A 57,671-nucleotide genomic window follows, 5' to 3' on the forward strand; every position below is an offset into this window, starting at 1 on the left:
CGCAAACCACCGGTCGAGTACGAAGCCGACTACTATGCCGCTCTGACCGAACAACCGGTCGGAGACAGATAACCGGGTGCGCATGAAACCCGGGGCGATTCATGGATCGTTCGTTGACATACGACGCGAGGAATGTGATCCCACCACCGATGACCACACCGCTCAGCGTGCCGAGCAACTGAGAAAGCACGACCAAATCCTATCGGCCACAACGGATTCTGTCGGAAGGATGGCTGGTCGCGAGCACTTGTCACGTTCGGTCACCTTTTCGGCGTGAATTGACCACTGGGCGGGGCTGGGGGTCGCTCGTAGGGTCGGTGGGTGTCCTCGGGCGAGATGGGGATGTGGATGATGAGGATTGTCGGATGTCGTTGAACCCATTCATGCTCGGTGTGCGATTTCTGCTCGAGTTGACCGCTGTGGTGTCGTTCGGGATTCTGGGGTGGCGAGGGTTCGATTCGCCGTGGCGGTTTGTGCTGGTGGTGGTACTGCCGATCGTGGTGGCGGCGGTGTGGGGGGTGTTTGCCGTGCCGGGGGATCCGAGTCGGAACGGGGAGGCGACGGTTGCCGTGCCCGGCGTTGTGCGGCTGGTGATCGAAGTGCTCGTGCTGGGTGGCGGGGCGGTCGCGCTGTGGGGTGCGGGGCTGTCGATGACGGCGCTCGTGTCGGCGGTTGTGTTGGTGTTGTACCAGGTCCTCGCGTATGACCGAGTCGGCTGGCTGATTGCGCATTGAGTGGAGCTCTCGTCGCGAGCGGTCCGACGGGTGTGTGACTTTCCGGATTCGGGACCGGAAACGGGGGTTCGATCTGGTCAGAGTGCCCCGAGACCGGTTCTCCGGGAGGTAATCTCGATGCGATGGGACAACGTGCACTGTTCACACTGGCATGTATCGTTCTCACCGCCTGGTGCATGGTCGCCACACCCGGCAGGGTCGCCGCCGATCCGGGGCTACCGCCGGTGGGCGGCGATTTCCTCTGGGGAGTGTCCAGTTCCGGCTTTCAGAGTGAAGGCTTCGCGCCGGACAGCAATTGGAGCCGTTACGCGGGATCCGGTCGCGCCGAGGACTACCGCAATTCGGTCGACTTCTTTCATCGCTACGATGAGGACATCCAGCACGCCGCCGACCTCGGTGTCGGCGTCTACCGGATCAGCGTGGAATGGGCTCGGGTGCAACCGAATCCGGGCGAATGGGATTTCTCCTTCTACGACAGCATGATCGCGCGGATTCGCTCGGCCGGAATTCGGCCGATGATCACCCTGGACCACTGGGTGTTCCCGGGCTGGGAGGTCGATCGCGGCGGCTGGCGCAATCCGGGCATGGTCGATGATTGGCTCACCAACGCCCGCGCGGTTGTGGACCGCTACGCGCACTTCGATCCGCTGTGGGTCACCTTCAACGAGCCGCTCGCCTATGTCGGAAAAGAGCAGCAGATCGGCGATCTCGGCGCGCTCGACGTCGCGCCCATGATCGATCGGATGGTCGCCGCGCACCGTGCGATCTACGACCACATCCACCTCCGGCAGCCCGGTGCGATGGTCACGAGCAATATCGCCTTCTCGGCCATCGGCACGGCACAGGCCGACGCGTCGTTCGTCGACCGGATCGCGGACAAGCTCGACTACATCGGAATTGATTACTACTACGGTGGATCCCTGAGCAATCCTCCGAATCTGGCTGCCCTGCTGACCAACCAGCCGTCGAGCCTCGTCCTCGAACCCGACGGTATCTACTACGTCCTGCGTCGATACGCGCAGAAGTTCCCGGGCCGGCCCCTCTACATCGTCGAGAACGGCATGCCCTCCGACAACGGCTCACCCACCACCGACGGCATGACCCGCGAGGACGACCTGCGAGACACCGTCTACTGGGTCCAGCGCGCCAAGGCCGACGGCATCAACGTCATCGGCTACAACTACTGGAGCATCACCGACAACTATGAATGGGGCAGCTACTCACCACGTTTCGGCCTCTACACCGTCAACGTCACCACCGACCCCACCCTGACCCGCCACCCCACCGCCGCCGTCCCCGCCTACCGCGACATCACCACCTCCGGCGGCGTCCCCGCCAACTATCTCCCCACCCGCCCTCCGGCCCTCTGTTCCATCCAGGACCTCCCCTCCAGCTGCTTCAACCCGGTAACCGTCCCGGGCCGCTGACCCACACCCCTCTGGCCCCCACTTGTAGTGGCGATTCCGGGCTGGGGTGGTGGGCGGTGCTATGTTCGGGTTTGCGAGACCCACTGGTTCTGCTCGGTTCACGGCATCCCAGGAGGTGGGCAGGTCATGAGTTCCCCGAAGTCGCGCGATCCGCACTCGATATCCACCGCACCGATCGTGGTCGGTGTCGATGATTCTCCAGCCGCGCTGTCGGCTGTGCGCTGGGCGGCGGAGACCGCGGCGGCACGCGGGCGCGAACTGTTGATCGCGCACGGCACGAACGTGAATGTGATCGTGGGGGTGATGGGCACCTTTTCGAGTGTGAATTCCGAAGTCGAGCAATCGATTCAGGCTTTCGGCGTCGACCTGGTGGCGCAGGCCCGGGAGGTCGCCGAGAAGGCCGCGCCCGCCGTGATGGTGCGCACCGAGGTGTCCCCGCAGCATCCGGCGAGGATGCTGATCGACCTCTCGGCCACCGCCCATATGACGGTGCTCGGCGGTCCGGCCGAACGCCGGGGCTTGAACCGGATCGGTTCCATCCTGATCTCGGTGGCGAGCCAGGCGGCGGGATCGGTGGTCGTGGTGCGCGACGACGACCCCGAATGGGTGGACCGCCGCACGGCGCCGGTCGTGGTCGGCGTCGACGGCAGCCCGGTCAGCGACGCGGCGGTCGGCGCCGCGTTCTACGAGGCGTCCGTGCGCAACACGCGGCTGGTGGCTGTGCATGCGTGGAGCGACCTGTACCTGGCCCGGTACTCGGGATTCATCGATACCTCCATCGAGGCCGCGCAAGCGACCGAGGCGGAGCGGGCGTTGCTCGTCGAACGGCTTGCCGGGTGGCAGGAGAAGTACCCCGATGTCGAGATCACCCGTGACATCCACCTCGCCGATCCGGTCGAGCACCTGCTGACCTGGTCCGAGGGGGCTCAGCTGCTGGTTGTCGGCAGCCGCGGCCGGGGCGGGTTCGTCGGCATGCTGCTCGGCTCCACCAGCAATGCGCTCGTGCAGCGCGCGAACTGCCCGGTCATGGTGGTCCACCCGGAGTCGTAAGCGGCAGGTGGGCTATTCGGTGTTCGGGGCTCGGCGTCGGGAACGAGTTCGTTGTGCGGGTTCGGGTGTCGGTGGGATCTCCACGTCGTAGCGGCGGACGTACGCGGCCAGAAAGGCTTGCGCGCTGGCTGTCACCGGGATGGCGAGTAGCGCGCCCGTCGCTCCGAACAACGCCGCGCCCGCGAGAACCGCGCCGAAGGCGACCGCGGGATGCATGTCGAGGGTGGTCGCGGTGATGCGCGGTTGCAGGACGTAGTTCTCGAATTGCTGGTAGACGACGATGAATCCGAGAATCCACAGCGCCGACCGTGGATTGTGGGCCAGCGCCACCAGGACCGGCAGCGCACCCGCGAGGTAGGTACCCACGGTAGGAATGAACTGGGACGCCACGCCCACCCACAGCGCGAGTGCGAACGCCGACGGAATGCCCAGCACTCGCATCGCCGCGTAGTGCGCCAGCGCCGAGCAGAACGCGAGCAGCGCCCGCGAGTAGATGTAGCCGCCCGTCTTCTCGACCGCGATATCCCAGGCGCGCAACACATGTCGCTGCCGCTGCGGCGGCAGGAGCGAGCACACCGCGTTGCGGAAACGCGGCCCGTCCGCGGCGAAATAGTAGGTGAACAGCAGCACGCCCAAGCCCTGGAACAGCACGCCGAGTGCCGTGGTGCCGATGCCCCAGACGTCGTCGGCCAGGCCCAGCGCCCATGACTGCAGTTTCGAGCTGATGTCCGAGGTGCGATCGGTGATATCGGTGACCGAGAGGTCGGTGTGGAACGTGCTGTTGATCCAGGTGACCGCACTGTGCATATCCCGCGGCAGGTTCTCGATCAGTGTCGTCACCTGACCGACCACCAATTCGCCCATGGTCCAGACGAATCCGACCAGCACCACGGTCACCACCACGAACACCGCCAGCGTCGCCGCACCGCGTTTCCAGCGGCGCGCGGCCAGCCAGTTCACCGCGGGTTCGATGGCGAAGGCCAGGAACAACGACACCACCAGCACCGTCAGCAGACCGCGCAGGCGCATCAGCCCCCAGAAGGTGATGACGACCCCGGCCACCGTGGCCGCCGCCAGCAGATAGGCCCGCGGCAACCAGGCCGGGATCACCGACGCGACCACCCGGTCCGGCCTGACCTCCGCGGCAGCGTCGTCGGGGCTCTGCTCCCGCTCTCCGGCGTCGGATTCGTCCTTGGGCACTCCGCAAACGTACTGGCGTCCGGGCGATCAGCGTCGCAGTGGGTGTGCCCGCGTGTTCCGGCCGCGCGGAAGCCCCAGCGCCGACGGTCGCTCGATCGAGCGGGATCCCGCCTCTGCCGCGGCCATACCCTCGAACCCGCCACATCGTCGAGCCGCTACTCCACGTGGCGCAGCGCGATCAGCGCATTCTCGTGAAACTGGCGTAGTGATCGCCTGTGTACCACGCCGAACCGTCGTTGCCGGTCACGATCCGCTCCGCATCGCGGGATCGGCCTGGTTGCTTGCAGTTGACATCCCACTCTCGATAGCCGACATCATTGGGCAGCTGGCCGCCTCTGTTCTGCCACGTGGTACCGCCCTTGGTTCCGGGACAGTCGGTCGGGGGCCATTTGCCTTGATCGATCAGACTCAATGTCGTCCAGGCTCGCTGGGGAACCGTGGAGTCCACCAGGCGAACCTCGACACCGACCACCGTCGAGCGCTGGGTCACCTGCTCCGTGTGCCCACCCGGCAAAAGCAATGCCACCGTGGCGAGTGCAACCGAAGCGACAGCAATTGCCTTGCCCCACAACGTTCTCAGCGCGATCGTCTCCACCGTCATGTGCCCACGGTGTCATATGGGTCTGAATCGGCCCTCACGTCGAGCTGTCGTATGGGTGAATGCGGACCGGATGGAACAGGCTCGCGGCCCCGCCGTCCCGTGGCCCGCCATCCATCTCACATCTCGGTCACGCTCAGTGCGAACCCCGCTCGATATCGAAGGCTGGACCGGTGCCGGCGTAGGTTTCCCTCGTGAAATAGCCTCGGGTACGCGGCTTTTCGCTCGCAGGAATGCGGTGCCCTATCTCGCCGTCGCCTGTGTGCTCGTGCGAACGCCGCATGTAGTCGAAGACCCTCGCCCCCAGCCTTGCCGCGTGAACCGGTCGCCACCACGCGGCCGCGGCGAGATACCACCGCCACTCGGTGAACGCAGCTGCAGTTCGGCAACTACGCAGACGGCTTCATGATGTACTTCATCTCCACCTGCGGGGCCGACAGCATGACGCCCCCGGCCCGGATCCATTCACCGATGACGCGGGCGGCATCGCGCGCCTGTGTGTGCCGGGGCGGCGTCGGGAGGCTTCGTTCACCGGAGTGACTTACAGAGTCAAGAGGCCGCGCTCGATTGCGTCCAGTACTCGCTCGAGTGAGTCTTCGATGTTCTCGGGTGTGGTGGGGAGTGGGCCGTCGAGGAGCAGGCCGGCGAGGCCGTGTACTGCTGACCATGCGGCTATTTCGGCGCCGGGGCGGCGGATTGGGTTGAGGAGGCCTGCGGTTTGGGCTTCGTCGAGGACCTGGCCGAGGACTTCGAAGGGGCCGCATTCTTCGGTGGGGAGGGCTACTGGGGGAAGCTCGGGTGCCGGGGGATAGGCGATGAAGGCTGTTCGGAACAGGCCTGGTTCGGCTAGGGCGAAGTGGACGTAGGCGGTGCCGACTGCGCGGAGGCGGAGGCGGGGATCGTTGGTGCGGGCCGCTTGGTGGCGCATCTCGGAGGCAAGGGCCTGGCGTGCGTGATGTGCTACCTCGGCGAGAAGGGCTTCTCGGGCGGCGAAGTGGCGGTAGGCGGCTGAGTGCGTCACGCCGGCGGCTCGGGCGGCTTCGCGGAGGATCACTCGGTCTGGGCCGCCTTCGCGGGCCAGGGCGATGCCGGCCTCGATCAAGGTCGCGCGCAGGGCGCCGTGGTGGTACGGCTTCGCGCGATCGCGACTGGTGGTGGCCTGACCCATGGGGTAAGGATTCCACGGATGCAGGATGTTGACAACGGTCACATAAAGTCGCACACTCGGATGTAACCAATGGTTACATCCTGCTGGTTCGACTGAACGGCACTCCTGACACACCGAGCGGAGCATGTGATGTCCTCTGCACCTCTCTATCTCTGGGCGCTCGAGATCATCGGGCTGGTCGCGATAGTTTCTGTCACTGTCCGCACCTTGTGGTCGACGGCCATAGAGGTCGGCATCAACAGGGTTGTGGCGCAACGAATTTCGATCGTCTTCTGTGCGGGCTGGATGGCTTGGACGGCCACGGTCGTCGTGCTGGCGGCCAACAATGCCCTACGGCTGGACGAGGACGCGGTCAAACCGTGGCTGGGCGTGGCGATCCTCGCGCCGATCGTCGTCCTACTGGCGAGTTCCCGGCTACCGCTGATCCAGCGGATGCTTTCTCATCCAGGTATTGCCGCAACGTTGGTCCGGCCACACGAAGCGCGCTTCATCGGCATCGTCTTCTTGACCGCCTTGGCGTTGGGTGAGTTGCCACCTGCGTTCGCACTTCCGGCCGGAATCGGTGACATAGCAGTAGGTCTGGCTGCGTCATGGCTGGTCCGCAGTCCACATGCTGCAGGTCGAACCCGAAGTACCCTCTGGCTCAACGCATTCGGTTTGATCGACTTCCTGTACGCCTTCGCCGTCGGGTTCCTGGGCGGACCGGGGCGTACCCAGCTGCTGCACCTGACGCCATCGACACAGCCACTGTCGACGCTGCCGTTGGTGCTCATACCGACGACCGGAGTTCCCATCCTGTTCGTCTTCCACGTCATCTCGCTGGCCAAGCTGCGGGCCACCGCGCCCGTCGCGGCCGTTCCGGCCTGAATACTCCTCGGCAGAAAAGGAAGCACGATGAGCACCACCCCCATCGACAAAAGCGCTCGCGTCCAACGTGTTCGGTACGAGGTGAACCGGATCACCATCGCGGTCGACGCCACGTTCGAGGAGCTGCGTATGCGTTTCGAGCAGCTGGTCCCCGACATAGAACTCGACGAGTTGAGTCAGTTGATCGCAACCGGTGATCTGGAACGGGTGAAGAAGTACACCGAAGCGCGAACACCGAACTCCTTCGCCAACTTCTGGACTTTCGACCCGACTGCCATGATGGCGCTGCGGGGGAGCGCCGCGCAGGTGGTCACCTACATGGTGGGCAACAACCTGATCGCGGAACGCATGTTCCGCCACGATCCGGGCGTGATGCTCTACGCACCGATCCGCGTCGCCATCTACACCGACAACGATCGGACGCTCGTCAGTTTCGATCAGCCGTCGACACGCTTCGACACCTTCGACGACGAGAACGTCAGCGCGGTCGGCCGGCTTCTCGACGAGAAGATCGCCGCCCTTCTGACACTGCTCGGCGTAGAGGTGCCGGACGAACTATCGCGGCAGACTGTGTAGTTCGTGCTGCCGAGGGCGAACTTGCCACCACCGTGCCCGACGGGCGGCGACATCTCGGGCCGTGTCGACAACCGCTCATGACGTGGTTATGGCGAGGCCATACAGCAGGCCGGTGGCGACCATGGGCAGCACCGCCAGGACCGGCGAGGTGGCATGGAGCCCGGACAGTTATGACCCGTGGGATCAGCGGACGTGCCTGGTGCCCGATGGCGATCTGTTCGAGGCGATCCGTACCGGTGCGGTGGAGATGATCACCGAGCGGATCGACACCCTCACCGAATCGGGAATCCGGTTGACGTCGGGTGCCGAGGTCCCTGCCGACATCATCGTGACGGCAACGGGTTTGGAGTTGCACCTCGACAGAGGCGCCTACACCAGCGTGACGCCTGCCCGCGACCCTGACGCAGTCCGCGCCCCGTTTGTCCCCGACTTCACTCCGGGCTACTTCCGCCGGGGCGGCGCCCACTGCCCGAGCAGCGGCGACCGCGCCTCCTGGCGGCTGCGAATGAACTACCTCCGCGACCTGCCGACCTTCCGACACCACAGACTCGAAGACGGCATCTTGCAATTCACCCATGCGGAGCACGGCTTCGCGGAAGATATCGAACCCGAAGCGTCACAGTCGATTACGGGTTGATCGGTCATCCTGCGTGGTGGTGACCCCTGACCCGCATGGGGCCAATCTCGAGAGATTCGCTCAGCGGGCTGTATTCGCCGCCTATATCAGGGGTCATCATGCCTTGATGAACGGGGTCGACGCGGTACGCCTGTTCGGCCGTTCGCTCGCGGCCGATGGCGGTGCGGCGATCACAGCCCCCGGTACGGGCGTCGGCGGCCCGTCGGGTGTGCGAGGCGTTCGCGTCCCTGAAGGCCGTAGATGCGCTGCGCCGGGCGCGGGGAACGGACTCGCCTCTGGTGCGGGCGTTCGAGGCCCCGAGGACGGTGCTCAATGTCGACATCTACGGATGTATCTGTAAATATCCAGCACTTCTGATGTAATTATCAGAATCATCTTGACAAGGGATGTCATCGTAATTGATGATTTGATCAACGTTGGTTCTGGAGGTGGAGATGACAAGCATCGACAAAGGCGTCGACACCGGGCGAACGGTCCGGGTCGCCGGACGGCAGATCTACTTCAACGAGGCTGGTTCCGGGGCCGCGGTGGTGCTGCTGCACGGTGGCGGGCCCGGGGCGTCCGGGTTGTCGAACTACTCGCGCAATATCGAGGCGCTGGCGCAGCGGTTCCATGTCATCGTGCCGGACATGCCCGGGTACGGGCAGTCGTCGAAGTGGATCGACCCGGCAGACCCCTTCGGTGATCTCGCACAGGCGGTGGGCGGGCTGCTCGACGAGCTCGGCATCGCCTCCGCGCACCTGATCGGCAACTCTTACGGCGGCGCCGCGGCGCTGCGGCTGGCCATGGACCGGCCGGAGAAGGCGAACCGGCTGATCCTCATGGGACCCGGTGGTGTGGGCACTACGCGTGCATTGCCTACCGCCGGACTCCAGCAGCTGCTGAACTACTACACCGGCAGTGGCCCGAGCCGGGAGAAGCTCACCCGCTTCATTCGCGAATACCTGGTGTTCGACGGTGATTCGGTGCCGGAGGAGCTCATCGAGGCGCGCTATCGGGCCAGCATCGATCCGGCCGTGGTGGCGAATCCGCCGCTGCGGCGGCCATCGGGGCCGCTGGCGCTACGCACCCTGCTGCGCATGGATTTCACGCGCGACTCGCGTCTGCGCAAGGTCGAACAGCCGACGCTGGTGGTCTGGGGGACCGGCGACAAGGTGAACCGGCCCGAGGGCGGTCGCATGCTGGTCGACGCCATGCCCAATTGCGACCTGTACCTGGCGGCCAACACCGGCCACTGGGTGCAGTGGGAACGCGCGGATCTGTTCAACACACTGGCCACCGCGTTTCTGGAGGCGTAGCAGTGAACGGGTTCCTGCGTCCCAACACGGACGGCTCGGTCTTCGGCGCCGTGCATCTGGGATACATTGTCGTGCAATCGAATCGGCAGGCCGATTGGCGGCGCTTCGGCGCCGACGCCATCGGGATGCACATCGACGCCCTCGGGGGCGCCGGGCTGCGCTTCCGCCTCGACGACCACACCTGTCGCTTCCTCGTCCAGCGTGGTCCCGCCGAGGACGTGACCGCACTCGGCTGGCAGATCGATGACCACGAGACCTTCGATCGCATCATCGCCCGGGTCACCGATCGCGGCGTGCCGATTGCCGAGGGCACCGCCGACGAGGCGGCGCTGCGCGGAGTCGAGCGGTTGTGGCGCTTCGCCGGGCCGAAAGGCATTGTGCAGGAGATCTTCACGGTGCCGGTGACCACCCCCGAGCCCTTGCGGATGCTCAGCTCCGGCTGGGTGACCGGTGAGGCCGGCATGGGGCACGTCGCGATCGTCTCGCGGGAGCCCGAGACGTTGCACGGCTACTACGAGACCGTCTTCGACTCCCGGTTGTCCGATTACATCGACGAGAACGTCTCCGGGCTGAAGATGAAGATCCGTTTCCTGCGGGTCAACGAGCGCCACCACTCCATTGCCATCGCCAATCTGCGTGGCGTGAAGATCGATCCGATCCGAACCCGGGTGCAGCACATCAATATCCAGTCCGCGACATTGGACGACATGCTCGCCTCCTTCCAGCGGGTGAAGGATCTGGGCTTCCGGATGGCGTGGTCGGTCGGCCAGCACACCAACGATCGCCAACTGTCGTACTACAGCGTGACCCCGTCGGGCTTCGAACTCGAGGTCGGCTGGAACCCGATCATCATCGGCCCGGAACTCGAATCCACCTGGGAGCCGACGACTTACCAGGGCATCAGCAAGTGGGGACACACCCCGGTGGGGGAGACGGTGCTGGACCGGTTCGGCCAGTTCCGCCAGGCGTTGCGCACCGTGCGCACGCCGGAGATCACCGTGCCGGAACTGGCAGGAGGGCGCATCCGATGAACACCGACTACGACGTGGTGGTCGTGGGCCTCGGCCCGAGTGGCCTGACCCTGGCCAATCTGCTCGGCCGGCGTGGCGTCAGCGTGCTGGTCCTGGAACGCGAGCCCGAGTACTACGGCCTCGCGCGGGCGGTATACACCGACGACGAAGGCATGCGGATCTTCCAAACCGCCGGTGCCGCAGACGAACTCGCGGCGGACATGAATGTCGATTCCGCTGTGCAGTGGGTGCGCGCCGACGGCCGGGTGCTGATCCAGTTCCAGCAGACCGAACGTCGGCTGGGCTGGCCGGTGGTGAACTTCCTCTACCAGCCGTACCTGGAGAACACCCTCGAACGCGCGCTGGACCGGTACCCGCACGTGACGGTGCGCCGCGGCCGGGAAGTCGTCGACTTCAGCCAGGACGCGGACACGGTCACCGTGGTGCACGCCGAGTGCCACGGCACCGGTTACGGCAAGCATGTGCCGAGTAGCGACCAGGACACGGCCGAGCGGGTGCGCGCGAAGTTCCTGGTCGGCTGCGACGGCGGCCGCAGCGTTGTGCGGACCAAACTGGGAATCGACATGAGCGGCACCAGCTTCCCGGAACGCTGGCTGGTCGTGGATTTGAAGGCCCGCGACGGCGTGGACGCGTTTCGCCATCTGCCGTACTTCGATTTCGTCTGTGATCCCGAGCTGCCGATCGTGTCCTGTCCGCAGCCGGACGGGCACCACCGATTCGAGTTCATGCTCAACGACGCCCAGACGAAGGAGGAGATGGAGGACGACGAGACCGTCCGCCGCCACATCGAACGCTTCGTGAATCCGGACGAGGTCGAGGTGTTGCGCAAGCTCGTGTACACCTTCAACGCGGTCATCGCCGACCGCTGGCGTGTCGGGCGGATCCTGATCGCGGGTGATGCCGCACACATGACCCCGCAGTTCATCGGTCAGGGCATGAATTCCGGCGTGCGCGATGCCGACAATCTGTCGTGGAAGCTGACCGCGATCATCGAATACGGTGCGAGCCAGTCGATTCTGGACAGCTACGAATCCGAGCGCCGCCCGCACGCCAAGGCCATGATCGACCTGTCGGTGTTCAACAAGGCGCTGGTTTCCGTGGACAACAAGCTGGTCGCCGCCGCCCGTGATCTCGCGCTGACCACCGCGCTGCGGGTGCCGGGCCTCGGTGGATGGATCCGGGGCGCGAAGATGAAACCCTCGCCGCGCTTCCGTCGCGACGCCTACCTCGGCCTGCCTCGCCGCGGATGGCGCGGAGTCGAAGGCGAACTCGCCCCGCAGCCGGAGATCCGGACCTTCGACGGACATCATCGTCGATTCGATGATGTTCTGGGCCTGGGCTTTTCGGTGATCGGCTACGGCGTCGACCCGCGCGCCGGACTCGGCGCGGACGACCTGGCGGCGTTGCGCGCGCTGGGCGCCCGGTTCGTCACCGTCTACCCGATCGGCGGTCGGCCACAGGGCAAGCCCGGCGACGGCCGCAATGCCGGCGCCGACTATGTCGATGTCGAGGACCACACTGGAGCGCTGACTCGCTTCTTCGCCAAGGCCGGCATCGGCATCGGCGGGCTGCTCCTGCTGCGCCCGGACCGGTATGTCTTCGGCACAGCCACCGCGGGCCGCGGTGGTGTGCTGATCGCCGAATTGTTCAGCCAACTCGGGGTTTCCGCGGGCGAGCTCGTCTCCGCGGCGACGGTCGTGCGAGCCGACCTGGCCGAATCCGATTCAGCGCCATCGGATCCGGAATCGACCGAGTCCGCGACTGCCGAACACCATCTCGAGGAGGCCCTGTGACGGCGACCGTGACCGATTCGCCCGCGGTGCGGGCGGCCGCCGAGCGGCTGGCCACCGCCGTACGCCACGGCACTCCGACCGCCCCGGCGCGCGATCTCATCGGTCCCGACGATGTCGCGCTGGCCTACGCGGTGCAGCGCATCGGGATCGACGATCGTTTGGCCACGGGAGCAAGGATCGTCGGCCGCAAGATCGGGCTCACCTCCCCGGCTGCGCAGCAGCAGCTCGGCGTGAATCAGCCGGACTTCAAACACCGGGCGGCGCTGAACCAGCTGACCGACGCGGCGGACGATCTGATCCGCCCGCTGCTGGATCGGCCGGTGCCGGTCGATCGCGAACGCTCACCCTGGGCTACGCGGGCGTGTACTCGAGCTTCCTGCGGCATGCCGAAAAGGCTTCCGCCACTTATGGAGTGGATGTCCGCGACGTGCTGGCCGAGGCCGGTCGGCGCGGCCTGGTGGGCGGGCAGGAGGACATGATCGTCGATATCGCCCTCGACCTGATCGGCGGCCGGGCGGGGTGACCTCAGGATTCCGGCAGCTGCGGCAGCTGCGGCAGCGGACTGCTGGTGAGCTTCTGTGCGGCGCGCTTGTTCATGCCGAACATGCGCAGCATGTGGAAGGTCATCTCGTCGGTGCGGGCGTCGGCGTCGGCGTCGGGCCGGGCGTCCAGCAGCTGCAGCAGGCCCAGCAGGGCACCGCCGGCGGCCATGATCGCCATGTCCGCATCCATCGGCTCGAAGCGGCCCGCCTCCTGCGCGGCGAGAATGTCGCGGCGGGCGCGCGGGGCCAGGCCCTCCTCGCGCAGCAGGATCGACATGCCGGAATGCAGGATCACCTTCACCATTTCCGGCATCTGCCGCTGCAGCCGCCCGGTCATCCGGAAGCTGACCGCGAACACCTCGGCCGGGTCGTCGTAGAGCTCCACGATGCCGTCACGCAGCTCGGCGTAGATCTGCAGGGCCGAGCGCACCGCCTCGTCGAAGAGCTGCTCCTTGGAGTCGAAGTGGTTGTAGAAGGATCCGAAACCGACATCGGCCGCATCGGTGATCTCTTGAATGCTGACCGCGGAACGCCCCTCCGACAAGAACTTCCGTGCTGCGCCGAGCAGCGCATTGCGGGTTCGCTCGCGCCGCCGGTCGAGGCGATTTCGAGTGACGGGTTCGGCTGCCATGGTCTCACTTCCGGTCGAAAACGGTATGCGAATCATATCTGAGAAATCCATCAGACACGATTTCGCCCTCCCTTCCCGCATTTCCCCATTCAGAAAGCGATGAACGACGTGCGCGAATCCTTCCCGCAGCCGCCGGCGACGATGAGCCGCCGCCGAGTTCTCGGCGGCGTTGTCGCCGGTACGCTCGGTGCCTCGGCAACCGCTGCGGCTGTGCCGATCGACCTGGCGGTTCCTGCCCGCGCCCAGCAGCCCGCGCCCACCGGCACCCACCGCATCGATCTGCATGCGCATTTCCTGCCGCCGGACTACCGAGCCGCACTGCTCGAGCACGGGCACCTCACCATCGGTGGCTACCCGCCGCCCGAGTGGTCGCCGGAAGCCGCGATCGCGTTCATGGACTACTACGGCATTCAGGCGCAAGCGCTTTCGGTGTCCGACCCGGGCGTATCGTTCCTGTCCGGCAAGGAAGCCGCCGACATGGCCCGCTACTGCAACACCTACGCGGCAGGGCTTTTCAAATCAGACCCGGCCCGCTTCGGCGCGTTCGCGGTACTGCCGATGCCCGACATCCCGTCCGCCATCGAGGAGGCGATCTACGCCTTGGACGACCTGCATCTGGACGGGGTCATCCTGCTGTCGGCCTACGACGGCGTCTATCTCGGCGATCCGCGTTTCGAACCGCTGATGATCGCGCTCGAACAACGCCGCGCGTATGTCTTCGTGCATCCCGCGGCCATCCCCGGCACCGCGAAACCGGCGCTGCCGCTGCCGGATTTCCTCGAGGAATTCACCTTCGACACCACCCGTGCCGCCACCATGATGATGCTCACCGGGGTGACCCAGCGGTACCCGAATATTCGCTTCCAACTCGCCCACGCCGGTGGCACCCTGCCCTTCCTGTCCTGGCGGGTCGGGGTGGCCTCGGAAACCGTGGTGGGGCAGATGTGGCCGCAGGGGTGGCCGAAGCCCTCACTGTTGGATACCGCAGGGCAGATCTCGAACTTCTACTACGACACGGCGCTGAGCGGCTCGGCCGCGGCCATGTCGAGCGTGCTCGCGGTCACCGCTCGCGACCACATCGTCTTCGGCTCGGATTGGCCGTTCAGTGCCATGACACTCCCGCAATCGGGGACACACGATCCTGCCCCGGGACTGAGCGATATCTTCGATACCGATCAGCGTCTGGAGGTCGAACGGCTCAACCCGCTACGACAGCTTCCCCGGCTCGCACAGGCAGTGGGCGGGTGATCCGTAGCTTCGGCCCACACTGCGCGGCAAGCCGAGTATTTCGCCGACTGTGAATCGTCCCTCTGAAGGAGGAAAACGTGGGACACGGGAACCGCATCGACACCCATCAACACCTCGTGCCGCCGAAATACGAGGACTTGCTGCACGCCAGGGGAATTCGCCCCGGCGGCATCGATCTACCACAGTGGTCGGAATCAGAAGCCGTGGATTTCATGGATCGCCGCGGCATCCGGACCGGCATCCTGTCGCTGTCCACACCGGGAGTCTGCCTGGGAGACACAGCCGAAGCCCGGACCTGGGCCCGTGAGGTGAACGAATACGGCGCGGAGATCGTGCGGCGGCGACCCGACCGGTTCGGGCTCTTCGCCACGTTGACGTTGCCGGACGTGGACGGCGCGCTGGCCGAGGCCGAATACGCGCTCGACGCCCTGCACGCCGACGGAATCGTGCTGCTGGCGAACAACAATGGCCGCTACCTCGGGGATCCGGAGTTCACGCCACTGCTGGAACTGCTGCACGAGCGTGAGAGCGTGGTCTTCATTCACCCGGGTGAATTGCCGGCCGCGCCGGTGCCGGGCATCCCGAGCTTCGCGGCCGACTTCCTGCTCGACACCACCCGCGCGGCGCTCAGTCTCATCCTGTCCGGCGCCATGCACCGGTACCCCGGCATCAAATTCATTCTCGCCCACGCCGGCGGATTCGTCCCCTACATCGCCTCTCGGATCCTCTTGGCGATGTTCCTCGCGAAAACATCTGCGCAGCAGCCAATTCCGAACGACGATACCGCCGTCGACCCGACCGTGCTGAAGCGGTTCTACTACGACGTCGCCCTGTCCGCCTCTCCCGCGGCACTGCCGAGCCTGCTGGCGGTCGCCGAACCCGACCACATCACCTACGGCAGCGACTTCCCCTTCGCCCCGCCCGCCGCGGTCGACTTCATCAATCACGAATACGAGAACTACCCGCTGGACGATTCCCTGCGCGCGGCCATCGACCGCGGCAACGCGGAGGCGTTGTTCCCCCGGTTGAAGGCTTGAGGGCATCGCGTACCGGTGTGTGCTGCCCTCGAGCGGGTCGTCGAGAAGCGATCGGGCATCGAGGACGCATGACAACTCCCGGCGCGGGACGCTAGGAGGCCACTGCGCCTGCCATGCCGCGCTCGATGGCCGCGACGATCTGCGGGCGGAGCGCGGCGGCGGGGATGATCGAATGCACCGAACCGACCTCGCGGGCGCGGGCGATAGTGTGGATCGCCTCGAACTCGGCGGCGACCTCGCCCAGCTTGTCCGACCGCACCGCGGCCTGCCGGGCGGCCAGTTCGACTCGCAGCCGGGCCCTTTCGGCGCCGTCGGCGGCGATCCGGGCCTCGAGCTCGCGCAGTTCCGGGTCCGCCGCGGTGCGGTTGTTCACCTCGCGGGAGAACACGACCGCCGCCGCGGGTGCGCCGCCGATCACGGAGGCGAACGAGCCTTCGACCGCGAGCACCTCCAAATTGTCGTTGAGTGCGGCGGAGAAGACCACGAACGCTCCGCCGTGGTAGCGCGAGATCACGCAGAACACGATCGGGCCGTCGAAATTCACTATCGCGCGGCCGATTTCGGCGCCGTATTCCAGTTGGATGTTGCGCAGTGATTCGGGTGAGCCGTCGAAACCGGAGAGATTCGCCAGAATCACCACGGGCCGGTTGCCGCTGGCGGCGTTGATCGCGCGGGCCGTCTTCTTCGACGACTGCGGGAACAGGGTTCCCGAGGTCCAGGTGTCCGGGCCGTCGGCCGGGACCCAGCCCTTGCGCTGGATCGTGCGAGATTCGAAGCCCACCACGGTCACCGGGTATCCGGCCAGATGGGCGTCGAACACCACCGAGGTGTCAGCGCCGGCCATGTCCGCCCACCGCTCCAGCACCGTGTGGTCCTGGTCGACCACCGACCGCATCACCGTGCGGATATCGAACGGCTTCTTACGCTCCGGGTTTCGCTCGTCGGAGAAGATGTCGCCGACGACGCTGAAGTCGCTGGAGCGGTGCACGTGCGGGTAGCTGCGCACATCGCGGTCGACCGGATCGGTGGTGACCGCCCGACGCGGGAAACGTTCGCCCGGAGCGACATACGCGTGCTCGTAGTGCGCGAACAGGATGTCGCAGGCGGCGGTCAGGTTCGGCGCCCAGTACTGCGCCTCGCCGTTCGGGCCCATCACCCGGTCGTAGCCGCCGATGCCGAAGTTGTCCTCGGCCGAGACACCACCGGAGTAGTCCAGCGACTGCTTGCCGGTGAGCACCATCGCGCTGTCCGGAGTCATCACCAGAATGCCCTTGGTATGCGCCAGCATGGTCGCCTCGGCGTTCCAATACGGCTGGGCGCCCACATTGATGCCCGCGACGATGATGTTGATCTCGCCGCCGCCCTGGGTGAAGGTGATGATCCGGCGCAGCGCGCGCGACACCCAGTCCATGTTCTCGGTGCCGCTGTCCATCGAGATGGTGGCACCGGAGGACAGCGCGAACCATTCCACCGGCACACCGAGGCTTTCCGCGAGATCGATCGCCGCGACCACGCGTGCGCATTCGTTCCCGGCGACGGTTCCCAGCGCCTTGGTCGGGTCGCCGAACAGGGCGATACGGGTCATGCCCTCGGGATAACGGTCGGTGATCGTGGTCACCTGCCCCACGATCACGCCGGCCGTATTGCGGCCGTACGGGCGGTCCACCGGCACCAGCGTTCCGGACGAGTCGAGGTCGAGCTCGGTGAAGCTGCCGCGACCGCGGGTCAGCAGCGGAATCAGTTCGTACGGATAGACGGTGCCGCGAGCCCTGGCACGCTGCACCCGCTGGGCGTACTCGTCGAGGGGGCGCAGCGGATCGGTGGGCGGCTCGGTGATCGCGAAACTGATCTCGTCGCTCGAATGATACGAGAAGCGCAGCGCCACATCGCGAATCGTGTCGTCCGGGCCCGTCGAGAGGCGGCCGATGACGGTGATCTCCTCCAGGTCGGCGCCGAGGGTCAGTGGCGCGATGGTGTGCGCGATCACCTCGATGCGGTCGGCCGGGATCTCCATCACCGGCCAGACGAACAGCGCAATCCGGTTGTGGTCCAGCCGCTTCGGCTCACGCTGCGTCTGCGCGCGGCGGATGCCGTCGAGGCACGCCGCGATCTTGCGCTCGATCGCCGGTACGGTCACGATCTCGCCGTTCTCGTCCCGCTGGGCGGAGAAGTCGCGTACCTCGGCGAGTGCGATGAACCGCTCGTCGGCCGGATTGTGCTTGGCGACAGAGTGATACAGATAGATGCCGGACGGTGCGGGCAGACGGGTGCCGTTGAAGTTCTTCAACCGCCACAGGTCCAAGCGCTGGCCGGTGAGCGGATGCATGTCGCGGATGATGAGGTCTTCGGAGAGTCCGGATTCCGTGCGCCGGAAGGTGACGTGCCGGACGTCGGCGGTGTCGCCGTCCAGGACCGCCACCGAGATACGCCGCCAGGTGCCCGATTGCGGATGCGCTTCCAGTTCGGTGCGCAGCGCCGCCGACAGCTCGTCCCCGTCGGTCGGTGCATCGGGCCACGAAATGTACACGTCGACAACCAGATTCGGAACGTTCGGCCCCGCCACGTCGGCCACGACGTCGAGCGTGGCCGCCAGGTCGGCATGTTCGGCCACCGTGGAGACCAGGTGCAGCCGCTCCCCTGCCAGCTCGAACGTGCCGGTCACCAGGTGCCGGCCCGAGCGGTCGAAGGCCATCACGTCGTCGAGGTCGTGGATCCGGTAGTACTGCCGGGTGATCACCTCGAGCAGTGGGTTCGGATCCGAGATGTATTGCCCCAGTAGGCCGGTCAGCGGTTCCGGGGCGTCGACCATGGCCGCGACGCGCCGCGCGTAGAAGGAGGCGCCGGGCCGCCGGGCCAGGTAGGCGAGGCTACCGCGCACCTTGTCGTACACATCCTCGCGGGCCGCGCGGATCAGCGGCTCGTCGAATACCCGGAAGCGCAGAGTACGTGCCACGTCGCCGATCAGCGGGTAACGCAACTGCGTGGCCAGGATGAGACGGTCGAGCACCTCCCTGAGCTCGGGCACCTCCGCGGTGCGTTCGTCGGCATTGGCCAGCCAGCGCTCGAGTTCCCCGGCGATCACCGGTACCTGGTTGTCCATCCGTTGCAGGGCCAGGAACAGGCGATAGACCGCCTCCTCCAGTTCGGGCGTGCGGTCGAGCGAGGTCACATCGTAGTGTCCCAACGCGCGAGAAAGCCTGGCGCGGAAGGACTCCGGCAATCCCTGCACATCCACGTCGAGTGACTGCAGGAACGAGTGGAAGTGCTCGCGCGGGCTGTGCACGGGGTCGGCCACCTCGCTCTCGCCAATGGTCGGGCGGTTGCGGGACAGCTCGCAGACGTCGGCGAAGGTGGTCAGGATCGCCAGTTCGGCCCGGGTCAGCTCCGGGTCGTCCCCGGACAGCTCGTTGCGCAGCTCGTTGTACTCCTCGAGCAGCGTGCGGGCCCGGGCGGCACTGACGTCGTAACCCGTGAGCAGGGTGCTCAGAGCGTCCAGGCGCGCGAAGGCCTCGGAGCGGGCGTCGCCGCGGATCTGCTCGAGCGGCGCGAACTCCACGCGGCGGCTCTCGGCGACGCCCCCCACGGCGTCACCGGTATCGATGGCGTCCACCCGCAGTAGCGGCGCACCGGCATCCACCTGCGAGTTCACCACGGCGTTGAGTTCGCGGACCCGGCCCGGACCGGGGGCGCGGACCGCGGTCTCCATCTTCATCGATTCCAGCACCACCAAGGTGGCGCCGGCCTCGATCTCGTCGCCGACGGCGACCGGAACCGCGACCACGACGGCGGGCGCGGGCGCCCGCACGATGCCGGCCTCGTCCTGACTGATCTGATGGCCGACGCCATCCACCTCGACCAGGTAGCCGGTCGGCCCGGCCACCGAGACGACGTGGTGGCGGCGGTGAGCGATCGCGTAGCGGCTCTCGAAGGCGCTCAGCCGATCGACGACCACCTCCAGATCACCGGAATCGCCGCTCACCTGGTAGCGCCGCGGGCCCACCTGGCCGACCACCAGCGTGTAGGGCTGGTTGCGATAGGACAGTTCCACCGTCCGCCCGATGGCGTGCCTGGCCCGTGGGCGGCCGCCGCGTGCGGAGGAGAGGAAGGCGGCACGCTCGTGCGCTTCCTCGGTGTCGTAGGTGTCGATGGCGGCGGCCAGCAGCGCGACATCGGCGACGGCGGTCGGGCCGTCCGCGGTGCCGGCGCCGGTGCGATCCAGCCAGCCGGTGTCGGCCTCGCCGGAGATCAACTCGGGGCGGCTCAGCAGGTCCAGCAGGAACGACTTGGTGGTGGTGCCACCCTCGACGACGACCGTGGTCTCGCGCAGCCCGGTGCGCAGCCGGGCGAGCGCCTCGTCGCGGTCGCGGCCCCATGCGATCACCTTGGCCACCATCGAGTCATAGTCCGGCGGAATCACATCGCCCTCGGCGATGCCGGTGTCCACCCGCAGGCCCGAGCCCAGCGGGAACCTGAGCAGTTGCAGCCTTCCGGGTGCCGGAGCAAAACCGTTGTCGGCGTCCTCGGCATTGAGCCGGGCCTCGATCGCGTGGCCGAACTCCGACGGGCAGTCGCCGTCGAGCGCGCCACCGGACGCCACGTGGATCTGCAGCTTGACCAGGTCCAGGCCGGTGGTGGCCTCGGTGATCGGGTGCTCGACCTGGAGGCGGGTGTTCACCTCGAGGAAGGTGAAGCGCCGCTCGTCGGGCTGGTAGAGGTATTCGACGGTGGCGGCGCCGCAGTAGCCGGCCGCCTTCACCAGGTCGGCGGACACCTTGCGCAGGTGATCGGCCTCGTCCTTGGTCACCACCGGAGACGAGGATTCCTCGATCACCTTCTGGTTCTTGCGCTGGATGGAACAGTCCCGCACGCCGGGCGCCCACACCGTGCCGTGGCTGTCCGCGATCACCTGGACCTCGATGTGGCGGGCGCCGGTGACCAGACGTTCCAGGAACACGACGGGGTCGCCGAAGGAACGTTCGGCCTCCAGCTGGGTGCGCTCGAGCGCGAGATCCAGTTCGTCCTCGGCGTACACCTTGCGGATGCCGCGCCCGCCGCCGCCCGAGCGGGCCTTGACGATCAGCGGATAGCCGATGGCGTGCGCGTGCCGGCGGGCGTCGGCGCCGGTCTCGACCGGGCCACCGGACCAGGGCGCGATGGGGACCCCGACCTTCTCGGCCAGCAGTTTGGCCTCGATCTTGTCGCCGAGCAGGCGCATGGCGTGCGAGGACGGACCGATGAAGGTGATGCCGAGCTTGCTGACGAGATCGGCGAACGCCGGGTCCTCGGCTACGAAACCCCAGCCCACCCAGACCGCGTCGGCCGCGGCCTCGATCAACGCGCGCTCGAGCTCGGCGTGATCGAGGTAGGGGTTGGTGGCGCCGTTGCGCCGCAGGGTGACGGTCTCGTCAGCCTGGCGAACGAACAGCGCACGCCGCTCGGCATGGGTGTGCAGGGCGATGGTACGGATCCCGTGGTCGTACTCGGCATTGAGCTCGCGGACAGCCCGGATCAGACGCACTGCTGGTTCGCCCCTATTGACTATGGCAATCCGCTGGATCATTTCTCCGTCCATTCTCGTGTCGGCGAATCGCGTCGTCGGCATTCATTGTTAACACCGCTTCGACGGCGTGGCGCGCAACGGCACCGAGAGAGTCATCAAAAAGTGTCCCACCGCCGGACGTCACCTCAGGTGTTGATTGTCTTCACCCTGGGGACGAGTCGGAGGGCCTCGAGGGTGATGGATACCGACCGGTCTCAACTCGTAGGTTCGGTGTACCCGAAAAAGACAGATATCGGGTTCCCTGTTCCCCACCGAATCTCAAGTAGGAGAAGGCCGATGGTATTTCAACCACATCGTTCGCTGATCGTGGCTCACGTGCGTCCGGATGCTATTTCCAACGTTGGCGAGATCTTCACGGAATCTGATTCGTTGACGGATCTGCCGGGGATTGCGGGTGTGACCCGGCGTGAGCTGTGGGCTTTGGACGATCTGTATGTGCACTTGGTGGAGACCGAGGAGCCCGGTGGTGCCGCTATTGGCAGGGCTGCGCGGCATCCGGAGTTCGCCCGGGTGAGTGCTCGGTTGCGTGAGTTCGTTTCCCATGCCTCCCGAACTGGCAATCGCCGGAGGATGCGCGGGCTCGCATGTTCTACAGCTGGACACCGGAATCCGGTCCGAGGTTGGAGATCCCGAACCGATCGGCTTCGGGTTTCACTACACGAGGGAAGGAAGAGAAGTAAATGTCGGATGTATTCACCATCGAGACGTTGCGCGCGATCTTGGACGAGCATGTCGGGGTCGGCATCGGTCCTGAGGAGTTGGAGAGGGCGGACGCGCTGACTCTCGAGGAGATCGGTGTGGATTCGTTGGCTTCAGAGTGTTGTGGAGCGTGACTTCGATGTCAGGTTGCCTGCTGGGCTGCTGGGGATGACCGGTGGTGACGTGGTTCGGTTCGTCGACGAGTTCGCTTTCATCGAGGAGGTTGCGCGATGTCGGGTCATACAGAGAATTCGATCCTGATCGATGCGCCGCTCGAGGTGGTGTGGGATTCGACCAATGATGTTCGGTCCTGGCCGAATTTGTTCTCGGAGTATGCCACGGTCGATGTTCTCGCGGAGGACGGTGACACGGTTCGTTTCCGGCTGACGATGCGTCCGGACGAGGCGGGGCAGGTGTGGAGCTGGGTCAGTGAGCGGACCGTTGATCGGGTGAATCGGACCGTGGACGCGCATCGGGTGGAGACCGGGCCGTTCGAGTACATACGGATCCATTGGAGTTATGCCGAGTCCGGATCAGGCACGCGGATGACCTGGGTCCAGGACTTTCACATGCGACCGGGGGCGCCGATCGACGACGCCGGCATGACCGATCGCATCAACACCAACAGCGTGATCCAGACGCGGCTCATCAAAGAAAAGGTCGAAGGACATCTCGTCGTCGCGCCGCCGCTCGCCTGACCGCCACACCGAAAAGGCCCCGAAGCCACCATGGTCGCATCACTCATCGAGAGGAATTTTGACTATGACGTAGGGAGACCTGACTGTCGACCTCGACGATGAGCAGTGATCGCTGGCGACGGGACAGGTACTGTTCGTGCCGATCGGTGTCCGGCATCGGGTGCGCAATACCGGGACCGAGACCGCGAGCATCGTCTTTCATCTCGGACCGCTGGCCCCGCGACCCGAACTCGGCCACGTGGACACGGAAGCGTCTACCGGTGGCGCCGCGGCCGCGCGGAGAGCGCGATGAACCGCCGCGCAGTGATCACGGGGATCGGTGTCGTCGCCTCGAAGCGGAAACTCGGCGAGCGAACACTGGAAAACCGTTGTGGCAGGCGAGAATCGGATCGCCGACCAGGTCTGCCAATCGGCGACCGAGCCCGAGCAATGGCTGATCACGAGCGAGTGGCAAGACCTCCAGGACTTCTACGACTGGGAAGCCACGCCGGAACACCGCACGCTCGTCGGTCCGATGCGTGAATGTTTCACCGCCGCAAGGTCATTGAAGTTCACCATCGTGGCGGTCACGACCGCCGCAGCCCGCGAGACGGCCTGGTAGATCTGGCCGGGCTGCCCCATCGCCACCGAAACATCATTACCGAAACATCAACCCGACACGGTCGGAGAAATGATCATCATGCGCATTTCGAAAGTCGCATCGAGCACATCTGAAAAAGACATCTCGGCACCGACTGCTGCACGCATTCGCGCCGGCGCCGAGCACTATAATCGGTCAGAGTTGGCCGTGTACGATCGGATGGTATTAGGGACGGTCAGTCGCTGGATCTGGCGATGCCCACGCACAAGAATGTTGGCGCACTATGACGCCAATATTGCCGGTCGCCATCTCGACATCGGCCCGGGAACGGGATGGTTTCTGGACAAATGTAAACTCCCGCCGAATCCGTCGATTACATTGCTGGATCTGAATGATGTGGTGCTCGACACCGCCGCGAGACGCATCGAGCGCTATCGCCCCGCCATCTGTCAGAGCAACGTTTTCGAACCACTGGGACTCTATCCTGCCGCACAGTTCGATTCTGTCGGGATGAACTTTCTCTTGCACTGCTTGCCCGGTTCGGTCCGGCAAAAATCGGTGGTCTTCGACCACGTGATACCTCATCTCGCGCCAGGTGCCCGGGTATTCGGAAGTACTATTCTGGGCGAAAGTGCCGAGCATACCCCCTGGTCGCGTGCATTGATGCGTTACCTGAATCGAGAAAAGGTGTTCGGCAATAGGGGCGACAGCATCGAGTCCATCTCGCACGAGTTGAACGCGCGTTTCGCCGAGGTGCATATCCAGCAGTCAGGTTTTGTCTGTCTCTTCTCCGTGCGCGATCCGCATTGCGCTTGACGACCGAAAGATCAGCCCGGTATTGGCCGGAGAAAGGTGATGATTATGCGTAATGACAACGATTCCTGGGACATCAAGACGAGTGTCGGCGCTACCGCGCTGTTCGTCGCGGCGGCCCGTGGCTTGGCGGCTCGGCATCCGCAGGCGTTGGCTGTCGATCAGTTCGCGGAGGTGTTCTGTCGCGCTGCCGGCGATGAGTGGGCCGCGTTGTTCGCCGCGGATGTAGAGCAGACGAAGAATCATCCTCTGCGTGCTCCCGGTTTCGGGCCGTTGTTTCAGGATTTCCAGGCGGCACAGACCCGGTATTTCGATGACTATTTGCGCTCGGCCGCGGACGCCGGTGTGCGTCAGGTCGTCATCGTCGCGGCCGGGCTCGACTCGCGTGCGTATCGGCTGGCGTGGCCGGATGGCACGGTCGTCTACGAACTCGACCGTTCGCAGGTGCTCGATTTCAAACGCGACGTGCTCGCCGATGCCGGCGCGCGGGCCACCGCCGAGCGGCACGCAGTCGCGGTCGATCTTCGCGATGATTGGGCAAGTGCGTTGCGTGAGAACGGTTTCGACGCGTCGATTCCGACGGCGTGGCTTGTCGAGGGTCTGGTCATCTACCTCACTCCCGACGCCCAGAATCAGTTGTTCGAAACCCTGAACTCGCTCTCGGCCCCCGGTAGTTGGCTGGGTATCGAGGAGATGGCCACGATCGATTCCGGCGTGTATGCGGCTATGACCACTCCGTCCACCGATCCGGACAGCTACGACCAGGGTCGCGGCGCGCAGTGGGCCGGCCTCATCTACAACGAAGGCAAAACCCAAGCGGTGCAATGGTTCCGGCCTCACGGCTGGAGCGGTGCCGCTACCGGCTTGGTCGACTACCTGGCATCCCTCGGGCGTGCCGTGCCCGCGGGCGAGGGGCCGGTGGGGCATTTCGACCCGTCCCTGATGAGTCTCGCCACCGTACGGAAACAACCCACGTGGCGATGCCGCAAGCCCGACCGGACGGCAGGTGTGCCGCCATACAACACAACCGTGACGATGCGGATTCGCCCGACCGCGACCACTCCGCACCCAGCACGCCGCCGGACCGCAGACGGTGGATCGCGCTTGCCGTGGTCCTCGTCGCGGGGGGCAGTGCGCTCTGGCTGATCTTCTGGATCGCGCTCGGTGCGGCTTCTTCCTCGTCTGGACGCTCTACATGCAAGTCGGCCTCGGCTGGTCGCCGCTGCGGGCCGGTCTGACCTTCGGCGCTGCTGCGGCGGCAGGCATCTCCGTGGATGTGTGCTCGTACCCCGGTACGGGCGGCGAGTGCTGATGGCGGGAGCACTGCTCAATGCCGCGGGCTTCACCGGCGTGTGGGCCTGCGTGGCACTATGGTCCCGCGATCGCCTCGTGGGAAATGGTTGCGCCGCTGGCCATTTCGGGCCTCGGCTTCGGCCTGGTCGGCTCGCCGACCATCGATTTCGTGCTGGCCGAGGTCCCCAAGGACGATGCCGGTTCGGCGTCCGGTCTGCTGAACACCGCTCAGCAACTCGGCATCGCACTCGGGGTCGTATTCGCCGGCGTGGTCTTCTTCGCCCAACTCGACAGTGGTTCCGGCCGCGGCGTCGACGTGGTCGCACCCCAGGTCCGCACCGAATTCACCGCGGCCGGCCCGAACAGCGCAGGCCCAGATCCTCTCCGGCTTCAGGGCATGCGTGCAGGACAGATCGGCCGGCACCAACCCCACCGAGACCCCTCCGAGCTGCCAGGCGATCCAGGGTTCGTTCATCCAGCCTGGAAGGCCCGATCGGGTCACCGAAATCCTCAGCGACGCAGGCAAAAAGGCCAACGCCGAGAACTTCTCTCGCGTGTCCAGACCGCCATCGCCCGGGCATCGCGGTCGAGTTCGCGATAGCTCGCCGACTGCTCGATCAATTCGCGGCCCTGCTCGCGCAGGTACGTGTAGAGCCGAGTGTCGCCATAGGTAGCGGCCTGCTCGCGAATGTGCGCGACGAAGGTGGACTGCATTCGTGAACTCCCGGGATTTGATTCGTGTACCAGGTGCGACAGATTTGCTGGCATTTGTCGCACTACTTGGAAAGAATCTTCCGGGCAAGGTGGAGACCACCTTCACCCCCCCGGGCCACATTCCCGCTGGAGGGGGCTCTGTTAGTCGGCAGATACCTTGGCGGGCATGGAGCGGTAGGCGTGCAGGTTTCGCAGGGGATGCGGGATCGGTGGACCGTCCAGGCGCAGATCCGGGTACCGCTCGAAAAGGGCTCGCAGCGCGATGGCGCCTTCCAGCCGGGCGAGCCGGGCTCCCAGACAGCCGTGTATCCCGCTGCTGAACGCGAGATGCTCCGCGGCGTTGTCCCTGGTCACATCGAATTGCGCGGGGGCGGGGAAGACCGTGGGATCGTGGTTGGCTCCGGCCAATGACAGCAGGACCAGGGAACCCGATCTGATGTGCTGATTATCGATATCGACGTCACAGTTCGCGACCCGGCCGGTCATCCGCACGGGACCGTCGTAGCGCAGGATTTCCTCGACCGTGTTCGGCCACAGCTCCGGCCTTGCGGCCAGCAGTTCCAGCTGGTCCGGATGGCTTGTCAGCAGGGCGATTCCGTTGCCGAGCATGTTCACCGTCGTCAAGAATCCGGCATCCAGGAGCAGGGCCGCATTGGCCATCTGCTCACGGCGGGTGAGTTCGTCATTCGCCACCAGCATGCTGAGCACGTCATCGCGCGGCTCGGCGGTGAGCCGATCGAGGTGCTGGTCGAAGTACTGTTTGATCTCGGCCAGGTCTTTGACGGCGTCGCGATAGGTGGTCCAGTCCAGGCCTCGTTCGAGCAGCGGCGCACCCGAGTCTCCCCATTTCAGCAGGGTCGAATGCATGTCCTGCGGCAGCCCGAGAATCTCGGCGATGATCGTGACCGGCATCTGCGCGGAAAAATCGCTGATCAGATCGGGTCGAGGATTCGAATCCAGGCGGTCGATCAGGTCATCGGCCACTTCGGCAACTCGCTCCTCCAGGGCCGCGATCGCCTTCGGGCCGAATGCGTGCCCGACCATGCGCCGGTACCGGGTGTGATCCGGCGGATCGGTCACCAGCATCGAGGGCGGTTCTCCGAGGTTGGGTAGTCCCGGATCCGTCTTGGCCAGCATCCAGCGGATCGGCTTCGGCAGGGCTGGATGATTGGGCGAGACCACGCCGAAGCGCCGGTCTCGGAGGACGAGTCGGCAGATTTCGTAATCCGCGGTGATGTGCACCCCCGACATCCGGGGAATCCGGCCCTGCCGCCGGATGTCCTCGATATACGGCGATGAGCCGAGCAAGCTGTCCGGGTGGAGGGCGAGATTCCCCAGCGGCTCACCACGACGCGCCGACCACCGGAGGTAGGTCCGCAGGAAGCCGTGCATGAGCAGCCACCGAGTCCATGTGCGAGTCAACATCGTCACCTCTCACCTCTGACCCGCTCCCTATGATAGTGATTCGCTATGGGCTGTCGCAGCTGCTCGAGGGTGATGGAGTGACGTTCGGATCAGGCGAGGGGCCCGCCATGGACAGGCGCAGGTTCATACAGGGCGTCGGCGCGGCTGCGGCGACCCTGGGCTTTGCGAGCGTAGGCGCGGCCATATCCGTCGCACGGGCCGACGATTTCGACCAGAGCCCGAAGACGCCGGAATATCGCACGCTGGTGCCGGAGATCTTCGAACCCCTGCCGGATCCCGCCGATCATGTACGGGCGATCGTCGTCGGATCAGGGTTCGGGGCGTCGGTCACCGCGCTGCGCCTGGCGCAGTCCGGGATGGACGTCGCAGTACTCGAGCGCGGATCGCGCTGGCCGAATGATCCGTGGCGCAACATCTTCACCGTCGACACGGTTCCGGATGGCCGCGGCTTCTGGCATCGCACCACCTTCACCGGAGTGAACAGGATCCCGCTGGCTTTCGATCCGTTCGGCGGGGTCCTCGATGTCTGCAACTACCCGGGCATCGACGTGTGGCGCGCCGCGTGTGTCGGCGGTGGCTCGGTCGTGTTCACCGGGGTGATGATCGAGCCGGAGCAACGGTTCTTCGAACACGTATTCCGCGGCGTGGTCGACTATCGCGAGATGCATGACGTCTACTACCCCAGGGTCCGAAAGATGTTGCGGCTCAGCCAGATACCGGACGACATCTACAACTCTTCCGCGTTCGTGCACTCCCGCGCCTGGGACGAACAGGTCCGCGCGGCCGGATACACGCCGCAGCCCATCGACGGCATCTGGAGGTGGGACGTCATCCGCGACGAGCTGGCCGGGCGATCGAAGGCGTCGGCGACGGTGGGCTGTTCGGACCTCGGCAATTCCAATGGCGCGAAGTTCGATCTGAACCAGAACTATCTGCTCGGTGCCGAGGACACCGGCCGCGCCCGGATCTATCCGGGCCATCGCGTGGACACCATCGCCGAGGAACCGGGAGCGCCGGGCCGCTATGCCGTCGCCGTGACCAAACTCGCCCCGACCGGCGAGGTGCTCCGCACCCGGACGCTGACCTGCGACATGCTGTTCCTGGCCGCGGGCTCCCTCGGCACCTCCGAGCTGTTGGTGCGCGCGCGGGCGACCGGCGCGCTGCCGAACCTGAACGAGTACATCGGCGAGGGCTGGGGCAGCAACGGCGACGTCGCCCTGGCCCGGCCGCTCACCGTGCTCGATGTGGGCACGCAGGGTGCGCCGTCAGCGAGCCGGATTCTGGACGAGGCGGGCGCACCCGTGACGCTGGAGAGCTGGTTCATTCCCGGCACGACGCCTTTCGACATCGGCCTGCTCGGATCGCTGGGCATCGTGCTCGACGACACCCGCGGCCGGTTCGTCTGCGATCCGGCCGACGGGCGCGTGGACCTGCTGTGGCCGACCGGCGGCGCCGCCGGTTATCTGGCGCGAGCGCGCGAAGTCAACGACACCATGATCGGTAACGGTCGGGCTTTTACTCTTTCGGGCCTGGATGCGGATGCGTCGTTCACCGCCCATCCGCTGGGCGGCGCAGTGATCGGACGCGCGACGGACGCGTACGGCCGGGTGCGTGGCTACCGGAACCTCTATGTGATGGACGGGGCGGCGGTGCCCGGTAGCACCGGAACGGTGAACCCCGCGTTGACGATCAGCGCGCTGGCCGAGCGCAATATCGAACAGATCATTCGTTCCGGCGGGTAGTGGAATAGTCCAGCGATACAGTCGAGAACTGTGGACGAGACTCCGGTCGCACACCGTCGGCGGTCGCTCGCCGAGCGAGTGGCGATCCGGCTGCTGTACCCGACATTCCGGCCCACCGCGGAGTCCTTACGGGAGGCCGTCGCCGGCAAGGTGGTGCTGGTGACCGGGGCCTCGCACGGTATCGGCAAGGCCAGTGCGCGGAAGCTGGCCGTGGCGGGGGCGGTGGTGCTGCTGGTGGCGCGTTCCCGGTCCGAATTGGAACGGCTGGCCGCCGACATCACAGCCGCCGGCGGCGTGGCCCACGCCTACCCGGCCGACCTGACCGACACGGATGCCGTCGACCGGCTCGGCCGGACGCTGCTGGCCGAGTACGGACACATCGATGTGGTGATCAGCAACGCGGGCAAGTCGATTCGACGTCCCATCGCCGAGTCCTACGACCGCTTCCACGATTTCACCCGCACCATCGACATCAACTATCTCGGCCCGGTGCGGCTGCTGCTGACTCTGCTGCCCGATATGCGTGCACGTGGGCGGGGGCACATCGTGAACGTCTCCACCTGGGGTGTGCTCATGCCGCCGAGTCCGCGCTGGTCGGCCTACGGTGCCTCGAAGGCGGCCTTCGACGTCTGGCTGCGCAGCGTCGCCGCCGAAATCGCCGGTGACGGCGTCACCACCACCTCGGTCTACATGCCACTGGTGCACACCAGAATGAGCGCCCCCACCGACTTCGGCCGGATGCCCGGCCTGACCGTCGACGAAGCCTCCGACCTCGTCACGCACGCCGTCACCGCCAAACCCCGCGACGTCGCCCCGTGGTGGGCGGTCCGGGTCCAAGCCTGGTCCGCCGTCCACCGCGACCAGGTCCAGCGCTTCATGGAACGCAGGGTCCATCGCTGAAGACCGGACCGCGGCGGGCCGCGCCAGCGTGTCGTCCCCATTACTTTTCGGCGACATTCTTATGGCAAATGTATAGCCATTGCATCGCGCCGGATAATTTCGAAGGCCGACCGGAGCAAATGCAGGAATGGAGAGGCATTTGTTCGTCGAATCGAACGAGAGAAGTCACTGAATCGTTGCTGTTCGACCGTCACGGTGTTCCCGGTGAAGTCCTCGGGGAATAGCCAGTGCACTGCGAACTTTGCTAGTGGATATGGAAACTATCCCAGCGTGCGGCGGTGTACACGAACGTACCGATCGGCTTATACTGGCCGCGGTCGGGGTTGCAGGAAATTAAGGCGCGAATAAGCGCGGTCCAGGGTTAGAGGGATGTAATGACTGCACCGCGACCGCAGCCCGACCCTGGCCGAGGATCGAGCGGAAATGCCGAGCCGGGCGCGTCAACCACAGAGCTGATACCGCTGTCTGCCGGGCAGCAGGGGTTGTGGCTGGCACAGAAATTGACTCCGGATGTGCCGATATCCGAGGCGCAGTATGTCGAGTTGCGTGGCGACCTCGACGGTGACCTGCTGCGTGAGGCAGCGATTCGAGCCGGCCATGAGTTCCAGTCGGGGTATCTGCGACTGGTCGAGACCGACGGTGAGCCGTATCAGCGGTACGACCCGTCGCTGAATATGACGGGACCGGTGATCGACGTCCGTGGTGCATCGGATCCCGTCGCAGCCGGCTTGGAATGGATGCGCCAGGAGTACACAGCGCCGCTGGATATGACCCGGGATCTGTTGGTCGCGACGGCGATTGTGCAGGTGGGGGATCGGCATTATCTGCTGTACTGCCGGAGTCACCACGTCGCACTGGACGGCTACGGCGCGATGATGATCGTGAACCGGATTGCCGAGTTGTACACGGCGGCGGCGCAGGGCCGCACCGCGGAGCCCAATCGTCCGGCAGATATCCGTGCCCTCTACGAGGCCGAGCGTAGCTACCGGGAGTCGAAGCGGTTCACCGACGACCAGGCATATTGGGTGAACAGGCTCGCCGATGTCGGCGAGGAGTCCAGCCTGGCCGCAGGGCAGGCGCCCGCGTGCGCGGACAGTGTTGTGGCAATCACCGAATTGTCGGCGGCGACGGCGGAGCGGATCGAACACTCGGCGAAAGCGGTGGGGGCGAGCCCGGCCGCGGTGGTGATCGCCGCATTCGGCTGTTATCTGGGTCGCAAGACCGGCCGCGACGAGGTCCTGGTCAACATTCCGGTGTCAGGTCGCACGACCGCCGTGCTGCGGCGATCCGCGGGGGTCTTCGTCAACGTGGCACCGCTTCCGATCGTCCTCGATCCACGGGACACCGTCGCGACACTGGCGCTGCGGGTGCAGTCCGATCTGGTGGGTGTGTTGCGGCACCAGCGGTGCGGCCTCCCCGACATTCGCGTCGCCACCGGGACGCGTGGCGCCGAGCGCCGCTTCGCGGGCCCCGTCGTGAATGTCATGCTCTTCGACCAGAAGCTCCAACTCGGGTCGGTGACCGGCGAATTCCATATCCTCAGCTCCGGCCCGGTCGAGGATGTGCTGGTCGACGTGTATCGGACCGGGGATCCGCCGCGGACGCTCCTCCAGTTCCTGGCCAATCCCAACCTGTACACCGACTCCGAGCTGTCGGCGCACAGCGCCGCATTCGCGGAGTTCATCGACGAATTCGCCGCCGCCACAGCGGACACCGAGCTCGGACAGGTCCACCCCGGCAGCTTGGCCGAAAGCGCCGGGATCCGCCGCCGCCGCGAGAACCAGGCATTCTGGCGGGATGCTCTCGCGGATCTTCCCGAGGAGCTTCGTCTGCCGTTCGACAGGCCGCGGCCGGTGGTGATGTCGAATCGTGGTGCGACTGCTGATTTTTCGTTGGATGCGGGGTTGGTTCGGGGGTTGGAGGATTGTGCGCGGCGGCATGATTCGTCGTTGTTCACGGTTGTGCATGGTGCGTTGGCGGTATTGCTCGCACGGATGAGTGGTGGCACCGATATTCCGATCGGCACAGCGGTCGACGATGTGATCGGGATGTTCGCCAATACCCTGGTGTTGCGGACCGAGATCGATCCGGGGGAGTCCTTCGCTGACCTGCTCGGGCGGGTCCGGCGGGTCGATCTGGATGCGTTCGATCATGCCGATGTCCCGTTCGAGCAAGTGGTGGACCGGCTATCTCTATCGCGGCACCCCTTGTGCCAAGTGATGCTGGCATTCCGTAACCCGGAACCTGTCGAACCGGAACTACTCGACCTAGAGCTGCCGGCGGTCGGCCCCTCCAGTGAAATATCCTGCTTCGACCTCCAATTCGCCCTGTCGGACCACGGCGGCGGCGACCTGACCGCCGCGATCACCTTCGCCACGGATGTGTTCGATGCCGCGACGGTCGATTCTCTCGCACGTCGGTGGATCCGGATTCTGGAGTCCGTGGTAGCCGACCCGACGGTTCCGGTCGGAGCGATCGACGTGCTCGATCCCGCCGAGCGCGCCGATCTGCTGGCGCGTCACGGCGCACCTGCGGTGGCGCCGGTCACCCTGCCCGAGCTGCTGATCGCCGCGGTTGCGGTGGATCCCGATGCGGCGGCGATCGTGTCCGGCGGCCGGGAGCTGAGTTACCGGGAGGTGGACGAGCGTTCGAATCGGTGGGCTCGGCAGCTGATCGAGCGGGGTATCGGTCCGGAAGACGTTGTCGCGATCGGTATGCCGCGTTCCGCGGATTCGGTGTTGGCGGTGTGGGCGGTGGCCAAGTCGGGGGCTGCCTTCCTGCCGATCGATCCGGGCTATCCGGTCGAGCGCGTCGCCCATCTGGTGACCGATTCGAGGGCGGCTGTCGGCCTGACGGTGGCCTCCGCGCGTGCACGGTTGCCGGATGACATCGATTGGCTGACAGCGGATTTCCTCGATGAGGGCGATGATCGGCCGGTCACCGACGATGATCGGGTGCGTCCGCTGCGGGTCGACGATATCGCGTATGTCATCTATACCTCCGGATCGACCGGGCTGCCCAAGGGCGTCGCTGTCACACATCGAGGACTCAACAACTGCGCCACCACGCACCGGGATGCCATCGGCATCGGAAACCGATCCCGCACACTGCATCTGGCTTCACCGAGCTTCGATGTCTCGGTCCTGGAACTGCTGTTGTCGCTGTGCGCGGGCGCGACGATGGTTGTCGCACCCGGCGACAGCTTCGGCGGCGACGAACTCGCCGAACTCCTCGACCGCGAACACGTCAGCCACGTGTGTATTACACCCTCGGCACTGTCGACCATCGACCACACCCGTTGGTTGTTACCGGATTTGGGGCATCTGATCGTCGGTGGCGAAGGAATCGGCACCGACCTGGTCGAACGGTGGAGTGGTGATCGTGAACTGCTCAACGAATACGGGCCCACCGAGACCACGATCGCGGTCACGCTAACTTCGCTCGCGGCAGGGGAACTGGTCACGATCGGCCGTCCGATCCGCGGCGTTTCGACATGGATCCTCGACCAGCGATTGCAGCCGGTGCCGGTCGGTGTGGCGGGTGAGTTGTATATCGCCGGTGGCCTACTGGCGCGTGGGTATTACCGCCGAGCGGGTTTGACGGCGGAGCGTTTCGTGGCGTGTCCGTGGTTGCCGGGTGAGCGGATGTATCGGACCGGTGATGTGGTCCGGTGGTCGCCCGATGGTGCGATCGAGCATCTGGGCCGGTCCGACTTCCAGGTCAAGATTCGCGGTCTTCGGATCGAGCTCGGTGAGATCGATTCCGTGCTGACGGGTCACCCGAGTGTCGGCTATGCCGCCACGATCGGCTATCGCGCCGATTCGGGAGCTCAGTCGCTGGTCTCGTATGTTGTTGCCACGCCCGGCTATTCGATCGATACCGCGCTTTTGGCGGAGTATGTCGCCGATCGTGTGCCGACGTATATGGTTCCGTCCTCGATCGTGGCGCTGGACCGGATCCCGCTGACATCCACCGGCAAGCTCGATCGCAAGGCGCTGCCCGAACCGGTATTCGCCGACGACAAACCGTACCGGGCACCGCGAACACCGATCGAGCATCTCATCGCCGAGACATTCGCCGATGTGCTCCACCTGGACACCATCGGTATCGACGACTCCTTCTTCGCGCTGGGCGCGGACAGCTTGGTCGCGACCCGGGTCGCAGCGCGCCTCGGGGCCGCGCTGAATATCGAAATTCCGGTGCGGCTGTTGTTCGATGCGGCCACGACCGCGGAACTGGCCACCCGGATGGAGCAGGAAGCGCTGACGGGGCGGCGACCCCGCCCGCCACTGATCGCCGGTCCGCGCCCCGATCTCGTGCCGTTGGCGCCTGCGCAACAACGAATGTGGTTCTTCAACCAATACGACACGGCCTCCGGGGCGTACAACATGCCGATCGCCCTTCGGCTGCGTGGCGAATTGAACGTCGAGGCCCTGCGGCTGGCCCTGATCGACGTGCTGGCCAGACACGAATCCTTGCGAACGCGGTACCCGGATCACGACGGAATGCTGATCCAGGTCATCGAATCCGTCGACCACGTGGACAGGGAACCTGCTCTGACGACGGTCTCGTTCGGCCAATTGGTCCCGGCGATAACCGAATTCGTGACCGAGGGCTTCGACGTGAGCACCCGGGCGCCGGTGCGCGCCCGGCTGTTCCGCGTGGCCGATGCGGAGGAATCGGAACATGTGCTGGCCGTGGTGGTGCATCACATTGCCGCGGACGGCTTCTCGATGGCGCCCCTGGCTCGTGACGTGACGACCGCGTATGCCGCTCGGATCCGCGGTGAGGCCCCGTCGTGGACACCGCTGCCGGTCCAGTACGCGGATTATGCCCTGTGGCAGCGAGCTACCCTCGGCTCGCCGGATGAACCGGAATCGCTGTGCGCGCGCCAGATTCGATACTGGACAGAAGCATTGGACGGAGTTCCCGACGAGCTCTATCTGCCGTTCGACAGGCCGCGGCCGGCGGTGATGTCGAATCGGGGTGCGACGGCGAATTTCTCGTTGGGCGCGCGGTTGGTCCGAGCGTTGGAAGATGCTGCGCGGCAGCACAATTCTTCGCTCTTCATGGTGATTCATGGTGCCTTGGCGGTGTTGCTCGCCCGGATGAGCGGGTCCGTCGATATTCCGGTCGGTACGCCGGTGGCGGGGCGTGGTGTGGCGGAGCTCGACGATATGGTCGGGATGTTCGTCAATACGTTGGTGCTGCGGACCCAGATCGATCCGGGGGAGTCGTTCGCCGATCTGCTCGGCCAGGTGCGACGGGTCGACCTGGATGCCTTCGACCATGCCGATGTCCCGTTCGAGCAAGTGGTGGATCAGTTGGTCACGCACCGATCCCAGGCTCGCCATCCGCTGTTCCAGGTGATGCTGGCATTCCAGAATCTGGAACCGGTGAAGCTGACGCTGCCCGATCTCGAACTGTCGGTGGTCGACCTGCCCAACAACGTCTCCCGCTTCGACCTGCAATTCATACTCTCGCAGGACCACGACAGCGGCGACATGACCGTCGCGCTCACCTTCGCCACGGATTTGTTCGATGCCGCGACGATCGATTCTCTGACCCGTCGGTGGATCCGGATTCTGGAGTCGGTGGCCGCCGACCCGACGGTTCCGGTCGGGGCGATCGACGTGCTCGACCCCGCCGAGCGAACCGACTTGCTGGCCCGTCACGGTGCACCTCCGGCCGTGCCGGTCACCATGCCCGACCTGTTCTCCGCCGCAGTTGGATTGGATCCTGAGGCGACAGCGATCGTGGCCGGAGGACGGCAGCTGACTTACCGGGAGGTGGACGAGCGTTCGAATCGGTGGGCCCGGCAGCTCATTCGCCAGGGGATAGGTCCCGAAGATATTGTCGCGATCGGCATCCCGCGTTCCGCGGATTCGGTGCTGGCGGTGTGGGCGGTGGCCAAAACGGGAGCCGCTTTCCTGCCGATCGATCCGAGCAATCCGGCCGAACGCGTCGCCCATCTGGTGACCGATTCGAGGGCGGCGGTCGGCCTGACGGTGGCCTCCGCGCGTGCCCGGCTACCGGATGACATCGATTGGCTGACAGCGGATTACCTCGATGAGGGCGATGATCGGCCGGTCACCGACGATGATCGGGTGCGTCCGGTTCGGGTCGACGATATCGCGTATGTCATCTATACCTCCGGATCGACCGGGCTGCCCAAGGGTGTCGCTGTCACCCATCGGGGACTGAACAACTCCACCACTGAACGTCGCGCCGCTCTGAGTATCGAAACCCATAGCCGCATCCTGCATCTGGCCTCCCCGAGCTTCGATGTCGCGGTTCTCGAGCTGCTGTTGCCGTTGGGTTCGGGCGCGGCGCTGATCATCGCACCCGGCGACGCCGTGGGCGGCGACGAACTCGCCGAACTCCTCGACCGCGAACACGTCAGCCACGTCCTGCTCACCCCCTCTGTCTTGTCCACGATCGACCACACCCGCTGGCCATTACCGGATTTGAGGCATCTGATCCTCGGTGGCGAGAGCTGTCGCACCGAACTGGTCGAGCGGTGGAGTGGGAATCATCGGCTGACGATCGACTACGGGCCCACCGAGACCACCATCACCGCGACAGTGACTTCCCCCCTGGTAGCGGGGGAGTCGGTCACGATCGGGGGACCGGTGCCGGGCGCCTCGACATGGATACTGGATCAGCGATTGCAGCCGGTGCCGGTCGGTGTGACGGGTGAATTGTATATCGCCGGTGGTCTATTGGCGCGTGGGTATCTGCGCCGCGCGGGGTTGACGGCGGAGCGTTTCGTCGCGTGTCCGTGGTTGCCGGGTGAGCGGATGTATCGGACCGGTGATGTGGTCCGGTGGTCGCCCGATGGTGCGATCGAGTATCTGGGCCGGTCCGATTTCCAGGTGAAGATCCGGGGTCTTCGTATCGAGTTGGGTGAGATCGATTCGGCACTGGCGGCGCACGAGAGCGTTGGTCATGCCGTCACCATCGGCTATCGCGCCGATTCGGGAGCTCAGTCGCTGGTCTCGTATGTTGTTGCCGCGCCGGGGTATTCGATCGATACCGCGCTCTTGGCGGAGTATCTCGCCGATCGTGTTCCGTCGTATATGGTTCCGTCTTCGATCGTGGTGCTGGACCGGATTCCGTTGACACCGGCGGGCAAGATCGATCGTAAGGCGTTGCCCGAACCGGTATTCGCCGACGACAAACCGTATCGGGCGCCCCGAACGTCGATCGAGCAACTCATCGCCGAGGCATTCGCCGGTGTGCTCCACCTCGACACCATCGGTATCGACGACTCCTTCTTCGCCCTCGGCGGGGACAGCATCATGTCGATCCAGCTGGTGAATCGGGCCAGAGCCACAGGCGTCGTGTTCTCCCCACGCGACGTGTTCGAGCGCAAAACGGTCGCCGGTCTCGCCCAGGTCGCCATCCACGAGGGCGTTGCGGAGACATTCCTTCCGGCCGAACCGCCCGGCGCAGGCGTGGGCCCGCTACCGCTGACGCCGATCATGCGAGAGTTGCTCGAGCGGGCGGGGCCGACCTGCGACCGCTACTCGCAGGCGATGATGCTGGGCCTGCCGGCGGGGATTGACCGGCGCCAGCTGACCGACGCCGTGCAGGCGGTACTCGATCGGCACGGCATGCTGCGTGCGCAACTGACCCCGGGCACCGACGGGCGGTGGACGTGGGAGGTGCTGCCGGCCGGAACGATTCGCGCCGACGACGTTCTCGTGCGGGTGCCGCTGGAAGCGGGGCGCGGCGAATTCCGTGCGTTGGCGGCGGCCGAGCTGGATGCCGCCGCGGACCGGCTCGATCCCGGAGCCGGGATCGTGACGCGGGTCGTCTGGTTCGACCCGGTGAACACGGCGGGTCCGGGCACGGTGCTGGTGGTGGTGCATCGTTCGGCGATCGATCGCGTCTCCTGGCGCGTGCTGGTCCCGGATCTCACGGCCGCGTGGACGCGGACCGCCTCCGGCGAGCTACCCGATTCGGCCCCGACCGGTACATCGATGCGCAGCTGGGCGCACGGGCTGGTCGAGGCGGCCCAGTGCCCGGAGCGCGCCGCCGAAGTCGAATTGTGGCGGGCGATGACCGCCGGGAACGATCCGATGCTCGGGTCACGGCCCCTCGACCCCGCGATCGACGTGGTCGCGACCGCCCGCACGGTCCAGGTCGACGTCGACCCCGAGACGACCGAGGCGCTGCTGACCACGGTGCCGGCGGCTTTCCACGGCAGTGTGGACGACGGGCTGCTGGCCGCCTTGGCGGTGACGATCGCGAGGTGGCGGCGCGAGCACGAGACAGCGACTCCCGCGGAGGTGACGATCCGCCTCGAAGGAAACGGCCGTGCGGAAGGCATTGTCCCGGGCGCGGATCCGACACGGACGGTCGGCTGGTTGGCCACGAGTTTTCCGATGCGCCTGGATCTTTCGGGCATCGATCTCGACGACGCCTACGCTGGCGGGCCGGCGCTGGGGGCTGCGGTCAAATCCGTCAAGGAACAGCTGCTAGGCGTCCCGGACCACGGGATCGGCTACGGCATGCTGCGGTATCTCAACGAGGACACCCGACCGATCCTCGCCACTGCACCGCCACAGATCGCGTTCAACTATCGTGGCGCCGAAGCGATTCCGGCGGCCGGATGGGTGCCGGTGGACGTCGGCGATGCCTCGGGTGCGGCTGAGCTCGCCGGTGTACAGCCTCCGGATATGCCGGTGCCGGCGGTGCTCGACATCAATACCCTCGTCATGGACGACGCGAACGGGCCACGGCTGCAAGCGATCTGGTCGTATCCCTCCGGGGTTCTCACCGCCGATGCGGTGCGCGAGATGGCGGAGTCGTGGCGCTCGGTACTGACCGCGCTGGCGGCGCACGTCCGCCGTGCCGGGAGCGGGGGACGGACGCCGTCGGATCTGGCGCTGGCCGGCCTCGGACAATCCGAGATCGAGCGGCTCGAGGACCGGTATCCGGCCCTGAGCGACGTCTGGCCCTTGGCTCCACTGCAACAGGGGCTGCTGTTCCACGCGCTGGTGTCCGAGCAGTCGGTGGATGCCTACATCACGCAGCTGGTCCTCGAACTGCGCGGCCGGGTCGATCCACCACGGCTGCGCCGAGCCGCGCACGTGCTGCTCGACCGGCATGCGAATCTGCGCGCCGCCTTCGTCACCGACGCCGGACCGGTACAGGTGGTCGACGACGACGCCGAGGCGCCATGGACGGAGCTGGACCTGTCCGGGCTGGATGACGGTGCACGCGAACGCGAGTGGACGCGGCTCATGGCCACCGACCGCACCACCCGGTTCGACCCGGCGCGTGCCCCGCTGCTCCGCTGGATGCTGATCACCACCGGGCCGGAACAGTACCGGCTGGTGCTGACCAATCATCACCTGCTGCTCGACGGCTGGTCGACGCCGCTGCTCCTGCAGGAGCTGCTGGTGCTCTACGCCACCGACTGCGACGCCACGATGCTGCCGCAGGTGCGCCCCTACCGGGACTTCCTGACCTGGGTCGCCCGGCAGGACCCGGCCCCGTCGCTCGACGCCTGGGCCCGGGCGTTCGACGGCGCCGACGAGCCGACCCTGGTGGCTGCGGCCGATCCTCGCCGCCACTACACCGAATCGCGTGCGGTGCTCGGCGAACTCACCGAGGCGCAGACCGCGGAGTTGACCGGCCGCGCACGATCCCGCGGAATCACGCTCAACACCATGATCCAGGCGGCATGGGCAATCGTGCTGGGCACGTTGACATCCCGGCAGGACGTGACGTTCGGTGCCGTGGTCTCCGGACGGACCCCGCAGATCGCGGGTATCGAATCGATGATCGGGCTGTTCATCAACACGGTCCCGGTGCGCGTCCGTCTCGACGCCACCGAGACGCTCGGGCAACTGCTCGACCGCATCCAGGCGGAGCAGGCCGCGCTGCTCGATCACCAGTTCATCGGTCTGGCCGACATCGAACGTGCGGCCGGGCCGGGGGCGGTATTCGACACGGTGACCGTGTTCGAGTCCTTCCCGGTCGATCGCCACGGGTTGACCGCGGACACCGACATCGCCGGCATGCGGCTGGTCGACGTGACCGGCGCCGACGCGGCGCACTATCCGCTGGGCGTGGTCGGGCGCGTCGACTCGCGACTGCACCTCGAGATCAAGTACCTGCCCGAGCTCTTCGACTACGACACCATCGCGGCGACCCTGCGGCGGTTCGTGGGCGTGCTGGGCGACATTGCCGCCGACCCGGATCTGCCGGTGGCCCGGCTGAATCTGCTCTCGCCGCGGGAATACCGCGAATTGGCGCCGGTATCAGGTGATCCCGCGATGCCGGAGCGGATGTTGCCGGAGCTCTTCGCGGCGACGGTGGCCCGGGATCCGGGGGCGGTGGCGGTGGTGTGCGGGGACCGGCAGTGGACCTATGGCGAGCTCGATGCCGAGTCGAATCGGCTGGCGCGCTTGCTGATCGGCCGAGGTGCCGGGCCGGAGACGAGTGTCGCGGTTGCGTTGCCGCGCTCCTACGAGTCGGTGCTCGCAGTGTGGGCGGTGGCGAAGTCGGGGGCGGCATTCGTCCCGGTGGATCCGCGCAATCCGGGGGAACGAATCCAGCACATGCTCGGCGATTCGGGCGTCGCGACAGGAATCACGCTGTCGGAGTGGAGGAATCGACTGCCCGGATCGGTGCGGTGGCTCGTCCTCGACGAGCCGGCGCTCGAAGCGGAGGCGGCGAGGTTGCCGGCCGAGCCGGTGACCGATGCCGAGCGAATTCGGCCGGTCCGGGTCGATCACGCCGCATACATGATCTACACGTCCGGCTCGACGGGTGTGCCGAAGGGCGTGGTGGTCTCGCACCGGGGGCTGGCGAACCTGGTGGCCGAGCAGTGCACGCGGTTCGACCTCGGGCCGGGCGCGCGGGTACTGCATGCCGCGTCTCCCAGTTTCGACGCGGCGGTCCTGGAACTGCTCTGGGCGTTCGCGTCCGGCGGGCGGCTGGTGATCGCGCCGCCGACCGTCCTCGGCGGACTCGAACTGGCGCAGATCATTTCGCAGAATTCGGTGACCCACGCCGCGCTGACACCCACGGCCCTGAGCACGGTCGACCCGGCCGGGCTGCGGAACCTCGGGACCGTCGTGATCGGAGGCGAGGAACCCCCACCGCAACTGGTGTCACGGTGGGCGCCGGGCCGGAAACTGTTCAACACCTACGGTCCGGCGGAGGCCACGATCCAGACCGATGCCGGTGCGCCGATGGTGCCGGGTGAGGCCGCGACGATCGGCGGACCGATCCGCGGTGTCGGTGAGGTCGTGCTCGACGCGTGGTTGCGTCCGGTGCCGCTCGGCGTCGTCGGCGAGTTGTACCTCACCGGTCCGGGACTGGCTCGCGGCTACCGCAACCGGACGGGTCTGACAGCGTCGCGGTTCGTCGCCGATCCGTTCGCGGGCCACGGGCAGCGCATGTATCGGACCGGGGATCTGGTGCGGTGGCTGCGGTCACCGGAAGGAGGTCTGACCCTCGACTATGTCGGCCGGGTGGACTTCCAGGTCAAGATCCGTGGCTTCCGTATCGAACTCGGCGAGGTCGAAGCGGGCTTGCTGGCCTGCCCGGGAGTGGGTGCCGCGGTGGCGACCGTGCACCGCGGCGCCAGCGATCGGTTGATCGGGTACGTGGTGCCCGAGCCCGGCGCCGACCTGGATCCGGCCGCGATCCTCGCGTTCGCCGCGCAGCGATTGGCCCCGCACATGGTGCCGGCGACCGTGATGGTGCTCGACACGCTGCCGACGACGGAGACCGGCAAGATCGACCGCCTCGCGCTGCCCGAACCCGACTTCACCACGGGCCGAACCGAATTCAGGGCGCCGGTCACGGAGATGGAGACGACGCTCGCGGGACTGTTCGCCGAGGTATTGGGGGTCGACACGATCGGGCTCGATGACTCGTTCTTCGCCCTGGGCGGAGACAGCATCATGTCGATCCAGCTGGTGACCCGGGCCAAGGCGGCGGGTCTGGTGCTGTCCGTGCGTGAGGTGTTCGAGCGCAGAACGGTCGCCGGGCTGGCCCAGATCGCGGTCCGTGACAGCGCCGCGGCAGCCTCCCTCCCGGCAGAACTGCCCGGCGGGGGCGTGGGGCCGATGCCGTTGACGCCGATCATGTGCTGGATGTTCGAGCGTGGCGAGTTCGACCGCTTCTGCCAATGGGTGATGCTCACGCTGCCGGCCGGCAGCGACCAATCTGCCATCGCGGCGACCGTGCAAGCGGTGATCGATCATCACGACATGCTGCGGGCCCGGCTACAACCCGATCCCGCACACCCATCGGGCTGGGCAGTGCAGGTGCAGCCGACCGGGGTATCGGCCGCCGCATTGATCCGGCGGGTGCCGGTGGATGCGGCACCGGACAGCAGCGCGTTCGCCGCGATTGCCGACGCCGAGGCACGCGCGGCCGCCGAACGCCTCGACCCCGCCGCGGGAGTCATGCTCCAACTGGTCTGGTTCGACTGCGGCGCCGGGCCGGGCCGGCTGCTGGTCGTCGCACACCACCTGGTGGTGGACGGCGTGTCGTGGCGGATCCTCGTTCCCGACCTTGCGGTCGCCGGAGCCCAGGTGAGCGCGGGTCAGCAGCCGCAGCTCATGCCCGTCGGTACGTCGATGCGACGCTGGGCGCACGCTCTCGAGACCGCTGCCGCGAACCTCGATGAACTCGACTGGTGGCGTTCCACACTCGCCGCCGCTGATCCGCCGATCGGGACGCGCCCGCTCGACCCGGTCGTGGATTTGCAGGCCACCGTTGCCACCGTCCGGGTGACGCTGCCTACCGTGGTGACCCGCGCTGTACTCACCACCCTGCCCAGGGCGTTCCGCGGCAATGTGGACGATGCCCTCATCGCGGGGCTCGCACTGGCGCTGACCCGGTGGCGGCGCCGCCACGGCGACGACGTCACCGACACGCTGCTCACCCTGGAAGGCCACGGACGCGACGACACGGTTCTCCCCGGTGCCGACCTCACCCGCACTGTCGGATGGTTCACCACCACCTCCCCGGTGCGGCTCGACCTGTCCGATATCGACATCGATGACGCGTTCGCCGCCGGCGCCGCCGCGGGTGCGGTCGTCAAATCGGTCAAGGAACAACTCCGGCGGGTCCCCGGCCACGGGATCGGCTACGGGCTGCTGCGCTACCTCAACACCGATACCGCCCGCATCCTGGGCGCGCTGCCCGACCCCCAGGTGAGTTTCAACTATCTAGGCCGATTCGACACGATTCCCGACGCGCTGCGCGACACCGGGTGGCTGCCCGCCGGCGACGATGCCGCGGGCGGCACCCAGCACCCCGACGCATCCGCGGCGGCCGTGCTGGGCATCAATGCGGCCACCGAGGACACGCCGGACGGACCCGCCCTGACCGCGACGTGGGACTACCCGTCCGGCCTGATCACCGGCGCCGAGGTCAGCGACCTCGCGGAACTGTGGCGCGACGCGGTGACGGCTCTCGCGGCCCACGCCTCCCGGCCCGGCGCGGGCGGGCTGACGCCGTCCGACGTCGGACTCGTCGACCTCGACCAGGCCGCGATCGACCGGATCGAGGCCCGGTATCCGGAGCTGGACGATATCTGGCCGCTCACGCCGCTGCAGGCGGGGCTGTTGTTCCACGCCCAGCTCGCCGACGGCGCTCGCGACGACTACATCGTGCAACTCCGGATGGAACTCGGCGGACACGTCGACGCGGACCGGTTACGCCGCGCCGCACAGACTTTCATCGGACGGCATCCGAACCTGCGGACCGCGTTCGTTCAAGACGGTGCCGGTGAGCCGGTCCAGGTGGTGCACCGCCATGTCGACGTGCCGTTCACCCGGATCGACCTCGCGGAAGGCGCCGACACCGCAGCGGCGCTCGATCAGTTCATGGCCGCCGACCGGCACTTCGACATGACCGCGGCGCCGCTGCTGCGACTGACACTGATCAGCACCGCCCCCCAGCGGTACACACTGCTGCTGAGCATGCATCACATTCTGATCGACGGCTGGTCCACCCCACTGCTGATCCGGGAGCTGTTGGTCCTCTACGCCGGCGACAGCGACCCCAGTGCACTGCCTCCGGTGCGTCCTTACCGCGACTACCTGACGTGGCTGCGGGCACAGGATCAGGATGCGGCCGAAGCGGCGTGGACACGGACACTCGAGGGCGTCTCCGAGCCGACTCTGCTGGCGCATGCGGACCGCGGCCGCCAGCACACCGCCGCCGCGCGCGAAGTCCGGGTGGGGCTGAGCGAGCACCGCACCGCGGCCCTGGTCACGGTGGCTCACCAGCAGGAGAGCACCCTCAACACCGTCGTCCAAGCCGCCTGGGCGATCGTGCTCGCGAACGCGACCGCGCGCGAGGACGTCGTCTTCGGCACCACCATCTCCGGACGCCCCCCGCAGCTCCCCGGCATCGAATCGATGATCGGCCTGTTCGTCAACACCGTGCCCGTCCGGGTCCGGCTCGACTACGGCGAAAGTCTCGCTCAGCTGCTGCGGCGAATCCAGGCCGAACAAGCTGCGCTGCTCGACCACGACCACCTCGGACTGGCCCGGATCCAGCGGGTGACCGGGTTCGGCGCGATGTTCGACACCGTGACCGTCTTCGAGTCCTACCCGGTCGACACCGCCGGGTTGTCCGAGGACACCGACATCGCCGGGATGCATGTCCTCGACGTGCAGGGACGAGACGCCGCGCACTACCCGCTCGGCCTGATCGTCCATCTCGGTACGCGGCTGGAGCTGACCTTCGAATACCAGCCCGGACTGTTCTCGCCAGAGGAGATCGACGCCCTCGCCGGCCGGGTGCTGCGCGTGCTCGACGCCATCACCGAGGACATCGATCTCTCACTGCTGCGCGTCCAGCTGCTGTCGTCGGATGAGCTGGCCACGTTCGCACCCGTTCGCGGTGGGCCCAGCGTGACGACATCGACGTTGCCGCAGGTGTTCGCGGCCGCAGCGAGCTCCGGCGCGGACGCGTTGGTCTGTGACGGTGAACGGTTGTCCTACCGCGAACTCGACGAAGTCTCGAACCGGTGGGCGCGGATACTGATCGACGCCGGAGCAGGACCGGAATCGTTTGTGGCCGTGGCGTTACCGCGCTCCATCGACGCCATGATCGCCGTCTGGGCGGTCGCCAAGACCGGCGCCGCGTTCGTGCAGATCGACCCCACCCAGCCCGAAGACCGGATCAGCGGCATTCTCGCCGATGCCGGTGCCATCGCCGGGCTGACCGCCGCCACCTATCGAGACCGGCTGCCGGACACCACCACATGGCTCAGCCTCGACAGTCCTGGATTCGCCGCGAAGTCAATGTCGTTGTCCGCCAATGCGATCGATGATTCCGAGCGCACGACCACGCTCCGGCCGGAGCATCCCGCCTACCTGATCTACACCTCGGGCTCGACCGGGACCCCCAAGGGCGTCGTGGTCACCCACACCGGGATTGCGAATCTGGCCGCCGAAGCGCGGGAGCGGCTCGGCCTCACCTCGTCCTCTCGAATGCTGGCCGCGGCCTCGCCGACCTTCGACGTGTCGATTCTCGAATGGCTCAGCGCCGTCGCCGCCGGGGCCACCCTGGTGCTCGCGCCGGAGCGTGTGGTCGCCGGCGCCGACCTGGCCGAGCTGATCGAGGCCGCACAGGTCACCCATGCGGCCGTCACTCCGACTGTGCTCGCATCGCTGCGCCCGGACGGACTCGATACCCTCCACACCCTGATCCTCGGCGGCGAGACATGCTCACCGGATCTGGCAACCCGATGGGCCCCGGACCGCACCCTGATCAACGCTTACGGGACGACCGAGACCACCATCCAGAGCTGCACCGACGTCCTCCTGACCACAACCGCCGACGGTCCGCCGCCGATCGGCGGCCCGGCCCGCGGGTTCTCCGCCGTCGTGCTCGACCGCAGACTGCGCCCGGTCCCGCCCGGAGTGGTCGGCGAACTGTATCTGTCCGGACCGGGCATCGCCCGCGGCTACCACGGGCAATCCGCGCTCACGGCAGCACGATTCATCCCCGACCCGTACGGGCCGGCCGGGACCCGCATGTATCGCACCGGTGATCTGGCCACCTGGACCAACGACCGGAGACTGCAATACCTGGGCCGTAGCGATCTGCAGATCAAGGTCAACGGCCACCGCATCGAACCAGGCGACATCGAAACCGCGTTGTGCAGCCATCCCGACGTCTCGCGTGCCGCCGTCGCGGTCCACACCCGGCACGACGGTGTCGACCAGCTCACGGGCTATGTGGTGCCCGCCCCGCACGCCACACCGGATGCCGCGGCGCTGACCAGGCACCTCGCAACCCGATTGCCCACCCACATGATCCCGACCGCCATCGTGACGCTCGACCGGATACCGCTCACGACCACCGGCAAACTCGATCACCACGCCCTGCCTGCACCCGACCTGCGCGGTCGGGCTCCGTTCCGGCCGCCGTCCACCCCGCTCGAGGCCGCCGTGTGTGAAGCCTTCGGCCAAACCCTCGACATCGAACGGGTCGGACTCGACGATGGCTTCTTCGCTCTCGGCGGCAACTCGCTGGCCGCCACCCAACTGGTGGCGCGGCTCGCGGAGTCCACCGGCGTCACCGTACCGCTGCAGTGGCTGTTCACCGATCCGACGCCGCAATCGCTGGCCCGCCGCATCGAGAGCCGCCGCGACGGCCTCGCAGGGCAGGACGTCGACGGACATGATCTCGCAGGGGCGCTCGCCGTGATGCTGCCGCTGCGCGCTGCCGGAACCGATCCGCCGCTGTTCTGTATTCACCCGGCGGTCGGATTGGCTTGGGGTTTCAGCGGACTCGTGCAGTACCTCGATCCCGACCGTCCCGTCCGAGGGCTGCAATCTCCCGCGCTCTCCGACCCCACCGTGCGGTTCGACACCCTCGACGAACTCGCCGCCCGCTATGTGCAGGAGATCCGGTCCGTCCAACCGCACGGCCCCTACCACCTGCTCGGCTACTCGCTCGGCGGCACCATCGCGCACGCGATCGCGGTCCAGCTCCGGCGCGACGGCGACTCCGTTGCCACCCTGGCGATGATGGACACCCGCATCGTCACGGCCGACAGCTTCCGGGGTCCCACACCCTCCATCGCGGCGATGCTCGCCGAGTTCGGCGGTTTCGCCGTTCCGGACGGCCACACCGAGCTGACCATCGAGGCCGCAACCGAGTTACTGCACCGGCAAGGCGGACTCTTCACCGAGGTGACACCCGAGCATCTCGTGAGCTTGCAACGCGACTACACCCGGCTCATCGACCTCACCTGGAACCATCGGCCGGGACTGTTCGACGGTGATCTGATCTACTTCAGCGCCGACGACCACCACGTCGACGGGTCCTCTCCTGCGCATGCCTGGAACGACCACATCACCGGTCGTATCAGCGAGCACCGGATTCCCGTCCAGCACGAACGGATGACCGATCAGGATGCGCTCCGCGCCATCGGTTTCGTCCTCACCGAGCACTTCCGGTCCATCCATGCCGCCCCTACGGAGTCACAAACCCCAGCAAGGACAAGCCGATCATGAACACCGACCGAATCGTCGGAACACGTTCCGGCGTCGAGCCAGTCAACCTGTTCGCCCCCGATGTGGCAGCAGGTAACGGCATGCACCCTGACTTTGCCGAACTGCGCCGATGGATGGTCGAATACCTGTGCCAATCCCACCCCGACCTGGGCCGGCCCGGCAATGTCTGCCCCTACACCACCCACGCCATCGCACTGCGATCCCTGTGGGCCGCATTCATCCCCGGTCGTGATATCGACCGCTCGCGCATCTCCGCAATAGTCGCCGACCTCTACGACCTGTTTCCCACCTTGCCACCCCAGAAGGAACCCGATTCCAAACTCAAAGCCGTCATCGCGGTCTTCCCCGACCTCACCGAATACGCCGACATCGACACCGTCCAGCACGACCAGAAAACCAAATTCGTCGAACAGGGCCTGATGCTCGGCCAGTTCTACCCGGGCTGCACCGTCCCCGGCCTCCACAACTCGGCCTTCCCCGCCCTGGACGCCCCCCTCCCCATGCTCGCCATCCGCTACATGGCCCCCACCGACTTCCCATTCCTCAGCTCCCGCCACGAATGGATGAACTTCTACCTCAAGATCTTCGCCCCCGCCATCCCCAAGTTCATCGCCACCGCCATGTCCGACAGACTCGTCGTAACCCCCGACGCCCCACCCGACATCGGCCCGGACGGCCGGTGACGTCACCTTTCGACCAGCCATGCTCTATGACGCGAGAAAGGTTCGGCTGCAACCGAATCGGGAGAACGCACCGCCATCGCAGATCCGGCCCGCCTGGACCCGCGAACGTGAGGGTTGAGAGAAGGCGATCGGTACCCGGTACAGATACAAGTAGAGCCGGTCCGAAGACCGGCTCTACGAGCTGATTGATGAAGTAAGGGAGCAGCTCTCAGAGCTCGAACTCGATATCGGCGACTCGAACTGGTGTGCTGATCGGCTTCGTCGACGTGAGCTGATATTCACCGTCGGATGGGCTGGAGTGCAGTGTCCAGGTTTCGCGTGCCGGATCGACGATCAGGTATTCGGGAACTCCGGCCTCGGCGTAGAGGCGGGCCTTGTCGATGTAATCGGCCTCGATGCTGCTCGGCGAAACCACCTCGAAAAAGGCCAGCGCGTTCCGGGCATGGAGGGCCTCACCCTTGCGGAAGATCGCCACGTCGGGGGCCTTGTCGTTCTCGCCGGTTCCTGCGATCTTCACGTCCGATGTGGTGGAGAGCTCCGCGTCCGCGAGCCGGACCCGAAAGGCGATCTCCTGGATGATGTTCCAGTGTTCGGGTCGTTGAGGGGACACCACGATCACATCGCCTTTCGCGTCTGCGCGAAATCCTTCGGGTACGTCCATGCCGGCAGCTACTTCCACAAGCTGGTGGTGCAGGCTCATCGGGGCTCCTCGTTCTCCGTCGCCGTAGCCATGGTAGCTAGCAGCAGTCGCGTAGATACAAGAAGAGCCGGTCCGAAGACCGGCTCTTTGCCGGGCTGACAGGATCTGAACCCGCGACCACTCGACCGCCAGGGATGCTGCCATGGCATCTGTGTACGTCGCACGTCATCCGCGTGCAATCCGAGATCACCCGCGAACAGGCGAAGTTCGTTGCGACGCAAGCCGTGTGGTCCGCAGTTGGTCCCCACCCGTCACCGCGCCCCGTCCGTGCACCTGGATCGCTTGATCACCTGGCACGGCGTGGACCTGCGCCGTCACCCACAGCAACCCAGTGGCGGTTGGTCACCGGAAGCATGCGGCCGGTGAAGTGAGCGGTCGTCGGCTTGGTGTAGAGAACAGCCGCTTGCCCCGTGGTCGTCGGCAGGAACTTGGCAGTGATCGTGGGGTCGGCCGCGCTGCCGAGTGCGATGAACGCCGAGGTGCTGTAGGAGCGCAACAAGCTGATGTATGCGTCGTGCAGGACCGGGGCGACCGCGAACGGCGAGGAGCAGGCCATCACGATCAAGATCACGGGGAGGAGGGTGAGCACGGGCACCACTGCCAAGGCAATCGCCGGCGGCCTCATCACGTCCAGGACGAGGGTGTGCTTCAGCGAAAATGCTCGAAGGCATCCTCACCTGGTTGCCAACACATCCACGCTCTGTCGGCGAACCCGGATAGAGTGGCGATCTCCGGGTCGACCCTGACTTCGCAACACCCGCCGCAGCGCGAGCGCGCGGATCTGGTCGGCATAGCAGTCGCTGCCGGTAATGGCCTTGGCGAAGATGGTCGGGCTGGTGGTCGTACCGACCACGTGCCGGTCACGAACCAGATCGGCGAGGCTGCCGTCGGCGAGGCGTTCGCGGCTGAGGTCGTCGAGCCAGATCGACACCCCGGCCCGGGTCAGCGCAGTCAGCGGATCGGGCATCTCATGTCCTCCTTCCACTCGATGCCGGATGTGGCTCGGGTCGAGTTTCCCGTAGGCCCGGGGTCGCTGCCTCGGTGCGGTGTTTTCGCTGGTTTCGGGTCTGCGGGCATGACTGGTCGATGGGCTGGAGATCGACTGCCTTGTGACGGCTGAGGCGCGGAAGACACACACGGTCACCCCGCATAGGGATCGAGGTTGCCATGCGTGCGGTGGTCGCCCCCCTCGGCGGGCTGCAGCCAGCGAGCCGGGACGCGCAGGGGCTCGGGTAAGCCCACGGGTCGGTCCTGGTCGTCCACCAACCGTCCGCGCACGCGATATTCACCACCGGGCAGACCCAGCGCGGTGAGTGCGGTGACCTGCTCGTCGGTGAGCGCGACCGCGATGCTGGGGCCTTCGGTGATCGGTCGCCCTTCCACCATGGCCGGAGTGCTGGTCGAGTCCACTTCGGTGACGGTGAGCCGGAAACGAGTACCGGTCATCCACCACCACGCCGACGCCGGCGTGCCGGGTTGATCACGGTCGAGACGGCGCCCCGGCGAAATCCGGTGTGGAATCAGCACCGCATAGGTTTGCCCGACCACGACGTCGCGGGCCTGCATGCACTCAGCCTGCGCGTACGCATCGGTGCTGGTCAAGCTACTGTCGTTGTTTTTCATACGAGTCCGGGACCCATAGAAGGCACCACCCGCAACGACGCCAACTACCCGGTTCTGCCGCTGGTTCAACCTTCGCCGTCGCGTTGCGGCGCCCATTCCCGGATCGCGGCGATGATCTGCTCGGGCGCGTCTTCCTGGATGTAATGGCCCGCGCCCTCCAGGATGACGGTGCGATGCTGCGGAAAGACCCGCTCCCAGCGCCGACGCTCCGGTTCGCGGAACGCCACATCCTTCGTCGGCCACACCAGCAACGCGGGCTTGTCACCCAGGGCGGGCAGCCCTCGCTCGATCTCGGCGAGAAACGGTCGGCTGCCGAGGATTTCGCGAGGGAACACGTGCATCGGACGCCTCGACTCGGACGTCGGGAACGGCCCACGGTAGGCGTCCATCACCGACTCCGATAGCCTCCGGCGCCGGACACCGAGCGGTATGAGCCGCTCGACGAAGAGGTTTCGACGCAGGATCAGGTAGCTGCCGATCGGACCGCCCAGCGTCCGGGAGAACACCTGTGTTCCCAGATCCGATTTCGGCCAGGCCCAGGTATTGCCGATCACGAACGCGGCGAACCGATCCGGATGCCGCGTCGCGACCGCGAACCCGATCGGGCCGCCCCAATCCTGCACCATGAGCATCACGCCCGATAGGTCGAGCTCGGTGACGAATCGCTCGACGACTGTCGCGTGCTCAGCGGGCGTGAAACCGTATTCAGGGCCCGGGCGTGAGAGGCCGAACCCGGGGTAATCCAAAGCGATGCAGCGAAATTGGCCGCTGAGATGGGTGATCAACTCACGGTAGAGAAACGACCAGGTGGGGTTGCCGTGCAGAAGTAGCAGGGGTGGACCGATGCCTTCGTCGACGTAATGGACGCGAGCGCCGGCCAGGTCGAGATAGCGGTGCTCGAAGGGGTATGAGTCTCGGGGCACCCAGGACGGAATTGCCGGTGAGTCTTCGGACATGTCGACCTCCTCGGGCGAAGCACACGGAGTAGCTGCTGCGGATCGCATTCGCGAAACACCCACCCGACCGGATTGACCACCATTGAACGAACTGCAAGTTAAAAACCCGCCGCCGCAAACAGGCTTTATGACCGAAAGCGGTGGGTTCCCGAGACAGTAGAAAAGTGCCGTTTCTCGACGCTACGGACTGCTGTCAAGGCCATCGAAAAGATTTGTACACCTGGATATTTGGTCGTGAACAGTCAACTGTTCGCAGCTGAACGCAATTTCGAAAGACGTTGGCGGGCGGCGGATTCAGTGGGGGATCGTTGGGTCTTCGTCCGGTCCGGGGTGCCCTCGTAAGCACGGAGCCTTGCGTAACTGACCCCCGGAGTACGTCGGCGAACCGTTCTTGATGCTTGCGATGCCCAGGTGGCGGGCACGTGGCGCCGACCGAGTGCGGCGTCGCCACGTGCCCGCGATTGCGTCGGTTACCACAAGCCCGCGATGTCGCCGCGCATTCGCCCAGTCCCCCGTGATCGTGGCGCGCGCCGGAGGCACGGAACTAGACTTCGAATTTGCCAAAGGTTTTCTCCAGTTGTAGCCCGTCGAACGACCCAGGGAGACCGGCCATGGCGACGCATACGTGGGAAACCGAACAGCAGCACCGCATCGACCAGGTCTTCGCCGACCAGCAGGTGCGCGATGCCATGCCGTCGGAGGAGGTCATCGCCGCCGCCGCGCGGCCCGGCCTGCGACTGGCCCAGATGGTCGACACCGTCGCGGCCGGGTATGCCGACAGGCCGGCCTTGGGCATGCGCGGTACCGAACTCGGCACCGACGCCGCCGGGCGCCGGGTCCGTCGGCTGTTGCCGCGCTTCGACACCATGACCTACCGGGAATTGTGGTCGCGGGTGGGCGCGCTGGCCGCCGCATGGCACCGAGACCCGCAGCATCCGGTGCGTGCCGGTGACTTCGTCGCGATCCTCGGATTCACCAGCCCCGGCTACATCACGGTGGACTTCGCCTGCACCCGGCAGGGCGCGGTATCGGTGCCACTACAGGTGAGCGCGACGCCCGCGCAGTGGGCGGCGATCCTCGCCGAGACCACCCCGCGGGTGCTCGCCAGCAGCCTGGAGATGCTCGACGGGGCCGTGGACGCGGTGCTCGCCGGAACCGCCACTCCACAGCAACTGCTGGTCTTCGACTACCACCCGGAGGACGACAGCGACCGTGCCGCCATGGAGGGCGCCCGCCACCGCCTGGCGCAGGCCGGCAGTCCCATCCTGGTGGCCGAGCTGAACGCCGTGCTCGACCGAGGCAGCAGCTTGTCTCCCGCCCCGTTGTTCGTGCCCGCCGCCGACGAGAATCCGCTGTCCATGCTCATCTATACCTCGGGCAGCACCGGCACCCCGAAGGGCGCGATGTATACCGAGGAGATGCTGGCCGCGATGTGGCGTACCCGCTACGGAGCCGATGGCACTTCGCTGCCCGCGATCGAGCTCAACTACATGCCACAGAGCCACCTGGCGGGACGGATGCAGGTGGTCAGCACGCTGATGCGTGGTGGCACCGCGTATTTCACCGCCGGCAGCCACATGTCCACCCTGTTCGACGATTTCGCACTGGTGCGGCCCACCGAGGTGTCCTTCGTCCCGCGGGTATGCGATCTGGTATTCCAGGAGTTCGTCAGCGAGGTGGAACAGCGCGTCGCGGACGGCGCCGACCGCACCACCGCCGAGCGTGAGGTGCGAATCGACCTGCGGGAGCGGCAGTTCGGTGGCCGCGTGCTGGCGATGAGCTGCGGGACCGCGCCGCTGTCCGCCGAGACGCGGGCCTTCATCGAGTCCGTGTTCGAACTGCCGCTGCACGACGGATACGGTTCCACCGAGGCCGGAGGCATCATGCGGGACAACCACATTCACCGACCCCAGGTGCTGGACTACAAGCTCGCCGACGTGCCCGAACTCGGCTACCACCACGACGACCGGCCGCATCCGCGCGGCGAGTTGCTGGTGAAGACGATGACGATGTTCCCCGGGTACTACAAGCGGCCCGAGCTCAGCGCGGAAATGTTCGACGCCGATGGCTTCTACCGCACCGGCGACATCATGGCCGAGATCAGCCCCGACGAACTGGTGTACGTGGACCGGCGGAACAACGTGCTGAAGCTCTCGCAGGGCGAATTCGTCGCCGTGTCCCAGCTGGAGGCCGTATACGCGATCAGCGCGCTGGTGCGGCAGATCTACGTGTACGGCTCCAGCGAGCGCGCCTACGTGCTCGCGGTGGTGGTGCCCACCGACGAGGCGCTGCATGCGCATCCGGACGATCTGAAGGCCGCCGTCCTGCAGTCGCTGCAGAAGATCGCGCAGAATGCCGGGCTGGCCTCCTACGAGATACCGCGCGACATCATCATCGAGACGCACCCGTTCACCCGCGCCGAAGGGCTATTGTCCGGTGTCGGAAAACTGTTGCGGCCCAAGCTGAAGCAGCGCTACGGGGACCGGCTGGAGGAACTCTACCGGGAGCTGGAACGGCAGCAGACCGACGAATTGACCGCGTTGCGAAGCGGGATCGGTGACCGGCCGGTGCCGGAGATCGTGCACCGCGCGGTGCGGGCGCTACTCGGCTGCGCCGACGCCGATATCCGGCCCGACTCGCATTTCGGCGATCTCGGCGGCGACTCGCTGTCGGCACTGTCACTGTCCAACCTGCTGCAGGAGATCTTCGGGATACAGGTCCCCGTCGGCGTGATCGTCAGTCCCGCGGTCGATCTGCAACAGCTGGCCGGATACATCGAGGAGGAGCAGGTTACCGCGGGGCGCAGCGCGACCGCGGTCTCGGTGCACGGCACCGGCGATCGGATCCGCGCCGCCGACCTCACACTGGAGAAATTCATCGACGCCGGCACTCTCGAGGCCGCGCCCGCGCTGCCGGCGGCGGCCACGACGCCGCGGACCGTGCTGCTCACCGGTGCCAACGGATACCTGGGCCGGTTCCTGTGCCTGCGCTGGCTGGAGCGGCTGGACGCCGTCGATGGGGCCCTGATCTGCATCATCCGCGGCAAGGACGCGGACGCGGCGCAGGCACGGCTGGACGCGGTGTTCGACTCGGGCGATCCGGCGCTGTTGCGGCACTATCAGGAGCTGTCCCAACGTCGGCTGCAGGTGCTACCCGGAGATATCGGATACCCGAATCTCGGTCTGACGGAAAAGGATTGGCAGCGGCTGGCCGACACCGCCGACATGGTCGTGCATCCCGCCGCGCTGGTGAACCACGTGCTGCCCTACGATCAGCTGTTCGGCCCCAACGTCGTCGGCACCGCGGAGGTGATCCGGCTGGCCCTCACCGGCAAGCGCAAGCCGGTTACGTACCTGTCCTCGGTGGCGGTTGCCGGCCAGGTGCCGCCCGGGAGGTTCGCCGAGGACGGCGACATCCGCGAGATGAGCCCGGAGCGGATACTCGACAACAGCTACGCCAACGGCTACGGCAACAGCAAGTGGGCCGGCGAGGTGTTACTACGGGACGCGCAGGAGCGGTTCGGGCTGCCGGTGGCGGTGTTCCGCTCCGACATGATCCTCGCGCACAGCTATTACGCCGGGCAGCTCAACGTGACCGACATGTTCACCCGGCTGCTCCTCAGCATCCTGGTGACCGGCATGGCGCCGAAGTCGTTCTACCGCACCGACTCCGGCGGCCATCGGCAGCGCGCGCACTACGACGGCCTGCCCGCCGACTTCACCGCCGACGCGATCGTCACCCTCGGCGGCCGCGCCACCAGCGGCTATCAGAGCTTCGACGTCCTGAACCCCTACGACGACGGCATCTCCCTGGACCAGTTCGTCGACTGGCTCATCGACGAGGGCCACCCCGTCCAGCGCTTCGACGACTACGGCGAATGGCTGTCCCGCTTCGAGAGCGCCCTGCTGGCCCTACCCCAGCAGCAACGCCAGCAATCCGTCCTCCCGCTTCTGGACGCCTACCGTACCCCCGCCGCACCCACCCGAGGGTCCGTCCTCCCCGCCGACCTCTTCCGCGCCGCCGTGCAGCAGGCCAATCTCGACCCCGACGCCGACATCCCCCACCTTTCCCCCGCCCTTGTCCACAAGTACGTCGACGACCTGCACCTGCTGAAGCTCCTCTGACCTGAGCAGAGCACCGGGTCGGTCTTGTCGGCCCGCCTACGCAGGACGGGCGATCTCGAGGCGCGGAGAGGCTGAGGCTCATCGCGTGGAGGTGGCCGCCGGCACTGTTGCAGTCGTTCCGAAGCTCGGCGCCTACCGCCGCCACCGTCGTCTATCAGGCTCTGCTCCCAGCTTTCGACTCAGGACGAGTAAGCCTGCGCGAGAGGCAAATTCACTGGCCATCGTGACGAATCGATCGAAGACGGACAGCTGCCTGGCGCGACTTGTCGATGTGCCGGGCAGAGCGTCCATCCACGCACTCCTTCGAACTCGGATACAGCCGATCGGTGGTACCCGGCGAATACCGAGGTAAACGGCCTGATTGCTCGACTGGGGTTTTCTGGTTCCGGTGAACTACCGGGCAGCGAAACCGCTCCGGTCCCATTCCCACCTCGGAAGTGGCTGATACCTTGCGTGGGGGCGCGTCCAGACTGGAGTCTGGATCAGAGCGATGCTTGGAGGAGACAGCCGCATGAACTCGGCCGCACAGTGGTTCACCGGTCGGAACAGGCGCGGGATCTGGATCGTGGTGCTGGTCGTGGTGGTGGGCGTGGCGGCGATCGTGTGGACGGACCGGTCACCTCGGCAGTCGCAGCAAGCGACTCCGGTGTTGGGCGGCAGGTTTCGTATTTCGCCCCAGCTCGGCTCCGCTCCCGCCCCGCGGTGGACGGTGCGCGCCTCGGATCTGTCCGATGAGCCCGGTGCGGTCCTGCTGTCAGCCCCGCACAGTTTGGGCCGCTACTACGGATACGGCGAGCCGATGGACGCCGGGACGATGATCGTGGCGGCCACCGCGGTGCCGGGTAGCGCAACCGGCGAGGCTGGATTGCCGGTCGGTCCGGTGCGAATGCACGGTATCGACCCGGGCACCGGAAAGCCGCGCTGGACAACCGATGTCGGTGAAATCGACAGCTGTGGTGAAATCGTAATCGAAGGGCTGCTCACCTGTCACGGCACACATCGAGTGCTGATCGTCGACAGTGCGACCGGCAGGGTACTCGCCGACCACACAACGGATTTCGAGGTCATGGACATCGCGGTCCGCGACGGCGTTGTCTCCGTTGCCGGGCGCACCGCGGACTGGCAGACCGCTGTCATTACGCGGGGGACCGTTGCCGATATCGCAGCGACCTGGCGCAAGACGTATCCGACACCGATTCCCGGCGAACCCGTTATTCCCCGGATCGACGCCCCGGATTACTTCCGGGAAGGGCGCGACGGCAAGGTCCGCGTATACGATTTGCGTTCCGGTGAGCTGCTTTTCACCGCTCCCGTCGGCTATGTCTTCGACGGCGGCTTGATCGCCACGCAGGTGATCGATCGCAGCGGCAGTGCGGGAACAGTCGCGCTGCTCGGACGCGATGGCCACCGGATCACCGAGGTCGCCAATGCCAGCTTCATCCTCGAGTGGTATCCGGCCGCAACCGCGACACCACTGCCGATCCTTACCGGGGAGAGCGCCTACGACCGGACGAATGGCCGAGTTCTGTGGACCAATGCGCTGATCGGCCTCGACGATCCCACGGGACGCAAGGGCGCGATAGTGGGAGTGGTGCGCGATACGGTGATTGTCCGATCGCTCGATGGCTCAACGCTTTCCGGTCTCGATCTCACCGACGGACATCGGATCTGGCAGCAGCCGTCGCCATTCGCGAACACCTCACAGTTCACGAGGTACGAAGGCATCACCGACGCAAGCCATCTCATCTTGACCGACGGCGTCACCGTGCAGGCGATCGATGGCGCAGACGGTTCATCGGTGTGGTCAATGC

34 protein-coding genes and 4 pseudogenes (1 of these 38 running past the window's edge) are annotated in these 57,671 nt (G+C 66.3%); 25 read left to right on the forward strand and 13 right to left on the reverse strand.

Going from position 1 to position 57,671, the window contains the following annotated elements; all coding sequences use genetic code 11:
• Positions 1-365 precede the first annotated feature (365 nt).
• The 3 genes from AB0L60_RS36735 to AB0L60_RS36745 all read left to right on the forward strand — a co-directional run bounded on the left by AB0L60_RS36735 (position 366) and on the right by AB0L60_RS36745 (position 3,211).
• The gene (locus AB0L60_RS36735; RefSeq protein ID WP_364624042.1) at positions 366-734 is read left to right on the forward strand and encodes a YrdB family protein; all 369 of its coding nucleotides are present in this window, start codon (positions 366-368) and stop codon (positions 732-734) included.
• A 176-nt stretch (positions 735-910) separates the two neighbouring features.
• Complete coding sequence (locus AB0L60_RS36740) at positions 911-2,161, forward strand: family 1 glycosylhydrolase (protein ID WP_364624165.1); 1,251 nt, start codon at positions 911-913, stop codon at positions 2,159-2,161.
• A 126-nt stretch (positions 2,162-2,287) separates the two neighbouring features.
• Entirely contained in the window at positions 2,288-3,211 is a 924-nt protein-coding gene (locus AB0L60_RS36745) for a universal stress protein (protein ID WP_364624044.1), read from the forward strand.
• A gap of 12 nt (positions 3,212-3,223) precedes the next feature.
• Here AB0L60_RS36745 and AB0L60_RS36750 read toward each other — a convergent pair whose 3' ends face one another.
• The 3 genes from AB0L60_RS36750 to AB0L60_RS36760 form a co-directional block, all read right to left on the reverse strand.
• Complete coding sequence (locus AB0L60_RS36750) at positions 3,224-4,411, reverse strand: AI-2E family transporter (RefSeq protein WP_364624046.1); 1,188 nt, start codon at positions 4,409-4,411, stop codon at positions 3,224-3,226.
• 178 nt (positions 4,412-4,589) lie between these two features.
• A complete protein-coding gene (locus AB0L60_RS36755; RefSeq protein WP_364624048.1) occupies positions 4,590-5,012 on the reverse strand; it encodes a ribonuclease domain-containing protein in 423 nt (140 codons plus the stop codon).
• A 538-nt stretch (positions 5,013-5,550) separates the two neighbouring features.
• A complete protein-coding gene (locus AB0L60_RS36760; protein ID WP_364624050.1) occupies positions 5,551-6,231 on the reverse strand; it encodes a TetR/AcrR family transcriptional regulator in 681 nt (226 codons plus the stop codon).
• Positions 6,232-6,306: 75 nt separating this feature from the next.
• Here AB0L60_RS36760 and AB0L60_RS36765 point away from each other — a divergent pair, with 75 nt between their 5' ends.
• The 8 genes and pseudogenes from AB0L60_RS36765 to AB0L60_RS36800 all read left to right on the forward strand — a co-directional run.
• Positions 6,307-7,044, forward strand: a complete 738-nt coding sequence (locus AB0L60_RS36765; protein ID WP_364624052.1) for a hypothetical protein — start codon at positions 6,307-6,309, stop codon at positions 7,042-7,044.
• A gap of 27 nt (positions 7,045-7,071) precedes the next feature.
• Entirely contained in the window at positions 7,072-7,620 is a 549-nt protein-coding gene (locus AB0L60_RS36770) for a DUF302 domain-containing protein (protein ID WP_364624054.1), read from the forward strand.
• Between the two features lie 112 nt (positions 7,621-7,732).
• A complete protein-coding gene (locus AB0L60_RS36775) occupies positions 7,733-8,257 on the forward strand; it encodes a hypothetical protein (RefSeq protein WP_364624056.1) in 525 nt (174 codons plus the stop codon).
• Positions 8,258-8,691: 434 nt separating this feature from the next.
• Positions 8,692-9,555, forward strand: a complete 864-nt coding sequence (locus AB0L60_RS36780; protein ID WP_364624058.1) for an alpha/beta fold hydrolase — start codon at positions 8,692-8,694, stop codon at positions 9,553-9,555.
• A gap of 2 nt (positions 9,556-9,557) precedes the next feature.
• A complete protein-coding gene (locus AB0L60_RS36785; protein WP_364624060.1) occupies positions 9,558-10,586 on the forward strand; it encodes a VOC family protein in 1,029 nt (342 codons plus the stop codon).
• On the forward strand, positions 10,583-12,379 hold the full coding sequence (locus tag AB0L60_RS36790; RefSeq protein WP_364624062.1) for a bifunctional 3-(3-hydroxy-phenyl)propionate/3-hydroxycinnamic acid hydroxylase: 1,797 nt from the start codon (positions 10,583-10,585) through the stop codon (positions 12,377-12,379). Before AB0L60_RS36785 ends, AB0L60_RS36790 begins: the two co-directional genes overlap by 4 nt.
• Positions 12,376-12,627: pseudogene (locus AB0L60_RS36795) on the forward strand (2-keto-4-pentenoate hydratase); the annotation flags it as partial. The gene AB0L60_RS36790 and the pseudogene AB0L60_RS36795, both read left to right, overlap by 4 nt.
• Positions 12,625-12,902 (forward strand): annotated as a pseudogene (locus AB0L60_RS36800) (4-hydroxy-2-oxovalerate aldolase); the annotation flags it as partial. The pseudogenes AB0L60_RS36795 and AB0L60_RS36800, both read left to right, overlap by 3 nt.
• A 2-nt stretch (positions 12,903-12,904) precedes the next feature.
• On the opposite strand, the gene AB0L60_RS36805 reads toward AB0L60_RS36800, so the two are convergent.
• Positions 12,905-13,552 carry a helix-turn-helix domain-containing protein gene (locus tag AB0L60_RS36805; RefSeq protein ID WP_364624064.1) on the reverse strand — a complete coding sequence of 216 codons (648 nt, stop codon included), beginning with the start codon at positions 13,550-13,552 and terminating at the stop codon, positions 12,905-12,907.
• 99 nt (positions 13,553-13,651) lie between these two features.
• Here AB0L60_RS36805 and AB0L60_RS36810 point away from each other — a divergent pair, with 99 nt between their 5' ends.
• Positions 13,652-14,800: an amidohydrolase family protein gene (locus tag AB0L60_RS36810; protein ID WP_364624066.1), complete on the forward strand. Its 1,149-nt coding sequence runs from the start codon at positions 13,652-13,654 to the stop codon at positions 14,798-14,800.
• A gap of 77 nt (positions 14,801-14,877) precedes the next feature.
• Positions 14,878-15,837, forward strand: a complete 960-nt coding sequence (locus AB0L60_RS36815) for an amidohydrolase family protein (RefSeq protein WP_364624068.1) — start codon at positions 14,878-14,880, stop codon at positions 15,835-15,837.
• A 91-nt stretch (positions 15,838-15,928) separates the two neighbouring features.
• Here AB0L60_RS36815 and AB0L60_RS36820 read toward each other — a convergent pair whose 3' ends face one another.
• Complete coding sequence (locus AB0L60_RS36820) at positions 15,929-21,397, reverse strand: biotin carboxylase N-terminal domain-containing protein (protein ID WP_364624070.1); 5,469 nt, start codon at positions 21,395-21,397, stop codon at positions 15,929-15,931.
• Positions 21,398-21,673: 276 nt separating this feature from the next.
• Here AB0L60_RS36820 and AB0L60_RS36825 point away from each other — a divergent pair.
• The 6 genes and pseudogenes from AB0L60_RS36825 to AB0L60_RS36850 all read left to right on the forward strand — a co-directional run.
• A pseudogene (locus tag AB0L60_RS36825) lies at positions 21,674-21,928 on the forward strand (TcmI family type II polyketide cyclase); the annotation flags it as partial.
• 149 nt (positions 21,929-22,077) lie between these two features.
• A complete protein-coding gene (locus tag AB0L60_RS36830; RefSeq protein ID WP_364624169.1) occupies positions 22,078-22,230 on the forward strand; it encodes a hypothetical protein in 153 nt (50 codons plus the stop codon).
• Between the two features lie 96 nt (positions 22,231-22,326).
• Positions 22,327-22,794, forward strand: a complete 468-nt coding sequence (locus tag AB0L60_RS36835; protein ID WP_364624072.1) for an SRPBCC family protein — start codon at positions 22,327-22,329, stop codon at positions 22,792-22,794.
• 370 nt (positions 22,795-23,164) lie between these two features.
• Positions 23,165-23,395, forward strand: a complete 231-nt coding sequence (locus AB0L60_RS36840; protein WP_364624074.1) for an antibiotic biosynthesis monooxygenase — start codon at positions 23,165-23,167, stop codon at positions 23,393-23,395.
• A gap of 69 nt (positions 23,396-23,464) precedes the next feature.
• Positions 23,465-24,190 carry a methyltransferase gene (locus AB0L60_RS36845; RefSeq protein WP_364624076.1) on the forward strand — a complete coding sequence of 242 codons (726 nt, stop codon included), beginning with the start codon at positions 23,465-23,467 and terminating at the stop codon, positions 24,188-24,190.
• A gap of 45 nt (positions 24,191-24,235) precedes the next feature.
• Positions 24,236-25,099, forward strand: a pseudogene (locus AB0L60_RS36850) (SAM-dependent methyltransferase); the annotation flags it as partial.
• Positions 25,100-25,529: 430 nt separating this feature from the next.
• On the opposite strand, the gene AB0L60_RS36855 reads toward AB0L60_RS36850, so the two are convergent.
• From AB0L60_RS36855 to AB0L60_RS36865, 3 genes are all read right to left on the reverse strand, one after another.
• Positions 25,530-25,982 carry a hypothetical protein gene (locus AB0L60_RS36855; RefSeq protein ID WP_364624078.1) on the reverse strand — a complete coding sequence of 151 codons (453 nt, stop codon included), beginning with the start codon at positions 25,980-25,982 and terminating at the stop codon, positions 25,530-25,532.
• Positions 25,983-25,990: 8 nt separating this feature from the next.
• A complete protein-coding gene (locus tag AB0L60_RS36860) occupies positions 25,991-26,194 on the reverse strand; it encodes a hypothetical protein (RefSeq protein ID WP_364624080.1) in 204 nt (67 codons plus the stop codon).
• Between the two features lie 141 nt (positions 26,195-26,335).
• Complete coding sequence (locus AB0L60_RS36865) at positions 26,336-27,619, reverse strand: cytochrome P450 (RefSeq protein ID WP_364624082.1); 1,284 nt, start codon at positions 27,617-27,619, stop codon at positions 26,336-26,338.
• 107 nt (positions 27,620-27,726) lie between these two features.
• Here AB0L60_RS36865 and AB0L60_RS36870 point away from each other — a divergent pair, with 107 nt between their 5' ends.
• From AB0L60_RS36870 to AB0L60_RS36885, 4 genes are all read left to right on the forward strand, one after another.
• The gene (locus tag AB0L60_RS36870) at positions 27,727-29,361 is read left to right on the forward strand and encodes a GMC oxidoreductase (protein WP_364624085.1); all 1,635 of its coding nucleotides are present in this window, start codon (positions 27,727-27,729) and stop codon (positions 29,359-29,361) included.
• A gap of 30 nt (positions 29,362-29,391) precedes the next feature.
• Positions 29,392-30,261 carry an SDR family NAD(P)-dependent oxidoreductase gene (locus tag AB0L60_RS36875; protein WP_364624087.1) on the forward strand — a complete coding sequence of 290 codons (870 nt, stop codon included), beginning with the start codon at positions 29,392-29,394 and terminating at the stop codon, positions 30,259-30,261.
• A gap of 374 nt (positions 30,262-30,635) precedes the next feature.
• Entirely contained in the window at positions 30,636-47,774 is a 17,139-nt protein-coding gene (locus AB0L60_RS36880; protein ID WP_364624089.1) for an amino acid adenylation domain-containing protein, read from the forward strand.
• Positions 47,771-48,457 carry a DUF6875 domain-containing protein gene (locus AB0L60_RS36885; protein ID WP_364624091.1) on the forward strand — a complete coding sequence of 229 codons (687 nt, stop codon included), beginning with the start codon at positions 47,771-47,773 and terminating at the stop codon, positions 48,455-48,457. Before AB0L60_RS36880 ends, AB0L60_RS36885 begins: the two co-directional genes overlap by 4 nt.
• Before the next feature lie 208 nt (positions 48,458-48,665).
• Here AB0L60_RS36885 and AB0L60_RS36890 read toward each other — a convergent pair whose 3' ends face one another.
• The 5 genes from AB0L60_RS36890 to AB0L60_RS36910 all read right to left on the reverse strand — a co-directional run bounded on the left by AB0L60_RS36890 (position 48,666) and on the right by AB0L60_RS36910 (position 51,736).
• Entirely contained in the window at positions 48,666-49,301 is a 636-nt protein-coding gene (locus AB0L60_RS36890) for a Uma2 family endonuclease (RefSeq protein ID WP_364624093.1), read from the reverse strand.
• A 142-nt stretch (positions 49,302-49,443) separates the two neighbouring features.
• On the reverse strand, positions 49,444-49,728 hold the full coding sequence (locus AB0L60_RS36895) for a hypothetical protein (RefSeq protein WP_364624095.1): 285 nt from the start codon (positions 49,726-49,728) through the stop codon (positions 49,444-49,446).
• A gap of 102 nt (positions 49,729-49,830) precedes the next feature.
• A complete protein-coding gene (locus AB0L60_RS36900; RefSeq protein WP_364624097.1) occupies positions 49,831-50,124 on the reverse strand; it encodes a transaldolase family protein in 294 nt (97 codons plus the stop codon).
• Positions 50,125-50,297: 173 nt separating this feature from the next.
• A complete protein-coding gene (locus AB0L60_RS36905) occupies positions 50,298-50,759 on the reverse strand; it encodes a hypothetical protein (protein WP_364624099.1) in 462 nt (153 codons plus the stop codon).
• Positions 50,760-50,845: 86 nt separating this feature from the next.
• Positions 50,846-51,736 carry an alpha/beta fold hydrolase gene (locus AB0L60_RS36910; protein ID WP_364624101.1) on the reverse strand — a complete coding sequence of 297 codons (891 nt, stop codon included), beginning with the start codon at positions 51,734-51,736 and terminating at the stop codon, positions 50,846-50,848.
• Between the two features lie 611 nt (positions 51,737-52,347).
• Here AB0L60_RS36910 and car point away from each other — a divergent pair.
• Both car and AB0L60_RS36920 read left to right on the forward strand, forming a co-directional pair.
• Positions 52,348-55,860 (forward strand): carboxylic acid reductase, encoded by a 3,513-nt coding sequence (gene car / locus AB0L60_RS36915; protein WP_364624103.1) that lies wholly within the window; start codon positions 52,348-52,350, stop codon positions 55,858-55,860.
• 1,003 nt (positions 55,861-56,863) lie between these two features.
• Positions 56,864-57,671, forward strand: partial view of a PQQ-binding-like beta-propeller repeat protein gene (locus AB0L60_RS36920; RefSeq protein WP_364624105.1) — the 5' portion only. It continues 107 nt past the right edge of the window; only the first 808 of its 915 coding nucleotides appear in the window; its start codon is at positions 56,864-56,866; its stop codon lies off the right edge, out of view.

This window comes from Nocardia sp. NPDC051981 (assembly GCF_040680715.1).
Classification (GTDB): domain Bacteria; phylum Actinomycetota; class Actinomycetes; order Mycobacteriales; family Mycobacteriaceae; genus Nocardia.

Coding starts and splice junctions, on each gene's coding strand:
- AB0L60_RS36820 (WP_364624070.1), bottom strand. CDS start 21,397: ATGATCCAGCGGATTGCCATAGTCAATAGGGGCGAACCAGCAGTGCGT.
- car (WP_364624103.1), top strand. CDS start 52,348: ATGGCGACGCATACGTGGGAAACCGAACAGCAGCACCGCATCGACCAG.
- AB0L60_RS36755 (WP_364624048.1), bottom strand. CDS start 5,012: ATGACGGTGGAGACGATCGCGCTGAGAACGTTGTGGGGCAAGGCAATT.
- AB0L60_RS36865 (WP_364624082.1), bottom strand. CDS start 27,619: ATGTTGACTCGCACATGGACTCGGTGGCTGCTCATGCACGGCTTCCTG.
- AB0L60_RS36835 (WP_364624072.1), top strand. CDS start 22,327: ATGTCGGGTCATACAGAGAATTCGATCCTGATCGATGCGCCGCTCGAG.
- AB0L60_RS36780 (WP_364624058.1), top strand. CDS start 8,692: ATGACAAGCATCGACAAAGGCGTCGACACCGGGCGAACGGTCCGGGTC.
- AB0L60_RS36805 (WP_364624064.1), bottom strand. CDS start 13,552: ATGGCAGCCGAACCCGTCACTCGAAATCGCCTCGACCGGCGGCGCGAG.
- AB0L60_RS36910 (WP_364624101.1), bottom strand. CDS start 51,736: ATGTCCGAAGACTCACCGGCAATTCCGTCCTGGGTGCCCCGAGACTCA.
- AB0L60_RS36870 (WP_364624085.1), top strand. CDS start 27,727: ATGGACAGGCGCAGGTTCATACAGGGCGTCGGCGCGGCTGCGGCGACC.
- AB0L60_RS36770 (WP_364624054.1), top strand. CDS start 7,072: ATGAGCACCACCCCCATCGACAAAAGCGCTCGCGTCCAACGTGTTCGG.
- AB0L60_RS36765 (WP_364624052.1), top strand. CDS start 6,307: ATGTCCTCTGCACCTCTCTATCTCTGGGCGCTCGAGATCATCGGGCTG.
- AB0L60_RS36830 (WP_364624169.1), top strand. CDS start 22,078: ATGTCGGATGTATTCACCATCGAGACGTTGCGCGCGATCTTGGACGAG.
- AB0L60_RS36900 (WP_364624097.1), bottom strand. CDS start 50,124: ATGCCCGATCCGCTGACTGCGCTGACCCGGGCCGGGGTGTCGATCTGG.
- AB0L60_RS36845 (WP_364624076.1), top strand. CDS start 23,465: ATGATCATCATGCGCATTTCGAAAGTCGCATCGAGCACATCTGAAAAA.
- AB0L60_RS36745 (WP_364624044.1), top strand. CDS start 2,288: ATGAGTTCCCCGAAGTCGCGCGATCCGCACTCGATATCCACCGCACCG.
- AB0L60_RS36810 (WP_364624066.1), top strand. CDS start 13,652: ATGAACGACGTGCGCGAATCCTTCCCGCAGCCGCCGGCGACGATGAGC.
- AB0L60_RS36740 (WP_364624165.1), top strand. CDS start 911: ATGGTCGCCACACCCGGCAGGGTCGCCGCCGATCCGGGGCTACCGCCG.
- AB0L60_RS36790 (WP_364624062.1), top strand. CDS start 10,583: ATGAACACCGACTACGACGTGGTGGTCGTGGGCCTCGGCCCGAGTGGC.
- AB0L60_RS36735 (WP_364624042.1), top strand. CDS start 366: ATGTCGTTGAACCCATTCATGCTCGGTGTGCGATTTCTGCTCGAGTTG.
- AB0L60_RS36885 (WP_364624091.1), top strand. CDS start 47,771: ATGAACACCGACCGAATCGTCGGAACACGTTCCGGCGTCGAGCCAGTC.
- AB0L60_RS36860 (WP_364624080.1), bottom strand. CDS start 26,194: ATGCAGTCCACCTTCGTCGCGCACATTCGCGAGCAGGCCGCTACCTAT.
- AB0L60_RS36890 (WP_364624093.1), bottom strand. CDS start 49,301: ATGGCAGCATCCCTGGCGGTCGAGTGGTCGCGGGTTCAGATCCTGTCA.
- AB0L60_RS36880 (WP_364624089.1), top strand. CDS start 30,636: ATGACTGCACCGCGACCGCAGCCCGACCCTGGCCGAGGATCGAGCGGA.